This is a genomic window from Pseudogulbenkiania sp. AW2-16, from assembly GCF_056824575.1.
The window spans coordinates 283,313-340,123 of sequence record NZ_CP157668.1 but is presented as its reverse complement, the minus strand read 5'-3'; the positions used below and the strand labels follow the sequence as shown (position 1 = coordinate 340,123).

Below are 56,811 nucleotides of genomic sequence, written 5' to 3'. Positions count from 1 at the left end.
GATGGTGGTGATCATGGCGCGCGACCATCCGCTCGCCGAGCGGCGCAGCTGGTCGGCCGCGGACTTCGCCGGCGAGACGCTGATCAGCTACCCGGTGCCGGACGACATGCTGGAGCTGGTGCGCAAGGTGCTGGCACCGGCCGGCGTCAACCCGGCGCGCCGCACCAGCGAACTCACCATCGCCATCATCCAGCTGGTGGCGAGCCGGCGCGGCGTGGCGGCGCTGCCGTTCTGGGCGGTCAAGCCCTACCTCGAGCGCGGCTACGTGGTGGCGCGGCCGATCGGTGCGGCCGGGCTCAACAGCGAACTCTACGCCGCGTTGCGCGAGGACGACGCCCAGAGCGCCTACATGCAGGACTTCCTCGCCACGGTGCGCGAAACCAGCTTCGCCACGCTGCCGGGGCTGTCGGTGTTGTAGTCTGCCTGGCAAACAAAACCGCCCGCGGTACTGACGGCGGGCGGTGAGGGGAAACTTCCCATTGCGGGGTCGGGATGGGCGAGGGCGCTCAGCCGTGGTTCATTTCCTCGCCGTGCGCCGCTTCCATGCCCAACTCCTGGATCTTGCGTGTCAGCGTGTTGCGGCCCCAGCCCAACAGGTGCGCCGCCTCCACCTTGCGCCCGCCGGTGTGCGCCGTGCCGCTGCGGATGCAGGTCTCCTCGAAGCGCCGCGTCAGGTCGTCAATAATGCCGATCTCGCCGGCGCGCAGGCGGCGCGCCACCTCGTCGGCCAGGCCCTTCATCCAGTCGCCGCCGAACACCGTGGCAGGGCTGGCCGCGGCCTCGCCGCCGGCTTCCAGCACCGGGTGCAGCGCCGGGTCGCGGATGTCGGCCGGCAGGTCGCTCAGCTCCACCGTCTGCCCCGGCGCCATCACCGTGATCCACTGGCACAGGTTTTCCAGCTGGCGCACGTTGCCGGGGAAGGGGTAATGGCGCACCAGCTCCATCGCCGCGTCGGACAGGCGCTTCGACTCTACCCCCAGGTTCTTGGCGCTGCGTAACAGGAAGTAGCGCGTCAAAATCGGGATATCCTCGCTGCGCTCGCGCATCGGCGGCAGGCGCAGGCGGATCACGTTCAGGCGATGGAACAGGTCCTCGCGGAACTGGCCGCTCTTGACCCGCTCCTCCAGGTTCTGGTGCGTCGCCGCGATCACGCGCACGTTGGCCTTGATCGGGGTGTGGCCGCCGACGCGGTAGAAGTGCCCGTCGGACAGCACGCGCAGCAGGCGCGTCTGCAGCTCGATCGGCATGTCGCCGATCTCGTCGAGAAACAGCGTGCCGCCCTCGGCCTCCTCGAAGCGGCCGCGGCGCGATGCCAGCGCGCCGGTGAAGGCGCCCTTCTCGTGGCCGAACAGCTCCGACTCCAGCAGGTCTTTCGGGATCGCGGCGGTGTTGAGCGCGATGAACGGCTTGCTGGCGCGCACCGAATGACGGTGCAGCGCCTCGGCCACGCGTTCCTTGCCGGTGCCCGATTCGCCGGTGATCAGCACCGTCACGCTCGACTGGCTCAAGCGGCCGATGGCGCGGAACACGTCCTGCATCGCCGGGGCCTGACCCAGCAAGGCCGGCATCTCCTCCTCGCCGTTCGGCGCCTCGGAGGGGCCGCGCGTCTCCGCCAGCGCCCGCTCGATCAGCGCGGTCGCCTGGTCGACGTCGAACGGCTTGGGCAGGTACTCGAAGGCGCCCCCCTGGAAGGCCGCCACCGCCGAATCGAGGTCGGAGTGCGCGGTCATGATGATGACCGGAATCTCGGGATGCTCCAGCTTGACCCGCGACAGGAACTTCAGTCCGTCGGTGCCGGGCATGCGGATGTCGCTGATGATGACGCGCGGGCTGGCGTCGTACAGCGCGTTGAGCGCATCGTCGGCGCTGGCGAAACTCTCGAAGCCGATGCCGCCGCGTGCCAGGGCCTTTTCCAGGACCCAGCGGATCGCCTTGTCGTCGTCAATGATCCAGACCGGGTTTGTATGCATGGTGTCCCTCTCGGTGTTGTAGAGCTGCCAACAAACCCCTCTTGGCGTTGTTGCGCTCGCGTGCGAATCTTTGATTCGCTCAGCAAACTCTTGCCGTACTGCTTGTACTGTCTGCGGCCGCGCGCCTAGCCAAGACTGCTGCGCGGGGGTTTGTTGGCCGCTCTTGAGTGTGAGCAGCGGTCGGGCTAGGTGCCCAGCGGCAGCATCACGGTGAAACAGGTGCAGCCCGGGCGGGACTCGAACTCGATGCTGCCGCCGTGCTGGTGGACGAAGGCCTGCGCCAGCGTCAGACCGAGGCCGGTGCCCTCGGCGCGCCCGGTGACCAGCGGGTAGAAAATGTGGTCGCGGATCTCTTCCGGGATGCCCGGGCCGTTGTCGATGATCTGCAATTTCAGTGCCAGGGTGTAGCGCTTGCGCGCCAGCGTGACCTGGCGCGCCACGCGCGTGCGCAGGATGATCTCGCCCTTGCCCTTCATCGCCTGGATGGCGTTGCGGGTGATGTTGAGCACCACCTGGATCAGCTGCTCCTTGTCTGCCACCAGCGTCGGCAGGCTGATGTCGTAGTCGCGCCAGATGATCAGCCCCTGCGGGTATTCGGCCAGCACGATGCTGCGCACCCGCTCCAGCACCTCGTGGATGTTGATCTCGCTCGAGACGTGGCGGCGATGCGGCGCCAGCAGGCGGTCCACCAGCGACTGCAGCCGGAGCGCCTCCTCCTTGATGACTTCGGTGTATTCCTTGAGATCGTCGCGTTCGCCCAGCTCGTGCTCCAGCAGTTGCGCCGCGCCGCGAATGCCGCCCAGCGGGTTCTTGATCTCGTGTGCCAGGTTGCGGATCAGTTCGCGGTTGGCCTGCTGCTGCAGCAGCAGTCGTTCTTCGTTGGCGATTTTCAGCTGCTGGTCGAGCGGGCGCAGCTCCACCAGCGCGCGCGAACCGTCGTTGTCGATCGGCGTGATCGACAGGGCGACGTGCAGCGGCTGCTCGTTGTGCAGCAGTTTCAGTTCGAGGTCGTGTTCGATGAAACTGACGTTGTTCTTGAACGCGGTATCCAGCGCCTGCTTCAGCGCTGCACTGTTTTGGAACAGTCCGGTCAGTTGATGGCGCAGCAGTTCGCGCCGTCCCAGTGCCAACAGGTTTTCACTGGCGGGATTGACGTAGTCGAGCGAACCGTCGGTCCGCACGATCAGCACCGGGGTGTCGAGCAGTTCGAGCCCGGCAAAGCTGGATGGTGTCATGGAAATCCGGTCGTGAAGAGTGTGTCCGCTATCCGTATAGCAATATCCACGCCAGCGCTGCAAGCGGACCCAAGCCTCTTTACCGGAATGCTATGCCTTATTTTGGTGCATTGGAAGCGGACTGCCCCAACTCGCGCCGCAAGGCTTCCACGTTCTTCTGGTGCTCGGTGACCTGGTTCTGCAGTTGCTGCACCCGGTCGAGGTATTTCTGGTAGTTGCGCTCGTTGCCAAGCCGGGTGGCCCGGCCTTCCTCCAGCGCCTTCTGGGCCTCGGCCAGCGCCTTCTGCTCGTTGGCCAGCTCCTGTTCCAGGATCTTGCGCCGGCCGTTGTCGCGCTGCTGCTGGGTGGCGTTGTCGACGTTGGGATAGCGGCCGCTGCTGAAGGGCGGCGTGCTGGGAGTGGTGGACGGCGCCGAGCTGCTCGACTTCGCCTCCTCGCTCGAATACGTCGACAACGGCGACAATTTCACCGGCACGCCGCCTTTCATCGGGGTATTCGAGAAGGTGACGTGACCGCTGGGGTCGACGTACTTGTAGATGGTCTGCGCCTGCGCCAGGCTGCACGCCAACAACAGGCCGAAAATCATGGTCTTCATGGGTGGGGGGAAACCTGCATGGTCTATCCTGATAGGTGATTTCATCATAAGCAAATCCGCGTCATCCGTCACATGGGGATAAGCCGGCGCCCGCCGGCGGGCCGTGCAGCTGGGCAGAAAAACAAAAAACGGCAGCCGAGGCTGCCGTTCGATTCGGGTACGGGCCGTGAATTACAGGCTGTAGTACATCGAGAATTCCACCGGGTGGGTGGTCATGCGGGTCAGGTTCACTTCCTGCATCTTCAGTTCGATGTAAGCGTCGATCCACTCGTTGGAGAACACGCCACCACGGGTCAGGAACTCACGGTCGGCGTCCAGCGCGGCCAGGGCTTCGTCGAGCGAGGCGCACACGGTCGGGATCAGCTTGTCTTCTTCCGGCGGCAGATCGTACAGGTTCTTGTCGGCGGCATCGCCCGGGTGAATCTTGTTCTGGATGCCGTCCAGACCGGCCATCATCAGCGCGGCAAAGCACAGGTACGGGTTGGCCAACGGATCCGGGAAGCGGGCTTCGATACGACGGCCTTTCGGGCTGGCCACGTGCGGGATACGGATCGAGGCGGAGCGGTTCTTGGCGGAGTAGGCCAGCTTCACCGGCGCTTCGTAGTGCGGAACCAGACGCTTGTACGAGTTGGTGCCCGGGTTGGTGATGGCGTTCAGCGCCTTGGCGTGCTTGATGATGCCGCCGATGTAGTACAGGGCGGTTTCGGACAGGCCGGCGTAGCCGTCACCGGCGAACAGGTTCACGCCGTCTTTCCAGATCGACTGGTGCACGTGCATGCCCGAGCCGTTGTCGCCGACGATCGGCTTCGGCATGAAGGTGGCGGTCTTGCCGTAGCTGTGGGCCACGTTGTGCACCACGTACTTCAGGATCTGGGTCCAGTCGGCACGCTGGGTCAGGGTGCTGAACTTGGTGCCGATTTCGTTCTGGCCGGCGGTAGCCACTTCGTGGTGGTGCACTTCGACCGGCACGCCCAGTTCTTCCAGCAGCAGCACCATGGCGGAACGCAGGTCTTGCGAGGAGTCGACCGGCGGAACCGGGAAGTAGCCGCCCTTCACGCCCGGACGGTGGCCCATGTTGCCGCCTTCGAACTGTTCGGCGGACGCCCAGGCAGCTTCTTCAGCCTGGATCTTGACGTGGCAGCCGGACATGTCGGCGCCCCAGGTCACGGAGTCGAACACGAAGAATTCCGGTTCCGGACCGAAGTAGGCGGTGTCACCGATGCCGGAAGCCTTCAGGTAGGCTTCTGCGCGCTTGGCGATGGAGCGCGGGCAGCGGTCGTAGCCCTTGCCGTCGGCCGGGTCGATCACGTCGCAGGACATGAACACGGTCGGCTCGTCGTAGAACGGGTCGATCTTGGCCGTGGCCGGGTCGGCCATCAGCAGCATGTCGGAAGCCTGGATACCTTTCCAGCCGGCGATCGAGGAGCCATCGAAAGCGTGGCCGTGCTCGAACCACTCTTCGCCGTCATCGAGGACGACGTGGGCCGGGATGGAAACGTGCTGCTCTTTACCGCGGGTATCGGTAAAGCGAAGATCTACAAATTTGACGTCGTTGTCCTTGATCAGTTTCAAAACGTCTGCAACCGCCATGGTGTTCTCCTGTTGGGCTACGTGCATCAGAGTATGCGTTGTACTAAGGGTTTGCGACTAAAACTAGCAGGAAGCGTGCCAGCCCGTTCCGGCGGGCTTGCCCATTGTGGCACAAGCCTCGCCGGACTTGCACGTGCCATGGCAGGCTCCGGTTTGGTGCGTCACATTATTGCCATGCTCGATATTGGTGCATTCGGCATGGTTTGCGCCGGAGCGGGGCTTTCCCGATAATCACTGTAAACAAATAATGTAATCCCCTTGCAAGGAGAGTGATGATGAGCAAGATCAACGAGATTCTGCACCGGGCCGGCGAGCGCGGCAGTTCCCAAGGGTTGCCTTATGCCGGCGCGGTGACGCCGGATGAGGCGTATGAACTGTTGCAGGGCATTCCCGAAGCGGTGCTGGTCGACGTGCGCAGCCAGGCCGAATGGCAGTTCGTCGGTGTGGTGCCCGACGCGCTGCGCATCGAATTGCGCAGCTTTCCCGGCATGGTGCCCAACCCGAATTTTGCCAATCAGCTGATGCAGCAGGTGGACAAGGAAAAGGTCGTGCTGTTCCTGTGCCGTTCCGGTGCCCGCTCCGACGAAGCCGCGCGCCTGGCCACGGCGTCGGGCTACGCCACGGTCTACAACGTGCTGGAAGGATTCGAGGGCGACAAGGACGCCGAGCAGCACCGCGGCCGGATCAATGGTTGGAAAGGGCGTGGTTTGCCCTGGATTCAGGGATAAATGGTTGATGTTTGTCGGGCTTCGCGGCAAAGTGCAGAGTTGAAAGAATTACCATTAATGACATCGCCGCGCGCTGCAAGCGTATTGGCCGTCGTTGAGCAATATCGAGAAAGCAGAATCATGACCGACCGTTACGCCGTCATCGGCAACCCCATCTCCCACAGTCAGTCTCCGTTCATCCATACGGAGTTCGCCCGCGCCAGCCAGCTCGACATCCAGTACGAGAAGCTGTTCGCCGAACTCGACAAGTTCGATCAGGTCGTCGCCGAGTTCGTCGCGGCGGGCGGCAAGGGCATGAACGTCACCCTGCCGTTCAAGGGCAACGCCTATCGCATGGCAACCGAACTGACCGCGCGCGCGCGCCGCTGAGGCGGTGAACACCCTGACCTTCCGCGACGGCAAGGTCTACGGCGACAACACCGACGGCGTCGGTCTGGTGCGCGACATCGTGGAAAACCTCGACTTCCCGATCGCCGGTCAGCGCGTGCTGATCCTGGGCGCGGGTGGCGCGGTGCGCGGTGTGCTGGCGCCGATCCTGGAGCAGAAGCCGGCCGCGCTGACCATCGCCAACCGCACCCTGATCAAGGCCGAGGCGCTGGCGCACCAGTTTGCCGCCTGGGGCGAGATCAACGCCACCGGATATGAAGGACTGGAAGGCAAGACCTTCGACCTGGTGATCAATGCCACCTCGACCAGCCTCAGCAACGAGCTGCCGCCGGTCCCGTACGGCGTGTTCACCGCCCGCACCCTGGCCTACGACATGGTTTACAGCAAGGGCCTGACGCCGTTCCTGAAGCGCGCCCAGTCGGAAAACGCCGGCATGCTGGCCGACGGCTTGGGCATGCTGGTCGAGCAGGCCGCCGAATCGTTCTCGATCTGGCACGGCGTGCAGCCGGAAACCCGCAAGGTCACCAACATGCTGCGAGACGTGCTGGCCTGATGCGTCTCCTGCTCAAGATCGGGGCGGCCCTGGTGGCCGCCCTTGTGCTGTATAACCTGTGGATTTTCGGGCACGTGCTGTACTGGCGCACCAACAACCCGTCCGCCAGCGCCTTCATGAACGAGCAGCTGGCGCGCCTGCAGGAAGAGAACCCGGACGCCGAGCTGCACCACAAGTGGGTGCCGTATCAGCGCATTTCGGCCAACCTCAAGCGCGCCATCATCGCCGCCGAGGACGCCAAGTTCGTCGACCACGAGGGCTTCGACTGGGACGGCATCGAGAGTGCCTTCGAGAAGAACATGAAACGGGGCAAGATTGTCGCCGGCGGCTCGACCATCAGCCAGCAACTGGCCAAGAACCTGTTCCTGTCCGGACACAAGACCCCCTGGCGCAAGCTGGAAGAAGCCATGATCACGGTGATGCTGGAAGCGGTGATGGACAAGCGGCGCATCTTCGAGATCTACCTCAACGTGATCGAATGGGGTAACGGGGTGTTCGGCGCCGAGGCGGCTTCCCGCTACTACTACCGCACCGGAGCCAGCAACCTGTCCGCGTCGCAAGCCGCCAGGCTGGCCGCCATGGTGCCGAATCCGCGCTATTACGACGAGCACCGCGGAGCGCGCGGCCTGGCGCGCAAGGCGCATATCATCCAGCGCCGCCTTTCCTACGCCGAATTGCCCTGATCCGGCGTGTTTTCCCCGGGTTTCCGGCTGGAACCCGGGGCCTTCACGTGCTAGAATCCCGCCTTTCTTTTCGTTTGGCCGTGCCGCGCACGGCATTAACGCATGGACTTACCCAGTTATCCTGTAACGAAATCCCGTTACTCTATTATCGAATAATCCCCGCCTTCAGGACCGCAGTGCGCGTGCACTTCCGCTGAGGCGGAAGGAGGCGTGCATGACGGTTGTCGAAAAGAAACAACCCACTGATCGTCTGCAGGAAAACCTGAGCCAGGTGCAGCGCCTGATCGAGCGCCACCGGCTGGTCGAAGACTTGGTCCATCGCCAGGAGATGGAAAAGCACGACCTGGTCGAGAACCTGGTTCACAAGCAGAACCTGGTCGAACTGCAGCACAAGCTGAGCCAGCTCCACCCCGCCGACGTCGCCCACATTCTGGAGGCGCTGCCGCTCGAAGACCGTTTGCTGGTATGGGATCTGGTCAAGGCCGAGCAAGACGGCGAAATCCTGCTGGAAGTCTCCGACGCGGTGCGGGAAACCCTCATCGAGTCGATGGAGCAGCACGAGCTGGTGGCCGCCGCCGAGCAGCTCGATACCGACGAACTGGCCGATCTCGCCGCCGACCTGCCGCGCCAGGTGGTGTACGAGGTTATGGGCAGCCTCGACGAGCAGGAGCGTGCCCAGCTGCAGTCCGCGCTGTCCTACGACGAGGACCGGGTCGGCGCGCTGATGGACTTCGAGCTGGTCAAGATCCGCGCCGACGTCAGCTGCGAGGTGGTGCTGCGTTATCTGCGCCGTTTCGACGAACTGCCGTCGCACACCGACAAGATCTTCGTGACCGACGAGGAGGGCGTTCTCAAGGGCGTGCTGCCGGTGCGCAAGCTGCTGGTCGCCGACCCGGACGCCCAGGTGCAGGAGGTGATGGCTACCGAGGTGGTAACCTTCCATCCCGAGGAAGAGGCCGCCGACGCCGCGCTGGCGTTCGAACGCTACGACCTGGTGACGGCGCCGGTGATCGACGACAAGGGCCTGCTGATCGGGCGCCTGACCGTGGATGAGATGGTCGACGTGATCCGCGAAGAGTCGGAAAGCGAAGTGCTCAACCTGGCCGGTCTGAAGGAAGAGGAAGACCTGTTCGCCCCGGTCATCGACTCGGTGAAGAACCGCTGGGCCTGGCTGGCGATCAACCTGTGCACCGCCTTCGTCGCCTCGCGCGTGATCGGCGCGTTCGAGGGGTCGATCCAGAAGATCGTCGCGCTGGCCGCGCTGATGCCGATCGTCGCCGGCATCGGCGGCAATTCCGGCAACCAGACCATCACCATGATCGTGCGCGCCTTGGCCATGGGGCAGTTGCAACCCGGGCAGGCGGCGCGGCTGTGGCGCAAGGAGCTGGGCGTCAGCGCCATGAACGGGCTGGTGTGGGGCAGCGTGCTGGGCCTGCTGGCCTGGGCCTTGTACGGCAACCTGGCGCTGGGCCTGGTGATGGTGGCGGCGACCACCCTTAACCTGATGTTGGCCGCGACCATGGGGGTGTACATCCCGCTGACCATGGAAAAATTCGGCAAGGACCCGGCGGTCGGCTCCAGCGTGATGATCACGGCCTGTACCGATTCCGGCGGGTTCTTCATCTTCCTCGGTCTGGCGACCCTGTTGCTGCTGTAAGCCCATCATGACCATCGACCAAGCCCTGCGCCGTTATCCCTTGCCGCGACTGGAGTCGCGGCTGCTGCTGATGCAGGTGACCGGCTTCACCCCGGCCAAGCTGGTCGGCTATCCAGAGCTGGAGCTGAGCCCGGTGCAGGAGGCGGCTTTTGTCGCGCTGGCCGAACGGCGTCTGAGCGGCGAGCCGATCGCCTACCTGCTGGGCGAGCGCGAATTCTACGGCCGCCTGTTCCTGGTCTCGCCGGCAGTGCTGATCCCGCGTCCCGAAACCGAGCATCTGGTCGAGGCGGCACTGGCCAGGGTGGGCCGAAGCCCGGCACAGGTGGTCGATCTGGGGTGCGGTTCCGGCGCGATCGCGGTGACGCTGGCGCTGGAGGCTCCGCAGTGGCAGGTGAGCGCGGTGGACGTGTCCGACGCCGCGCTGGCGATTGCGCGTCAGAACGCGGCGCGGCTGGCGGCACCGGTGACGTTCTTCCAGGGTAGCTGGTATGCTCCGTTGCCTCCGGCCGCGGTCTTCGACCTGATCGTGTCCAACCCGCCCTACATCGCCGCGGCGGATCGCCATCTGGAGCAAGGCGACGTGCGCTTCGAACCGCGCCTGGCGTTGACCGACGAAAACGACGGGCTGAGCTGCCTGCGCGAAATCGCCCGCGGCGCTCCGGAGCGACTGGTGCCGGGCGGCTGGCTGATGGTCGAGCACGGCTACGACCAGGGCGACGCCGTGCGTGCGCTGTTCCACGCCGTCGGTCTGGCCGAGGTCGAGACCCTGCCCGATCTGGCGGGGCTCGACCGGGTGACGCTGGGGCGCAAGGCAACCTGATGGTGCCGCGGGCCTGCCGCCTGTGGCCGCTGCTGCTCGTGCTGTCGGCCGCCATACTGGCGCTGTGGCCCGACTGGAACCAGCACCTCTTCCTGTTTTTGCACCAATCGGCCCGCCGGCTGCCGGGGGCGTTCTGGCGTCTCGCCAGCGTTTTCGGCGACTGGAAAACCGTGATCGCGTTGTTGCTGCCGCTCGCCTGGCGTCAGCCTCAGCGCTTGCCGGCACTGATCGCAGGGTCGTTCTTGGCGATTCTCCTGGCGATCTTGCTCAAGGCTTTCTTCGCGGTACCGCGCCCGCCGCTGGTTCTGCCGGCAGGGGCGGTGCAGTTGCTGGATGCCTTGCCCCGCAACGGGTCCTTTCCTTCCGGTCATGCCATGGCGTCGGCCTTGCTGGCAACGGCCTGGAGCGCCGACCCGAAGGCGGGGCGCTGGAGTACGGCATTGCTGATCGTGGCTGCGGCGCTGGTCGGATGGTCGCGCCTTGCGATTGGGGTGCACTGGCCGCTCGATGTGCTGGCCGGGGCATTGCTGGGCTGGGGGGTGATGCGGCTGGCGCTGCACCATGCCCGGCCGCAAGGATGGCCGGCGAGGGTGACGGAACGGCTGCTGCTGGTGCTGAGCGGGCTATTGCTGCTGGTGATGGCGTTTGCGGCCGTGCGAGGTTGGCCGAAGCATCATGAGGAATACGAGGTGAGGCTGGCGATCGGAACCGGCGTCGCCCTGCTGGGCTTGCTCCGGTTCCGGCGCTGAAGCAGGCGGCATGAAGGCCGCCCGGGATCAGTGGTGGTGGCCGTGTTCGCCGTGGGCGTGGCCGTGGCTGACTTCGTCGGCGCTGGCGGCGCGGATTTCCACCACCTTGGCGACGAAGCGGATGGTCAGGCCGGCCAGCGGGTGATTGGCATCGACCACGGCCTTGCCGTCGGCGATGTCGGTGACACGGAACAGCAGAACATCGCCGGTTTCCGGATCGTCGGCCTCGAACATCATGCCCACTTCGACGTCGGCCGGGAACACGTCCAGCGGTTCGACGCGGACCAGCTCTTCTTCCGGCGTGCCGAAGGCATCATCCGGCTCCATCTTCACGTCGATGGAGTCGCCGACCACCTTGCCTTGCAGTGCCTCTTCCACCAGCGGGAAGATGCCGTCGTAGCCACCGTGCAGATAGCTGATGGGCTCCTCGGTTTTGTCGAGGAGGGTATTGTCAGCGTCGAACATCTCATAGTGGAGGGTAACGACGGTATTTTTGGCGATTTGCATGAGAGTTGTCCGTGCAATAAATAGATAAATTCGACAGGCGCGGAACGCCTAGCGTTCCCTGCGCCTGCAGCAAACAGATGCTGGGCGGTACCGCCTGAAGCGTATTGTAAACCATTGCAGCACCCGCTAACCGAGAAACTGCCATGACTCCCCTGAGCCTCCTGGGCGGCATCACGCCCGAACAATTCCTGAAAGAATACTGGCACAAGAAGCCCCTGTTGATCCGTGGCGCGCTCAAGGAGGTCGGACCGCACGTCGATTTCGACTGGCTGGCCGAACTGGCCATGCAGGACGATGTCGAGTCGCGCCTGATCGAATTCAACCAGGGGCGCTGGAAGCTGGAGAGCGGTCCGTTCCGCCCCTCGCGCTTCAAGCGCCTGCCGGCCAGCGACTGGACCATCCTGGTGCAGAACGTGAATCACCACGTGCCGCATATCGATGAACTGTTGTGGCGCTTCAACTTCATTCCGTACGCCCGTCTTGACGACCTGATGATCAGCTACGCCCCCCCGGCGGCACGGTCGGTCCTCATTTCGACTCTTACGACGTGTTCCTGCTGCAGGTCGGCGGTCAGAAACGCTGGCAGATTTCCGCTCAGAAGGATGAGGCTTTCATCGAGGATGCCCCGATCAAGGTGCTGGAGCACTTCGAGGCGGAGCAGGAGTTCGTGCTGGAGCACGGCGACATGCTCTACCTGCCGCCGCGCTACGCCCATTACGGTGTCGCGCTGGAGCCGGGCATGACCTACTCCATCGGCTTCAGGGCGCCTTCGGTTCAGGAGCTGACCACCCAGTTCCTGGTATACCTGCAGGACCGGGCCTGCTTCGATGGCCGCTATGCCGATCCCGACCTCCAGTCGCAGACGACCGATCCAGCCGCCATCAGCGACGCCATGGTGACCCAGGTCGAGCGCATGCTGCAGCTCATCAAATGGGATGGCAGCACGGTGGGCGATTTCCTCGGCCACTACCTGACCGAGCCCAAGCCGCACGTGTTTTACGATGCGCCAGACGAGCCGCTCGAGTTCGACGAGTTTGTCGCACAGGCGGCCCTGGCCGGGGTGGTGCTCGACGCCAAGAGCCAGATACTGTTCCGTGGCGAAGCGCTGTACTGCAATGGCGAGCGCTTGGAGGTCGACGCAGCCGACGTGGCGGACTGGCAACGCTTCGCCAACGCCCGCAAGCTGGCAGGGCAGGCATTTTCGGATGCGATGAGCGATGTTCTCTATGAGGGCTATTTGTCAGGGTTTTGGCATATCGCCGACAGTGTTGCATGATTGCAACATGATATTGGTTGTTTTGCCTCAATGCTGGTTCGGAAGCGAATTGCTAGGTGGGGAAACCCTTGTTTGGAGCCGTTTGCTGCACTGCAAGAAAAAATTCATGGTGCTGTGGCCGTTTTGCCGGCCGTGCCCTCTGTACAGCCGTTTTTTTCATGCTACAATTTGCCCACTGAAAAATTTCAGTCGCTTCCGGTTAGCCAGGAGCGATTTTTGCTGAAAAATTGTTCTCATTACTTAAAGTCAAAGGTCTTAAAAATGAAACAGTCGCTCCTCGTTGCTGCCCTGCTCGCCGTTGCTCTGTCCGCTTGCGGCAAGAAAGAAGAAGCTCCGAAAGTAGAAGCCTCCGCTCCGGCCGTTGAAGCTTCCGCTCCGGCTGCTGCTCCGGAAGCTTCGGCTCCGGCTGCTGCTGAAGCCTCCGCTCCGGCTGCTGCTTCCGCTGCTCAGTAATCTGGTGCTGTTCAAAAAACCGACCCTAGGGTCGGTTTTTTTATGCCCGGTGCACTGCCGGCCATAAAAAAACCCGCTTCGCGCGGGTTTTTTTATGGTCAGGCGGGGCTTACTGGAGCTCGGCCTGCAGCTTGCCAAGCGCCGTACGGGTCTGCGCCGGCGGCAGCGGTTTGCCTGCCTTATCGGTGAGAGCAATCTGGGTCTTGCCCGGACTGTCTTCCTTCAGCTGTACCAGGAACTCCTCGTCTTTCGGCGCCGCCTCGTTCTTGTCGCCACTGCTCCAGAACGCGAGGCTCGACCAGAAACCGCCGGATTTCTCGGTCTTGCCGCTCTCCGCCTCACCCTTAACCGGTTTGACGTAGTAGATGCCCTGGGCGCGGTTGCGATCCGACACCGCCAGGCCGATACGGTCCAGCGCCAAGCCGACACGACGCCAGGCGCGGTCGAAGCCGTCGTTGACCGTCAGTGTGCCGTTCACGATCTGGCTGTTCGGGGCTTCCGGGGTCTGGGTCTGCTTGATCGCTTCCTTCGCTCTTTCCTCGGTCTGGCCGAGGCGGATCATGAAGCGGCCGAGCAGTTCGGCTTCCAACTGCGGATCGGCCGGACGCGGCTGCCACTTGGTTTCCGACTTGCCTTCGTCGACAAACACTTCGTACATGCCGCGATGCGAGAAGTACACCTCGGTCCCGGCGGCGGTCTTCTCGACGCGGATGCGGAACTTGTCGCGCTCGGCGGTGGAGTAGACGTTGCCCAGACCCACGGTTTCCATGAACTTGCGGATCACGTCGTTCGGCAGTTTGGCGCGGTTCTCGGCCCAGTCGGTTTCCATGATGCCCAGTTGCGGGTCTTCGGTCTTGATCACGAAACCATTGTCTTGCCAGAACGCCTTCAGCACCGGCCAGAGCTCCTCCGGCTGCTTGTGCTCGGCGACCAGCCAACGTTGCGAGCCAGCCCGTTCCATGCGCACGTTGTCGACCTTGGTGACGGCGGCCGACTCCGTGCTGGCCGGGGCTTTACTGCTGCCCTGGGCCTGGTTGAGCTCGTTCAGCGAGGCCACCCCCGAGCGCGGCAGCTCGTAGCGGTTCTGGATCTGCGGGGCGGTCAAATCAGGCGGAACCTCCAGCTTGTTGGTCTGGGTCGGTGCTTCCGACTTGTAGTCGAGCTTGTTCTGGAGCGGTTCGGAGGTACTGCAACCGGCCATCAGGCCGGTCAGCAGCAGAATCGCGGCAGGCGCGCTTCGTTTCATGCGTTCTCCCATTGAATGGGGGTTTTAGAGGACTTCCGCCTGCTGCATCGCGGCGCGGACGGCCGTGGTTGCAGCGTCGGTCAGCGGGGTCAGCGGCAGGCGCAGCCCGGCAGGGATCCGTCCCATCTGCTGCAGTGCCCACTTGGCCGGAATCGGGTTCGGTTCGACGAACAGCTGCTTGTGCAGGCCTTGCAGCTTGTCGTTGATGGCGCGCGCTCGGGCCGTATCGCCAGCGAGCGAGGCTTTGCACAGCTCGCTCATCAGCTTTGGCGCGACGTTGGCGGTAACGGAAATGACGCCGTGGCCGCCGCACAGCATGAAGGCCATGCCGGTGGGGTCGTCGCCCGAGTAGAGGGCGAAGCCTTGCGGCGCACGCAGCGCCAGGTCGCAAGCGCGGCCGATATCACCGGTGGCGTCCTTGATGCCGACGATGTTGGGAATCTGGGCCAGGCGCAGCGCGGTGTCGTTGTTCATGTCGGCGACGGTGCGGCCCGGCACGTTGTACAAGATGACCGGGATGTCGACCGATTCGGCAATGGCGCGGAAGTGCTGGTACATGCCTTCCTGGGTCGGCTTGTTGTAGTACGGCACCACCGACAGGGTCATGTCGACGCCGACCTTGCGGGCGTGCTCTGCCAATTCGATCGCCTCGGCGGTCGAATTGGCACCCGTACCGGCAACGACCGCGACACGTTTGGCTGCATGCTTGACCACCGCCTCGACGACGGCAATGTGCTCCTCGACGCCGAGGGTTGCCGATTCGCCGGTTGTGCCGACCGCGACGATGCCGTCCGTGCCGTTGTCAATGTGGAAGTCGACGAGACGCTTGAGGGATTCGAAGTCGACCTGACCATCCTCGTGCATCGGGGTGACCAGCGCGACCAAGCTACCGGTAAGCATAGTTCAGCCTATTTATTAGGGTTTCGAGAGGCCTTCGATTGTAGCGGAATTCCCCTGCATGGCAAAAGGGCGTGCGCCCGATCGGTGCTGTGATCGCGGAAGGGCGGGTGGATGTGCTAGAATCCTTCGTTTTTCCGATACTTACGGCGATCTGGCTGAAGGATCTACAGCGTGATTAGTACACAGAACATTACCATGCAGTTTGGCGCGAAACCTCTGTTCGAGAAGGTTTCGGTCAAATTCGGTGAAGGCAACCGTTATGGCCTGATCGGCGCCAACGGTTCCGGCAAGTCCACCTTTATGAAAATCCTGGGCGGCGATCTCGAGCAAAGCTCCGGCGAAGTGGCCATCGAGAATGGCGTGCGCCTGGGCAAGCTGCGCCAGGATCAGTTTGGCTACGAAGACCAGCGTGTGCTCGACGTGGTGCTGATGGGGCACACCGAGATGTGGGCGGCGATGAGCGAGCGCGATGCCATCTACGCCAACCTCGAGGCGACCGAAGACGACTACATGCACGCGGCCGAGCTGGAGGCGAAGTTCGCCGAGTACGGTGGCTATACTGCCGAGGCCCGTGCCGGCGAGCTCCTGCTCGGTGTCGGCATCCCGCTGGAATTGCACAACGGCCCGATGAGTGAAGTCGCTCCGGGCTTCAAGCTGCGCGTGCTGCTGGCCCAGGCCCTGTTCTCGGACCCGGATGTGCTGCTGCTGGACGAACCGACCAACAACCTGGACATCAACACCATCCGCTGGCTGGAGCACGTGCTGAACGAGCGCAACTCCACCATGATCATCATTTCGCACGATCGCCACTTCCTGAACGAAGTGTGCACCCATATGGCCGATCTGGACTACAACACCATCCAGATCTACCCGGGCAACTACGACGACTACATGATCGCTTCGACGCAGGCGCGTGAACGTCAGTTGTCGAGCAACGCCAAGGCCAAGGAACGCATCCAGGAACTGCACGAATTCGCCGCGCGCTTCTCGGCCAACAAGTCCAAGGCACGCCAGGCGACCAGCCGCCTCAAGCAGGCCGACAAGCTGAAGGCGGAGATGGTGACGGTCAAGCCGTCGAGCCGTCAGAACCCGTTCATCCGCTTTGAAGTGGAAGACAAGAACAAGCTGCACCGCCAGGCAGTATCGATCGAGGGCTTGTCCAAGTCCTTCGACAAGGCGCTGTTCAAGAATCTCGACCTGATCCTCGACGCCGGTGAGCGCCTGGCCATCATTGGCCCGAACGGTGCCGGTAAATCGACACTGATGAAACTGCTGGCGGGCGCGTACGACGCCAAGTTGGCCGAAGGTGTCGTGGCCGATGCCGGCCAGATCAAGTGGGCGGAGAAGGCGCAGGTAGGTTACTACGCGCAGGACCACGAGGCCGAGTTCGACAGCGACAAGACCCTGACGGAATGGATGCGCGAATGGGGTCAGGACGGTGACGACGAGCAGGTGATCCGCGGCACCCTGGGCCGATTGTTGTTCGGCGGCGACGACGTGACCAAGGCGGTGCGCGTACTGTCGGGCGGCGAAAAGGGCCGCATGCTGTATGGCAAGCTGATCCTGACCAAGCCGAACGTGATGCTGATGGACGAGCCGACCAACCATATGGACATGGAGTCGATCGAGTCGCTGAACATGGCCCTGGAGTCGTTCAAGGGCACCCTGATTTTCGTGTCGCACGACCGTCAGTTCGTCAGCTCGCTGGCGACCCAGATTCTGGAGTTGGACGGCAAGGGTGGCTACGAGCATTACACCGGCGATTACGAGTCCTACCTGAGCAGCAAGGGCCTGGAATAAAGGTAACCGTTTGTAAACAAAGCTTTGTCCCGTGAACGGGATAGGCTATATTTTTCGTGATGCGGTGCACTATGTGCACTGCATCACGCGTTTTGTACCAGAACAACAATAAAAGCCTATGGCGACCCTGGGTTAAGGGTGATGGTGGAGCCGACGTCCTGCCCAAGTTCGGGTTGCTAGTCTCACGTGTTATGAAGGGAATGCTATGCGTTTGCGAGGGAAAGTATCGATCATCACCGGTGCGGCCAGCGGCATCGGCAAGGCTACCGCCGAGAAGTTCGTCAAGGAGGGCGCCATCGTGGCGGTATGCGACTTGAACATCGACGCGGTCAATGCGGTGGTGGACGAGTTGAAGGCCGCCGGTGGCGAGGCGGTGGGTTATCAGGTGAACGTCACCAATCGGGGCCAGATCGCCGATATGGTGGGGGACCTGAAGGCGCGCTACGGCCGTATCGATGTACTGGTGAACAATGCCGGCATCGTGATGGATGCGCAGCTGACGAAGATGACCGACGAGCAGTTCGACAAGGTCATCGACATCAATCTGAAGGGTGTCTACAACTGTGCCAAGGCCGTGGTCGACACCATGATCGAGCAGGGTGGCGGCGTGATTCTGAACGCGTCGTCGGTGGTGGGGGTGTACGGCAACTTCGGCCAGACCAACTACGCCGCGTCCAAGTTCGGCGTGATCGGCTTCGTCAAGACCTGGGCCAAGGAGCTCGGCAAGAAGGGCATTCGCGCCAACGCCGTGTGCCCGGGCTTCGTTGCCACGCCCATCCTGAAGTCCATGCCGGAAAAGGTGATCCAGGCGATGGAAGAGAAGGTGCCGATGCGGCGCATGGCCGAGCCGTCGGAAATCGCCAACGTCTACGCCTTCCTGGCGTCCGACGACGCCAGTTACATCAATGGCGCGGCGATCGAGGTGACGGGTGGCCTGACGCTCTGATCCGGTCTCTTACGGGGATCGTCCAAACGCCCCGCCAGCGCGATGCCGGCGGGGCGTTTTGTTTTTGCAGTTCGGCCTAGTCGCTGTCGTGTTCGCTGGCGAGCAGCGCCGTGTCGATCTCGCGGCGGTGCAGGTGGGGGGCGAACAGTTCGATGAAGGTGTAGGCGAAGCCGCGCAGATAGGCGTCGCGGCGGATGCCGATCTTGGTCACGGACGGTTCGAACAGATGGCTGGCATCGATGGCGGTCAGCGCCAAATCCCGCTCCGGTTCGTAGGCCATGCTGGCGATGATGCCGACCCCGAGACCCAGCGAGACGTAGGTCTTGATCACGTCGGTGTCGATCGCGGTGAGCACCACGGTGGGGGTCAGGCCGGCGTCGGTGAACGCCTGGTTGATCTTGGAGCGACCGGCAAAGGCGAAGTCGTAGGTAATGATAGGATGGCGGGCGATGTCGGCCAGGGTGAGGGGGCGGTCCAGCTGGCTCAGTTCGTGGCCCTTGGGCACCACCACGCAGCGGTTCCACTCGTAGCAGGGCAGCATCGCCAGCTCTTTGTAGAGCGAGATGCCTTCGGTGGCGATGGCGAGATCGGCTTCGCCGGAGAGCACCATGTCGCAGATCTGCGTCGGACTGCCTTGCTTGATCGACAGGCGCACCTTGGGGCAGCGTTTGAGGAATTCGGCGATGGTGTGGGGCAGAGCGTAGCGCGCCTGGGTATGGGTGGTGGCGATGGTCAGTGCGCCTTCCGATTCGCGCGAGAACTCGTCGCCGACACGCTTGAGGTTCTGGGCTTCGCGCAGGATGCGCTCGGCGATGCGCAGCACTTCCTTGCCGGGTTCGGACACCGATACCACGCGCTTGCCGTTGCGGATGAAGACCTGGATGCCAAGCTCGTCTTCCAGCAGGCGAATCTGCTTGGAGATGCCGGGTTGCGAGGTGTGCAGTTTCTCGGCCGCTTCGGACACGTTCAGCCCCTGCTTGGCGACTTCGACCAGATAACGTAGCTGTTGCAGCTTCATGATGGACATCCGCGTTAAAACCAGAAGTAATTAAATACTAACACATTAGTCTTTTAGGAATATAAGGATGTTCGTTAGCATGGCAAAAGTTTACGTTCAGGTTTCTATGGAGTGCGTTTGATGACCCTTGAGGCAAAGCTGGCCCAGACCGAGGCCCTGCTGCAGGAAATCGCCCGCGATCATGCGCCGGCGGTGCTGGCCAACAGTTTCGGCGCCGAGGACATGGTGCTGACCGATTTGATCGCCAAGCTCCAGCTGCCGATCGGCATTTTCAGTCTGGATACCGGCCGTCTGCCGGCCGAGACCTATACCCTGATGCAGCAGGTGCATGAGCGCTACCCGGCCAACCCGGTGCAGGTCTATTTCCCCAACACCGCGGCGGTCGAGTCCTTCGTCAACGAATTCGGCATCAACGCTTTCTACGACAGCGTGGAGAACCGCAAGTCCTGTTGCCATATCCGCAAGATCGAACCGCTCAAGCGTGCCCTGGCCGGGCAGAAGGCGTGGATCACCGGCCTGCGTCGTGAGCAGTCGCCGACGCGTCAGGACCTGGGCGACCGCGAGTTCGACGCCGCCAACGGCCTGATGAAATTCAATCCGCTGATCGAGTGGAGCGAAAAGGACGTCTGGGCGTATATCCGCGAAAACCAGGTGCCGTACAATGAGCTGCACGACCGCCATTACCCGTCGATCGGCTGTGCCCCGTGTACCCGGGCCATCTCCGTCGGCGAAGACATCCGTGCCGGACGCTGGTGGTGGGAGAATCCCGAGAACAAGGAATGCGGCTTGCACGTGAAGCAGTCCGCTGTTTCCATCATCAAGCGCTGAACGGCCTAGAGACAGAGTAAAGCCACACCATGTACCGTTACGACGAAGTCGATTACCGCATTGTTCGCGAGCGCGTTGCGCAGTTTCGCGATCAGACCCGCCGTTTTTTGGCGGGCGAGCTGTCCGAGGACGAGTTCCGCCCCCTGCGGCTGATGAACGGCCTCTACATCCAGCGCCACGCGCCGATGTTCCGCATCGCCATTCCCTATGGCCACCTGGCGAGCCGCCAGCTGCGCAAACTGGCGCACATCGCCCGCACTTACGACAAGGGCTACGGCCACTTCACCACGCGCCAGAACATGCAGTTCAACTGGCCGGCGCTGGAGCGCGTGCCCGACATCCTGTCGGAACTGGCTGACGTCGAGATGCACTCCATCCAGACCTCCGGCAACTGCGTACGCAACACCACCACCGATGCCTTCGCCGGCGTGGCCGCCGACGAGCTGATCGATCCGCGCCCCTATTGCGAAATCATCCGTCAGTGGAGCACGCTGCATCCGGAATTCGCCTTCCTGCCGCGCAAGTTCAAGATCGCGGTGTCGGGGTCGGTCGACGATCGCGCCGCTACCCTGGTGCACGACGTCGGCCTGCACGTGGTACGGGCGGCTGACGGCGAAATCGGCTTCAAGGTGATCGTCGGCGGCGGCCTCGGCCGTACCCCGATTGTGGGCGAGGTGATCCGCGAGTTTTTGCCGACCCGTCACATCCTGACCTATCTCGATGCCATCCTGCGGGTCTACAACCGCTATGGTCGTCGCGACAACAAGTTCAAAGCACGTATCAAGATCCTGGTCAAGGCGCTCACCCCGCAGGGCTTTGCCGCCAAGGTCGAGGACGAGTGGCTGCACTTGAAGGATGGCGCGGCCACGCTGCGTGACGAGGATGTGGCCCATTACGCCAGCTTCTTCGGCGCGCCGGCCTACGAAACGCTGTCCCCCAACCCGGAAGCGTTTACCGCCAAGTTGGCCGAAGATCGCGCCTTTGCCCGCTGGGTGGAGCAGAATACCCGCACCCATCGCCAGCCGGGCTATCGCTCGGTGGTGCTGTCCCTGAAGAAGACCGGCGTGCCGCCGGGCGACATCACTGCGGAACAGATGGAAGCGGTGGCAGATTGGTCGGAGCGCTTCGGCTTCGGCGAGGTGCGCGTGGCGCACGAGCAGAACGTGATCCTGCCGGACATCAAGGAGAACGATCTTTACGAAGTATGGCAGCTGGCGCGCAGCCAGGGTTTTGCCACGCCGAATATCGGCCTCTTGACCGACATCATCTGCTGCCCGGGGGGCGACTTCTGTTCGCTCGCCAACGCCCGCTCCATTCCGGTGGCGGAGGCGATCCAGCGCAAGTTCGACGACCTCGATTACCTGCACGATCTGGGCGAGATCGACTGCAACTTCTCCGGTTGCATGAACGCCTGTGGCCATCATCACATCGGTAACATCGGCATTCTCGGCGTCGACAAGAACGGCGAGGAGTGGTACCAGATTACGCTGGGTGGCAGCCAGGGCAACCATACCGCCATCGGCAAGGTGATTGGGCCGTCCTTTGCCCAGGCCGACGTGCCGCTGGCCTTCGAAAAGATCATGAACCTGTATGTGGAGCAGCGCCAGGATGGCGAGCGCTTCATCGAAACCGTGCGCCGCATCGGCCTCGAACCGTTCAAGGAGCGCGTTTATGCGAAGCATCATTAAAGATGGTCTGGTGGTGACCGACAGCTGGGCGGTGCTGCGTCCGGACGAGAACGGGAAACTGCCCGAGGTGGCCCCCGAGCGCGATGTGATCGTGCCGTTCTCCGCCTGGAAGGTCGAGCCCTCGGCGTGGCAAAACCGCGCTGGGCAAGTGGCGGTATGGCTGGCGCCGGACGATGAGCCGGGAGAACTCGCCGGGCGCCTGACTTCCTTCCCGCTGTTGGCGGTTGACTTCCCGGCGTTCACCGATGGCCGTGGTTACAGCATCGGCCGATTGCTGCGCGAGCGTTACCACTATCGGGGCGAGCTGCGCGCACTGGGGGACGTATGGCAGGACCTGGTGCATTACCTGTGGCAGGTCGGCTTCAACAGCTTCGAGATCAAGGAAGGCAAGGCGCTGGAAGATGCGTTGAAGGGCTTTGGAACCTTTAGCGAGCGTTATCACTCTACTTGGCGCGAGCCAGAACCACTGTTTCGCCGACGCAACACCAATCACAAAAGTGTTGCGTAGTTGAAACAAAAAACCGGTGCAAGGTGTACGAATAACAACATTTTTGCGCCGGCTTGGTATTTTGGCGTCACCCGCATTATTGACAGGTCATGACCGGATTTCTATAGTGCGGTTTGAATGCATAAACACAGCTTTGGCAATCTTCCTGTTGTTTTGTAGTTTGCAGTAAGCTGATAGGCGCCATTGCGCTTCGTCGCACCAAGATGCGTATTGTTAAAGAGGGAATAACATGAACAAGCAGTTGAAACTGAGCGCGTTGGTTGCCGCTCTGCTGGTGTCCGCCAGTGCTTTCGCCGCCAAACCGGGCTACACCGCCGATCAAGCTACCGACGCGGTAACCCGCAACAACTACGGCGAGTGCTGGAAGAACACCTACTTCGACAAGGCCACCGAAGGTCTGGTCGAGTGCGGTGACAAGGAAGCCGCCAAGCCGGCCCCGACTCCGGTAGCCGAAGCACCGAAACCGGCCATGGTTGCTGTGAAAGAAAAAGTGACCCTGTCCGCCAAGGTTCTGTTCGACTTCAACAAGACCAATCTGCGCGCCGACGCCAAGAACGAACTGGATCCGCTGGTTAGCCGTCTGAAGGGCGACGCCAACCTGAAGTCGGTCGAAGTCGACGGCCACACCGACTACCTGGGTTCGGAAAAGTACAACCAGGCTCTGTCGCAGAAGCGTGCCGACGCCGTGAAGAACTACTTCGTGGCAGCTGGCGTACCGGCCGAGAAGGTGACCGCTGTCGGCAAGGGCGAGAGCGAAGCCAAGCTGACCGACGAGTGCAAGGCCAAGAAGTTCAAGAAGAAAGCCGCTCTGCAGGCTTGCCTGGAAGGCGACCGCCGCGTCGAGCTGACCATCGACACCTTCAAGGAATCCGTGATCCAGAAGTAATTCTGACCGGATCTCCCGCACGAAAAGCCCTGCCGAGCAGGGCTTTTTGTTTTTGCGGCAGTGCGGCGGAATGGCTGGACGCTCGGCATTGTCGACCGCTACAATCGGAAGTTTTCGGAATGCAGAACGGGTGATGCAGGTATTCCTTGGAGATCCTCGCCGTTTTGGCCTGCCGGCCTGCGCACTGACCATCGGTAATTTCGATGGCGTGCATATGGGGCACCAGAACATGCTGGCCCGCTTGCGCGCGGAAGCGGATGCCCGTGATTTGCCGGCAGCCTTGCTGACGTTCGAGCCTCATCCGCGCGAGTTCTTCGCCCGGAGCCAGCCGCCTGCCCGCTTGTCCACGCTGCGCGACAAGGTGCTGTTCCTGCGCCAGCTCGGCTTGATCGATTACCTGTTCGTCTACCGCTTCAACCATGGCTTTTCGCGCATGGCAGCGCAGGATTTCGTCGGGCAGGTGCTGGTCGAGCAACTGCAGGCCCGTTATTTGCTGATCGGCGACGATTTCCAGTTCGGTGCTGACCGCAAGGGGGACTTCCGGCTCCTGTCCGCCTGCCCCGGCTTTGTCACCGAGGCGATGCCGTCGGTGCTGGTGCAGGGCGAGCGTGCCTCGAGCACCCGGGTGCGGGAGTGCCCGGCGGGCGGTGATCTGGCCGCCGCCGAGCGCCTGCTCGGCCGGCCCTACCAGTTGTCCGGGCGTGTCATGCACGGCAAGAAACTGGGCCGTACCATCGGCTTTCCCACCGCCAACGTCCATCTGCCGCACCGCAAACCGGCGCTGCAGGGGGTGTTCGTGGTCGAGGTGGATACGCCGGACGGGCGCAAGGGCGGGGTGGCGAGCCTGGGGCTCAACCCCACCGTCAGCACCACGCCGGACTACAAGCTGGAAGTGCACCTGTTCGATTATGCCGGCGACCTCTACGGCCGGCGCCTGAGTGTGCGTTTTCTGAAGAAATTGCGCGATGAAGAGCGCTACGACAATTTGACTGAACTGGTAGCCCAGATCGAACGCGATGCTGCCAGTGCCAAAACCTATTTGACCAGTTTGCAGCGAGAGCAGGCATGAGTATCGATTACCGCAAGACCGTCAACCTTTTGGATACGCCGTTCCCGATGCGCGGGGATCTGGCAAAGCGCGAGCCGGGTTGGCTCAAGCGCTGGAGCGAGCAGAAACGCTACGACAAGCTGAGAAAGCTCGCTGCCGGGCGGCCCAAGTTCATCCTGCACGACGGCCCGCCGTACGCCAACGGTGACATCCATATCGGCCATGCGGTCAACAAGGTGCTCAAGGACATCATCGTCCGCTCCAAGACGCTGGCCGGCTTCGACGCACCCTACGTGCCGGGCTGGGACTGCCACGGCTTGCCGATCGAACTGATGGTGGAGAAGTTGCACGGCAAGAACATTCCGGCTGCCAAGTTCCGCGAGCTGTGCCGCGAGTACGCGCACGAGCAGATCGCGCGCCAGAAGAAAGATTTCATCCGCCTGGGCGTGCTGGGCGACTGGGACAACCCGTACCTGACGATGGATTTCAAGACCGAGGCGGACATCGTGCGCACCCTCGGCAAGATCTATGAGAACGGCTACCTGTTCAAGGGCGAGAAGCCGGTGCACTGGTGCATCGAGTGCGGCTCGGCGCTGGCCGAGGCCGAGGTGGAGTACGAGGACAAGACCTCGCCGGCGATCGACGTCGGCTTCAAGGTGTTGGACGGTGCGCGCCTGGCGGAAGCCTTCGGCCTTTCGGCCAACGTGGACAACGCGCTGGCCGTGATCTGGACCACCACGCCGTGGACGCTGCCCGCCAACCAGGCGGTGGCGGTCAACGCCGCGCTCACCTATCAGCTGTTCGATACGCCGCTGGGCAAGCTGGTGCTGGTGAAGGAACTGGCACCGGCCGCGCTCAAGCGCTACGGCTGCGAAGAGGCGCCGCTCTTGGCCGAAGCCGTCGGCGAGCAGCTGGAAGGGCTGCTGCTGCAGCACCCGTTCTACGAGCGCGTGGTGCCGATCGTCTGCGGCGATCACGTCACCACCGACGCCGGTACCGGCCTGGTGCACACCGCGCCGGCGCACGGCCTGGAGGATTTCCAGGTGGGTCTGGCCTACGAGCTGCCGGTGGAAAACCCGGTGATGGACGATGGCCGCTATGCCTCGACGACGCCGCTGTTCGCCGGGTTGTCGGTGTGGGAAGCCAATCCCAAGGTGATCGAGACACTGGCCGAGCAGGGCACGCTGCTGCATCACACCAAGCTGGCACACAGCTATCCGCACTGCTGGCGTCACAAGACGCCGATCATCTTCCGCGCCACGGCGCAGTGGTTCATCGGCATGGACAAGCAGGGCCACGGCGGCGAAGTGTTGCGCGAACGCGCCCGTCACGCCGTCGACGCCACCGAGTTCTTCCCGGCCTGGGGCCGCGCCCGTCTCGAGGCGATGATCGGCAACCGTCCCGACTGGTGCGTGTCGCGCCAGCGCAACTGGGGTGTGCCGATGACCTTCTTCGTGCACAAGGAAAGCGGTGAGTTGCACCCGCGTTCGGCTCAGCTCTTGGAAGAAGTGGCGCTGCGCATCGAGCAGCAGGGCATCGAGGCGTGGTTCAGCCTGGAGGCCAAGGACTTGCTGGGCGACGAGGCCGAGCAGTACAAGAAACTGTCCGATACCCTGGACGTGTGGTTCGATTCCGGCTCCACCCATTTCGCGGTGCTGAAGCAGCGCCCGGAACTGGCATGGCCGGCCGACCTCTACCTGGAAGGCTCCGACCAGCACCGCGGCTGGTTCCAGTCGTCGCTGCTGACCGGCTGCGCCACCATCGGCCGCGCCCCGTACCAGCAATTGCTGACCCACGGTTTCGTGGTGGACGGCAAGGGCCTGAAAATGTCCAAGTCCAAGGGCAACGTGGTGGCACCGCAGAAGGTCAACGACAGCCTCGGCGCCGACATCCTGCGCCTATGGGTGGCGTCGACCGACTACTCCGGCGAGCTGGCGATTTCGGACGAAATCCTCAAGCGCGTCACCGAGAGCTACCGTCGCCTGCGCAACACGCTGCGCTTCCTGCTGGCCAACCTGTCCGACTTCGACCCGCTGGACAACGCGGTGCCGTTCGCCGACCTGCTGGAAATCGACCAGTACGCCATCCTGATGGCCAAGGAGCTGCAGGAGAAGGTGACCGGCGAGCTGTATACCCGTTACGCCTTCCACCACGCGGTGCAGGAGATCGTCGGTTACTGCTCGGAAGATCTCGGCGCCTTCTACCTGGACGTGCTGAAGGACCGCCTGTACACCACCCAGGCCGACAGCCGCGCCCGCCGTTCGGCGCAGACCGCGCTCTACCACATCACGCGCAGCCTGCTGCTGTTGATCGCGCCGATCCTGTGCTTCACCGCCGACGAGGCGTGGGAGGTGCTGACCAAGAGCGAGGAAGAGAGCACGCTGTTCCACCTCTGGCACGAGTTCCCGCTGCCGGAGGTCGAGCAGGAAGCGGCGCTGGTGGCGAAATGGAACGTGCTGCGCACCTTCCGCGCCACGGTGAACAAGGACATCGAGGCGCTGCGTGCCGAGGACAAGCTGGGCTCCTCGCTGCAGGCCGAGCTGGACATCGAGGCCGACGCCGAGCTCTATCCGCTGCTGGCGTCGCTGGGCGACAGCCTGAAGTTCGTGCTGATCGTGTCGCGCGCCACGGTGCGCGAGGCCGAGCAGACGCGTGTGGTGGTGACGCCGTCGGAGCACGCCAAGTGCGAGCGCTGCTGGCACTACCGTGACGACGTCGGGGCCCACGCCGGCCACGACAACGTGTGCGGCCGCTGCGTGGACAATATCGACGGCAAGGGTGAGGCGCGTGTTCATGCCTGATAGCGCAGCTCTGGCCGCCGGCCGCAAGGGCTATCTGAAGTGGTTCGCGCTGGCGCTGCTGGTGATCGTGCTCGACCAGCTGAGCAAGGTGTACTTCAACAGCCAGTACCAGTTCGGCGAGGTGCGCGAGGTCGTCCCCGGCTTCTTCGGCTTCACCCTGCTGTACAACCCGGGCGCGGCGTTCAGCTTCCTGGCCGGCGCCGGCGGCTGGCAGAAGCATCTGTTCACGCTGCTGGCCTTCGCCGTGTCCGGCTGGCTGGGCTGGAGCATCGTCAAGGGCCATTTCAGTTGCCGCATGAACCTGGCCGCCGCCTTCATCATGGGCGGGGCGCTGGGCAACGTGATCGACCGGATGCTGCACGGCCACGTGATCGACTTCATCCTGGTGCACTACTACAACGCCTGGTACTACCCGGCGTTCAACCTGGCCGATTCGTTCATTTGTGTCGGCGCTGGGCTGATGGTGCTGGATGGCCTGAAAAAGCCGTCACGGTGATGGCCGGGTTGGCCGAAGGCGCTTGTGCCTGCCCCCGGGCCGGCCTGTACACGGGACGCTGGAAGGGCGATGCCTGGGCCTCGCGGCCCGAGCTGACGCGGTCAGCCGCGCCCTCCCGACCAAATTATGCTGCTGATAAGGATTAACCGATGACGAAGACCATCATGCTCGCCAACCCGCGCGGTTTCTGCGCCGGGGTGGATCGCGCCATCGCCATCGTCGAACGCGCGCTGGAACTCTACGGCGCGCCGATCTACGTGCGTCACGAGGTGGTGCACAACCGTTTCGTGGTGGACAACCTGCGCGACAAGGGCGCGATCTTCATCGAAGACCTGGCGGACGTGCCGCGCGGCGCCACGCTGGTGTATTCGGCGCATGGCGTGCCGCTGTCGGTGCGCCAGGAGGCCGAGGAGCGCGGACTGACGGTGTACGATGCCACCTGTCCGCTGGTGACCAAGGTGCACGTCGAGGTCAAGCGCATGCACCAGGCCGGCATGGAAATCATCATGATCGGTCACGCCGGCCACCCCGAGGTGGAGGGCACCATGGGCCAGGTGGACGGTGACATGTACCTGGTGGAAAGCGTCGCCGACGTGGCGACGCTGGCGGTGAAGAACCCCGACAAGCTGGCCTACGTCAGCCAGACCACGCTGTCGGTGGACGAGACGCGCGACATCATCGCCGCGCTGCGCGTGCGCTTCCCGGCCATCGCCAACCCGAAGAAGGACGATATCTGCTACGCCACGCAGAACCGCCAGGATGCGGTGAAGGTGTTGGCCGAACAGTGCGATCTGGTGATCGTGGTAGGCTCGCCCAACAGCTCCAACTCCAATCGCTTGCGCGAGGTGGCGGCGCTGAAGGGGGTAGAGGCGTACATGGTCGACAACGCCACGCTGCTGGAGCCGCAGTGGTTCGAGGGCAAGAGCCGTGTCGGCGTCACCGCCGGCGCCTCGGCGCCCGAGGTGCTGGTGCAGGCCGTGATCACCCGCATCCGCGAACTGGGGGCCGACAGCGTGACCGAACTCGACGGCGTCGAGGAGACCACGACCTTTGCCCTGCCGCCGGGGCTGCGCGCCGCTTCCTGAACGCGTTGCCCGCGCGCTCCCTCGCGAACAAAAACGCCCTGCTGGTCAGGGCGTTTTGCTTGTCTCGGCGCTGTCGACCGCGCCGGCGTAGTGCAGCCACTCTGTCAGGGTGCGGCCGGTATGACGGCGGTAGAGGCGGTCGATCTCGCCCTGTTGCTTCATGCGGGCGAGTACCGCATCCAGCGTCTTCGGCAGCTCCGGGTGGCGCGCCGCCAGCACGGCGTACACCGGCTGGCGCGCGACCACCGGATGCAGCGGGCGCAGCGGTAGCCGCAGCGTGGCGTTGCTCTGTTCGAACGCCAGCAGGTCGAGGAACACCGCGTCGACGCGCTTGCGGGCGATCAGGCGGTAGGCCTGGGTCGGGTCGGTGGCGGGCCAGTGCGCGGGCCTGGATGAAGGCCTGCAGCGGTTCGGGGTAAAGGTAGCCGGTGATCAGCGCGAGGCGGGCCTGTTCGAAGTCGGCGAGGCCCTGGTACTGCGCGAGCGGCGAGTCCTGGCGCACGATGGCGGCGATCTGCCAGTACTCGGTGGCCTCGTGCGCCTGCGGCAGGCTGGGCAGCTCGTTGTCGAGCACGAACAGCTTCATGTCGACCAGCCCTTGCTTGAGCTGTTCCGAGCAGCGGTTGTACTGCATTTCCTTGAACGCCACCGTGGGGATTCCCGCCTGACGCAGCGCCTGGCGATAGATGTCGATGCTGGGGCCGTAGGCCTGGCCGGTCCTGCTCAGCTGGGCGTAGGGTGGCCACTCTTCGAAACAGACGGTGAAGGTGCCGGCAGCATGGCTGCTGGCCGTGGCTAACACCAGCCAACACCAGAGGAAGGAGAGGAGTCTGCGCATGGGTTCCGCTCAGTGGTTTTGTGTGTGCCGGGGCGTGCCCGTATCCCCGCTGCGAGGCGGAGCCGGCCGTCCGGACAGCGTCAACAGCATACACGATGCCTGCGGGCACTTGAAATAGCGCCTTATGCCTCTACTTCCCCCACATTCCGTCAACAACTGTGAAACGACACCATGAGCGCACAGAAAGAAACCCTGGGCTTTCAGACCGAAGTCAAACAGCTTCTGCACCTGATGATCCACTCCTTGTATTCGAACAAGGAAATCTTCCTGCGTGAACTCATCTCCAACGCCTCGGACGCGTCCGACAAGCTGCGCTTCGAGGCGATTGCCAAGCCTGAGCTGCTGGAAGATGACGCCGAGCTGAAGATTCGCGTGAGCCTGGACAAGGAAGCCCGCACCGTCACCATCACCGACAACGGTATCGGCATGAGCCGCGCCGAGGTGATCGAGCACATCGGCACCATCGCCAAGTCCGGCACCAAGGCCTTCTTCGAGTCGCTCACCGGCGACGACAAGAAGGATGCCAACCTGATCGGCCAGTTCGGCGTCGGTTTCTACTCGGCCTTCATTGTCGCCGACAAGGTGACGCTGACCACGCGCCGTGCCGGCGCGCCGAGCAGCGAAGCAGTACGCTGGGAGTCCGAGGGGCACGGCGAGTACACCCTGGAGCCGGTGGAGAAGGCCGCGCGCGGCACCGAGATCGTGCTGCACCTGAAGGAAGGCGAGGACGAGTTCCTCAACGACTGGTCGATCAAGCGCATCGTGCGCACCTACTCCGACCACATCTCGATCCCGATCGAGATGAAGAAAGGGGCGAGCTTCGACGAGGACGGCAAGGAGGTGGTGTCGGACGAGTGGGAAAGCGTCAATGCCGCCTCGGCGTTGTGGACCCGTGCCAAGAACGACATCAGCGACGAGCAGTACCGCGAGTTCTACAAGCACACCGCGCACGATTTCACCGACCCGCTGGCGTGGAGCCACGCCCGCGTCGAGGGCCGTCAGGAGTACACCGAACTGTTGTACATCCCGTCGCGCGCGCCGTTCGACCTGTACGAGCGCGAGCGCAAGCAGGGCGTCAAGCTGTACGTGCGCCGCGTGTTCATCATGGAGGACACCGAGAAGCTGATGCCGCACTACCTGCGCTTCGTGCGCGGGGTGATCGACAGCAACGACCTGCCGTTGAACGTCAGCCGTGAAATCCTGCAGCAGAGCAAGGACATCGACGCCATCCGCGCCGGCTGCGTGAAGAAGGTGCTGGCGCTGCTGGAAGATCTCGCCGCCAACGACGCCGAGAAGTACGCCACGTTCTGGCAGGAGTTCGGCCAGGTGCTGAAGGAAGGCGTCGGCGAGGACTTCGCCAACAAGGAGCGCATCGCCAAGCTGCTGCGCTTTACCTCGACCCTGAGCGAAGGCGACACGCCGACGGTGTCGCTGGCCGACTACGTGGCGCGCATGAAGGAAGGCCAGGAGAAGATCTACTTCATCACCGCCGAGACGCTGGCGGCTGCCCGCAACAGCCCGCACCTCGAGGTGTTCAAGAAGAAGGGCGTCGAGGTGCTGCTGCTGACCGACCGCGTCGACGAGTGGGTGAGCGCCTCGCTGCACGAGTTCGACGGCAAACCGCTGCAGTCGGTGGCCAAGGGCGCGCTCGATCTGGGCAAGCTGGAGGACGAACAGGACAAGGCGGCGCAGCAGCAGGCCGAAGAGGCCGCCAAGCCGGTGCTCGAGCGTATCAAGAGTGCGCTGGCCGAGCGCGTGCAGGACGTGCGCGCCACCGCGCGCCTGACCGACAGCCCGGCCTGCCTGGTGGTGGGCGAGCACGACATGAGCGCGCACCTCGAGCGCCTGCTCAAGGCCGCCGGCCAGAGCGTGCTGCAGGCGGCCAAGCCGACGTTGGAGATCAACCCGGAGCACGTGCTGGTGAAACGTCTGGCCGAAGAGCAGGACGAGGGCCGTGCCAGCGATCTCGCCCAGGTGCTGTACGACCAGGCGCTGCTGGCCGAAGGCGGCAAGCTGGACGACCCGGCCAGCTTCGTCAAGCGCATCAACAAGCTGCTGCTGGAACTGTCTGCCTGATCTCGGGCTTCGGCCAACGTTGGCCGAAGGCGCCACCGCGACCGCTCTCCCGTCACCGGGAGGGCGGTTTTTACATGGGAGCCTGGCAGGCGTCGCCATCCTGGGCTAGTTAGAGAGGGCGAGCCCGGGGCGTTGCCGGGCAGGGAGAAGGGAATGCGGCTGGCTGTGGCACGGAATGGGACGGTGGCCTGCGCGACGCGTGGGCGGCTCAGGAGCCCCCGGCCCTGCGCTGGCGGGCCTGACAGGGGTAGGCCTTGCCGGCACGATGGCGGCGGGGCGCCGACGTGATCTACCGCCTGCTGGCCGACGCCGTGCTGTTGCTGCACCTGGGGTTCATCGTGTTTGCGCTGCTGGGCGGCTTGCTGGCGTGCCGGCGGCGCGGATGGCTGTGGTGGCACCTGCCGGCCGCCGCATGGGCGATGGCGATCGAACTGAGCGGCGGAATCTGCCCGCTGACACCGCTGGAAAACCGCTTGCGTGCGCTGGGCGGGGCCGCCGGCTACCCGGGCGGCTTCGTCGAGCACTACCTGCTGGCGCTGATCTATCCCGAGGCGCTGACCCGTGCGCTCCAGCTGGTGCTGGCCGGGCTGGTGCTGGCGGTCAATCTGGCGGTGTACGGTTACGTCATCCGGCGCTGGCGCCAGGGCACCCCGCCCGGCGGCTAGGCCCGGTTGCCGCGGTGTGGTGTCGATGTGGTGTGGTTTTGATGAAGGAGTGATGCGAAATGCAATTGGTCTGCCCGTCCTGCGGTGCCCGCAACCGTGTTCCCGACGAACGTCTGCTGGAGTCGCCCAAGTGCGGCAAGTGCGCCGGCGCGCTGCTCGCCGCCGCGCCGCTGGCCTTGTCCGATGCCGCCCTGCCGGGGTTTCTCGCCGGCACCGAGCTGCCGGTGCTGGTGGACTTCTGGGCCGGCTGGTGCGGGCCGTGCCAGATGATGGCGCCGCAGTTCGCCGCCGCCGCCAAGGCGCGGCCGACGCTGCGATGCGTCAAGGTCGACACCGAGCAGGCGCCACAGGCGTCGCGGCACTACCAGATCCGCAGCATCCCGACCCTGATCCTGTTCTGGCAGGGGCGCGAGCTGGCGCGTCACAGCGGCGTAATGCAGGCCGCCGAGCTGCTGCAGTGGGCCGAACGCCAGCTGCTGGCGGCGGGCGTGCGCTGAGCGCGGCGCTGGTGTTCCGCGCCGGTGCCGCGTACACTCGCCCGGCCTTCATTACCCGCGCGGGTACCTGTCTTCCCATGACCGCAGAACAACACTTGTCCAAGGACGATATCCGTACCCTCCCGAGCTATCCGGGGCTGGCGCCGACGGCGGTGAGCGTGGTGGCGAACGAGATCGAGATGGAAGCGGCGTATCACCAGCTCAGCGTGTGCCGCGTGCTCGGCTTCGATACCGAGTCGCGCCCGACCTTCCACAAGGGCGAGACCTCGAGCGGGCCGCACCTGGTGCAGCTGGCCACCGCCACGCACGCCTACTTGTTCCCGGTGGAGCGCCTCGCCGACCTGACGCGGCTGCGGATGATTCTGGAGTCGCCGGCGATCCGCAAGGTCGGCTTCGAGCTGGGCTCCGACGTGCAGCGGCTCCGCGCCAAGCTGGGCATCGAGTGCGCGGCGCTGGTGGACATCGGGCGGCTGTTCCGCCAGCCGGGCGAGCACCGTACCGTGGGCGCGGTGCAGGCGGTGGCGCGCCTGTTCGGCCAGTGTTTCCGCAAGTCGAAGCGCCAGTCGACCTCGAACTGGGCGAGCCCGGTGCTGAGCGAGGCGCAGTGCGTGTACGCCGGCAACGACGCCTATGTGGCGCTGCAGGTATACCACGAGCTGGAGCGACAGGGGCGGGTCTAGGGCCGCAAAAAGGGGCAGCAAAAAGCCGGGGAAAACCCCGGCTTTTGTTTGTCTGGTGTGCCGCGCCGGTTCAGGCCGTCGGCGGTACGGTGTCGACGAAGGACTGGCGTGCCGACAAACGCTGGTAGTAGTCGGCAAGGGTGGGGTGGCTGGCGCGCCAGTCCAGCGTGGCGAAGCGGAAGTCCAGGTAGCCCAGGCAGCAGCCGACCGCGATGTCGGCCAGTGCTATAGCCTTCGCCGTTGCACCACGGGCGTTCGCCCAGATCGTGCGCCAGCGCTGCCAGGCCGCGCTCGACTTTCTGCTGCTGGTGTGCCATCGCTTCCTCGCTCTGTTTCTCCGGCGGGCGGCGCCGTTCCATGACGATGGCGACGGCCGCATCACAGATGCCGTCGGCCAGCGCTTCCCAGCGCCGGGTGGCGATGAACGAGCGGTTGTCCTGCGGCAAGAGGCGCGACACCGGCGAGATGTTGTCGAGGTACTCCACGATCACGCGCGAGTCGTACAGCGTGTTGCCGTCGTCCAGCTCCAGCACCGGCACCTTGCCGAGCGGATTGTAGCGGGCAACTTGCGAATCGGCCTCCCAAGGCTGGTCGATCAGGATCGGGCAGTCGATTTTTTCGGCGAGCACGATCCGCACTTTGCGGGCGTAGGGACTGGTGAGTGACGCGATCAGTTTCATGGCATGAACAGGGTGCTTGGTCGTGGGGGAGCCGGTCGACGTCGACCGGCGGGTAAGCAGGCTTACTTTAACGTATCATCGTGCCGCCTCAAAGCGCTTTAGAGTCTATCCCAATTAGTCGGCTGCGCCTTCGCAGCTTGAGCGTCGGCGGTGCTCGGAATCCTCATGGACTACGGGTCCATTCCGGTCCCTGTGCTCCGGCGACACCCAACCTGCCTCGGCTCGCTCGCCTACTGGGACAGACTCTTAGCGGAGTTCCAGCTGGCCGTTGACCTGCAGTTGCAACTGGCTGCGGCCGGGCTGCCATTCGGCCGGGGCGACTTCGGCATCGGCGGCCATGGCCAGCGTCTTGCTGCGCATCAACAGCGGTACTGGCGGCGGCATCTGGTTGCCGATGGTGAGCTGGTGCATGTTGAGGGTGTTCTTGCCCAGCGCCTTGGCCGCGATCTGCGCCTGCTCCATCAGCGCGGCGATGGCTTCCGGAATCATGGCCTTTTCCGCGGCGTGGCGGGCGTCGTCGGACACCACGAACTGCACGCCTTCCAGCAGCATGTAGCCCTGCAGCTTGGCGATCAGCTCGCTGCCTTGCGCCATGTCGCGGGTTTTCAGCTTCAGTTCGGCACGGCCCAGCCAGCCGTCGATCTTGCCGCTCTTGTTGTAGGCGGGCCAGCTGTTGTAGCTGCCGCTGCTGACTTCGACGTTCTTGTAGCCGCGCGCGTCGCTCTGGGCGCGGTTGATGAGCTGGTTGAGGCGGTTAGCTAGCGTTCCCGGCTGCGGCTGGCGGTCCTGCACGTACAGCGTGGCGATCATCTGGTCGTTGGCGATCTCGCGCTGGGTACTGGCCGACAGGTTCAGCACGGTGGCGGCCGGGTCGGCCCGTTCGGCGGCCGGCGCCAGCGGGGCCAGCAGGAACAAGGGGGCGGCCAGGCTCAACAGGGTGGTGAGGCGGGTCATGGGGGCTCCTGTCTCGGGAAGGCGGGTAATGACAGTATCGCTCAGCGGCGCGGCACTGTCGTGACAAGAGACTATGACGATGGCGGGCGCGATGAGTTCAGTGCGGCGCCAACTGTGTCGGCCAACCCGATGCGTTCAGCCGCGCGCCAAAGCTTCGGCCAACCTGCAAAGGTTGGCCGAAGGGGCGGGGATCAGCCCAACAGCAGCGCGTCGTCGGCGATCGCTTCGCCGCGGGTGCGTTCGAACATCGCCAGCAGGTCGGGCACGTCCATGCGGGCGCGCTCCTCGCCGGACACGTCCAGCACCACCCGGCCCTGGTGCAGCATCACGGTGCGGTCGCCATGATCCAGTGCCTGGCGCATCGAGTGCGTCACCATCATCGCGGTCAGCTGGTTCTCGCGCACGATCTGGTCGGTTAGCTCCAGCACGAAGGCGGCGGTCTTGGGATCGAGCGCCGCGGTGTGCTCGTCGAGCAGCAGGATCTGCGACGGCCGCAGCGACGCCATCAGCAGGCTCACCGCCTGGCGCTGACCGCCGGAGAGCAGGCCCATGCGGTCGGACAGGCGGTTTTCCAGACCAAGCTTCAGCGTGGCGAGCTTGTCGCGGAACAGGCTGCGCAGCGAGGCATTCAGGGCGCCTTTCAGGCCGCGACTTTCACCTCGTTGCCAGGCGATCGCCGGGTTCTCCTCGATGCTCAGTGCCTCGCAGGTGCCGGCCATCGGGTCCTGGAACACGCGGGCCACCAGCCCGGCGCGCTGCCAGGCGTTGAGACGGGTGACGTCGCGCCCGGCGATCTCGATGCTGCCCTGGTCGACGATCAGGTCGCCGCTGATGGCGTTGAGGAAGGTCGACTTGCCGGCGCCGTTCGAGCCGATCACGGTGACGAACTGGCCCTGGGGGATGTCCAGCGAGGCCCCGCGCAGCGCCGGGTTCTCGATCGGGGTGCCGGGGTTGAAGGTTTTGTAGAGGCCGTTAGCGCGCATCATGAGCAGTGCTCCCCTTGGTGGCAGCCGAGCGTTTGGCGGCGAATTTGCGTTTGAGCGACGGCAGCACCAGCGCGAAACCGACCAGCAGGGCCGTGATCAGGTTGAGGTCCTGCGCCTGCAGACCGATGAAGTCGGCGTTGAGCGCCAGCGCGATGAACAGGCGGTACACCAGAGCGCCGAGCACGGCGGCCAGCGTCGCCACCATGATGGTGCGGCCCGGGATCAGCGTCTCGCCGATGATCACCGCGGCCAGCCCCACCACGATGGTGCCGATGCCCATCGAAATGTCGGCGCCGCCCTGGGTCTGCACATAGAGTGCGCCGGCCAGCGCGATCAGGGCATTGGAGATGGCCATGCCCAGCAGCACCATGCGGTCGGTGGCGACGCCCTGCGCACGCGCCATGCGGGCGTTGGCGCCGGTGGCGCGCATCGCCAGGCCGGACTGGGAGGCGAAGAAGGCGTCCAGCGCCAGCTTGGCGATCACCACGATCACGGCCAGCACCAGAGGCTGGATCAGGTATTGCGAGTCGGGCGCCCGGGCGATGAACGGGCTGAACACGGTGTCGGCGCCGATCAGCGGCATGTTGGGTGCGCCCATGATGCGCAGGTTGACCGAGTAGAGCGCGATCATCACCAAGATACTGGCCAACAGCTGCAGGATGTTCAGCCGCACGTTGAGCCAGGCGGTGATCAGGCCGGCCACGGCACCCGCCGCGGTGCCGGCCAGCGTGGCCAGCCACGGGTCATGGCCGCCGGCGATCAGGGTGGCGGCGACGGCGCCGCCCAGCGGGAAGCTGCCGTCGGCGGTCAGGTCGGGGAAATTCAGAATGCGGAAGGAAATCAGCACACCCAGCGCCACCAGCGCGAAGATCAGGCCGATTTCCGTGGCGCCCAGCAAGGCGATCAGGGACATGAAACGACACCTCGTGAAACGTTCGCTCCCCTGCCGGGCTTGTGGCCCGACCCGGGGAGAGGGAGCAGACTTCGGGTTGGCCGAAGTCACAAGACTGGCTTACTTGATGACTTCTTTGGCGGTTTTGATCAGCTCGGGCGACAGCTTGAGGCCCTGCTTCTCGGCCGCGGCCGGGTTGACCACCAGATTGAGCTTGGTGCCGACTTCCGGTGCGATCGCGCCCGGCTTCTCGCCCTTCAGGATGCGCACCACCAGTTTGCCGGTCTGGCGGCCCATGTCGTAGTAGTTCTGGCCGAGGGCGGCGACGGCGCCACGCTTCACCGTGTCGGTATCGGCAGCCACCAGCGGCAGCTTGCTGTCGACGGCGACCTTATACAGCGACTCGTAGGCCGACACCACGTTGTTGTCGGTGGTGGTGTAGATCACGTCGACCTTGCCGACCAGGCTCTTGGCGGCGGACGGCACGTCCACGGTGCGGGCGGCGGACGCTTCCAGCAGCGACATGCCCTGCTTGGCGAGTTCGGCCTTCAGTTCCTTGGCGACGATGGTCGAGTTCACCTCGCCCGGGCTGTACACCATGCCGACGTGTTTCACGCCCGGCTTCACTTTCTTGATCAGCTCGATCTGCGGGGCCAGCGGCAGAGCATCGGAGACGCCGGTAATGTTGGTGCCGGACGGCTTCCAGTCCTTCACCAGCTTGGCGGCAACCGGATCGGTCACGGCGGAAAACACCACCGGGATCGACTTGGTCGAGGCGGCCAATGCCTGGGCGCTCGGGGTGGCAATGCCGACGATCACGTCCGGGGTGTCGCCGACGAACTTGCGGGCGATCTGCGCGGCGGTGGCGGTGTTGCCCTGGGCGCTCTGGAACTGGTACTTCAGGTTCTTGCCCTGAACAAAGCCGGCGGCCTTGAGCTCATCCTCGATGCCTTTGCGGGCGGCGTCGAGTGCCGGGTGTTCGACGATGGCGGTGACCGCCACCGATTTCATCTCGGCGGCCAGCAGCGGGGCGGACAGGGCCGTGGCGACGGCGGCCAGCAGCAGGGTGCGGGGGAACGGCGACTTCATGGAGACTCCTTGTGCGGTATCGGGCCGAAACCGGGACTCATGTTGCGGCATCGTGGCAATTTTATGGCAAAGCACAAAAAAAATTTGCCGTACGCTCGCAATGAAATGTCTGAGTTGCTGTTGTTATTGTCAGAATATTGTCGGTTTTGCCGTGGAGCGGGAGTGAGGCTGCGCCCGGGGGGCGTGCCGTGGTGAATCATGGCAAAGTATTTTGTCTACAGTATTGTCTTTTCTTAGACAAAACCGCTGCCAGAGAAGTATTGACCAGGTGAAAGGATACGAAAAAGCGGCCCTGACGGGCCGCTTTGCCTTGAGGAGAAAGATGCTCTTTCGCCTCGGCTCTTACAGCGCGTGCGCCTTCTCCACCTGGCGCCAGTGGTGCAGCAGCGGCTCGGTGTAGCCGGACGGCTGGGCGCAGCCCTGGAACACCAGGTCGCAGGCGGCCTTGAAGGCGATCGAGGTGTCGAACGCCGGGGCCATCGGCTGGTAGGCCGGATCGCCTGCGTTCTGGCCGTCCACCACGGCGGCCATGCGCTGCAGCGTTTCCTTCACCTGCGCCTCGGTGACGATGCCGTGGCGCAGCCAGTTGGCGATGTGCTGGCTGGAAATGCGCAGCGTGGCGCGGTCTTCCATCAGGCCGACGTTGTGGATGTCCGGTACCTTGGAGCAGCCCACGCCCTGGTCGATCCAGCGCACCACGTAGCCCAGGATGCCCTGCGCGTTGTTGTCGAGCTCCTGCTGGATGTCTTCGGCCGTCCAGTTCGGGTTGGCCGCCACCGGGATGGTCAGGAGGTCGTCCTGCACGTCGAGGTACTGGCCTTCCAGCGCCTTCTGCACCTCCTGCACGTCGACTTGGTGGTAGTGCAGCGCGTGCAGCACGGCGGCGGTGGGCGACGGCACCCAGGCGGTGTTGGCGCCGGCTTTCGGGTGGCCGATCTTCTGCTTCAGCATCTCGGCCATCAGGTCCGGCATCGCCCACATGCCCTTGCCGATCTGGGCGTGGCCGCGCAGGCCGCAGTCGAGGCCGACCTGGACGTTGTTGCGCTCGTAGGCGGCGATCCACTTCGAGGTCTTCATGTCGCCCTTGCGGATCATCGGGCCGGCTTCCATCGAGGTGTGCATCTCGTCGCCGGTGCGGTCGAGGAAGCCGGTGTTGATGAAGGCCACGCGATGGCGGGCGGCGGCGATGCAGGCCTTGAGGTTGACGCTGGTGCGGCGTTCCTCGTCCATGATGCCGAGCTTGACGGTGTACTGCGGCAGGCCGAGCAGCTGTTCCACCTTGCCGAACAGCTCGTCGGCGAAGGCGACTTCGTCCGGGCCGTGCATCTTCGGCTTGACGATGTAGATCGAGCCGGCGCGCGAGTTGCCGCGGCGCTGCTGGTCGTGCAGCGCGATCAGCGTGGTCACCACGGCGTCCATGATGCCTTCCGGCACTTCGTGGCCGTCGCCGTCGAGGATGGCCGGGTTGGTCATCAGGTGGCCGACGTTGCGCACGAACATCAGGCTGCGGCCGTGCAGCGTCAGCGTGCTGCCGTCGGCCGCGGTATAGCGGCGGTCCGGGTTGAGGGCGCGGGTGAAGGTCTTGCCGCCCTTGCTCACTTCTTCGGTCAGCGTGCCCTGCATCAGGCCGAGCCAGTTGCGGTACACCACGACCTTGTCGTCGGCGTCGACCGCGGCGACCGAGTCCTCGCAGTCCATGATGGTGGTGATGGCGGCTTCCATCACGATGTCCTTGACCCCGGCGCCGTCCTGGGCGCCGATCGGGTTGCTCTTGTCGATCTGAATCTCGAAGTGCAGGCCGTTCTGCTTGAGCAGCACCGAGGTCGGCGCGGCGGCGTCGCCGTTGTAGCCGAGGAACAGCTCCGGCTGCTTGAGCGAGCTGGTGCGGCCGTCCTGCAGCTCGACCTGCAGCTGGCCACCGGTCACGCGGTAGGCCGCGGCCTGGTGGTGCGAACCGGTTTCCAGCGGCGCGCTGGCGTCGAGGAAGTCACGGCCGAAGGCGATCACCTTGGCGCCGCGCACCGGGTTGTAGCCGCCGCTGCGGCTGGCGCCATCGTCCTCGGCGATGGCATCGGTGCCGTACAGCGCGTCGTACAGGCTGCCCCAGCGCGCGTTGGCGGCGTTCAGGGCGTAGCGCGCGTTCATCACCGGCACCACCAGCTGCGGGCCGGCCTGCTCGGCGATTTCGCTGTCGATGTTGCTGGTGCTGATGCGGCCGTCGGCCGGCACCGGCTTCAGGTAGCCGATGGAGGTGAGGAACGCCTTGTAGGCGGCCATGTCCGCGATCGGGCCCGGATGCTGGCGGTGCCAGGTATCGATTTCGCTCTGCAGGCGGTCGCGCTCGGCGAGCAGGGAGCGGTTCTTCGGCGCCAGTTCGTGCACCAGGACATCGAAACCGGACCAGAACGCGGCGGAGCCGATGCCGCTGCCCGGCAGGACTTCCTGTTCGATGAAGGCGTGGAGGACGGTGGCAACCTGCAGTCGATGGCAAGGGGTTCGTTGGGTCATGACGTTACTCTCTCTCGTTTCCGTTGGGGCTGGTCCCCGATCAACCGGCCTGGGTTTTTCGTGGCGACACCAGGGGACTATTCCCTCTTAATTTGGCATAAATGGTATCGCGATGCGCTGGGATCAGTTTAGTGATGTTTATATGACAAAAAAAGACCTAAGATGCCATAGCATCTTTTACTTTTTGTGAGCTAATGGATACGTTCAAGCAACTCGAAACCCTGGTCGCGGTGGTGGCTCACGGCAGCCTGTCGGCGGCGGCGCGCATCGAGGGGGTGGTGCCGGCCGTGATCGGCCGCCGTCTGGATGCCCTGGAGGAGCGCCTCGGCGCCAAGCTGCTGGTGCGCACCACGCGCAGCGTCACGCTGACGCAGGAGGGCAGCGCCTTCTACGAGGAAAGCCTGCGCATCCTGGCCGAGTTGGCCGAAGCCGAGGCGGCGGTGGCGTCCGGCAGCGCGCGGGCGCGTGGTCACCTGCGGGTAAGTGCCCCGGCCGGTTTCGGCCGCCGTCACGTCGCCCCGCACGCCGCCAGTTTTCAGCAGCTGCACCCGGACGTGAAGGTGACGCTCGACCTGTCGGACCGCCTGGTCGACCTGGTGCGCGACCGCGTCGACTGCGCCATCCGGATTTCGGACCTCTCCGACTCCAGCCTGGTGGCGATCCGCCTGGCCGAAAACTATCGCGTGGTGGTAGCCGCGCCGAGCTACCTGGAGCGCCACGGCACGCCGCGCACGCTGGACGACCTGGCGCAGCACAACTGCCTGTCGCTGGGCGAGAGTCAGAGCCGCGGCTGGACCTTCACCCGCGACGGCGAGCCGGTCAATCTCAAGGTCTCCGGCACGCTGGAATGCAATGACGGCGCGGTGCTGCACGACTGGGCGCTGCAGGGGTACGGGCTTACCTGGCGCTCGTTGTGGGAGGTCAAGGACGATCTCTCCGAAGGGAGGCTGGTGACGGTGCTGGACAGCTTTTCCTCGCCGGATTACCCGGTGTACGCCATGGTGCCTCAACGCAAGTTCCTGCCGCTGCGGGTGCGCCACTTCATCGACCATCTCAAGGCCTGTTACGCCGCGCCGGGCTACTGGGGCTGAGCGTGGCGCTGCTCATGGTCGGCATGCCCGCTACGCCGCTCGTGGCGCCGACCTGGCGGTGTTTGGTGGTAGGGCACTCGGCTGCTCGCGGCGTCGTTCGCTGCGGCATGTGGCGGCCTAGCCGACACCTTCGCCGCGTGACGGAATAAGGTGTGAAATTGCGCTGGATCAATGGATCGGGGCGCAGTGTTTCCGATAGAGGGCGAAGGCTGCTATTTTGCGCGCCTGTTTGCCGGATTGCCGCAGCCTGGGCCGCGGCGGCTATGACAGTGGCGAAGTCGGTGGGTGAGTTTTACCTTGTCTGACCTTGGCATTGAGGTAATATCACGCCGTTTCGTCTTCGTGGCGGTGGCTTTATTGGCTATCTTCGCGCGTAGACGAGTTATTTTCGGAGCACCGTGTGCCCTGATCCATTCCTGCCATGCGCCCGCCACACTGCGGGCGCATGGCATTTGGCACACCGCGAACACTCGGGGACTGTTTGAAACATGAGCTTGATGCGCAAGAAGAGCGTGAGGGGGATGCTGTCTGCCGCCCACACCTCACAGGGGCTCCGCAAGGAGCTGTCCGCCTTTGACCTGACCATGCTGGGGATCGGCGCCATCATCGGCACCGGCATCTTCGTCCTGACCGGCACCGGCGCCACCGTGGCCGGCCCCGGCCTGGTATTGTCCTTCGTCATCGGCGCCATCGCCTGCGGTTTCGCCGCGCTGTGCTACGCCGAATTCGCCTCCATGCTGCCGGTGTCGGGTTCCACCTATACCTACGCCTACGCCACGCTGGGCGAGCTGATCGCCTGGATAATCGGCTGGGACCTGATGCTGGAATACCTGCTGGCGTCCTCCGCCGTGTCGGTGGGCTGGTCCGGCTACTTCCAGAGCCTGATCGCCGGTTTCGGCCTGCATCTGCCGGATGCGCTGACCGCCGCGGCCGGCGCCCGCCCTGGCGTGGAGACGGTGTTCAACCTGCCGGCCTTCGTGATTGCCATGCTGATTACCGCGCTGCTGGCGTTCGGCATCAAGGAATCGAAGAAGGTCAATAACGTGGTGGTGATGATCAAGGTGGCGGTGGTGGTGCTGTTCATCGCCATCGCGGTGTGGCACGTCAAGCCGGCCAACTGGAATCCGGCGCTGCCGTACGGCATGACCGGCGTGTTCCACGGTGCCGCCATCGTGTTCTTCAGCTTTCTCGGCTTCGACGCCGTGACTTGCGCCGCAGAAGAGGTGAAGAACCCGGAGAAGGATATCCCGAAGGGGGTGATCTGGTCGCTGGCGATCTGCTCGGTGCTGTATGTGATCGTGTCCGCCATCATGACCGGCATCGTGCCGTTCATGCAGTTCAAGGGCATCGATCACCCGGTATCGCTGGCGTTGCAGGTGGCCAAGCTCGACTGGTTCGCCGGCTTCGTCGATCTGGGCGCGATCCTGGGCATGCTGACGGTGATCCTGGTGATGACTTACGGCCAGACCCGCATCCTGTTCGCGATGTCGCGCGATGGCCTGCTGCCCAAGGTGTTTTCCGAGGTGCATCCGAAGTACGGCACGCCGTACAAGGCCACCTCGGCTGATCGGCACCCTCATTGCGCTGATCGCCGGCTTCGTGCCGCTGGGTACGTTGGCCGAGCTGGTGAACATCGGCACCCTGGCCGCGTTCTCGCTGATCGCCGCCGCCATCATCCTGCTGCGCAAGCGCGAACCGGACCTGCCGCGCAAGTTTCACTGCCCGGGCGTGCCCTACGTACCGGCGCTGGCCATCGTGTTCTGCGTGTTCCTGATGACGCAGCTCGCGGCGCTGACCTGGCTGTGCTTCGTGATCTGGCTGGTGCTGGGCCTGATGGTGTACTTCGGCTATTCGCGCCGCCGCTCGCTGCTGCACGTGCGTACCTGACCGAGGCGACTCTCCGTAGGCATCCAGGGCCGGCTTTTGCCGGCCTTTTTGTTGGGCTGCCGATGGCTTGCAGTCCAGCTGTCGGCCGGGTCCGCCGCTGGCCGACCCTTGGCATGAAGGCCGCGACGACCTTCTTGTGTCCGGTTGGGCGCGGCGAATAGCGGGAGTGTGCCGGGAGATGCGCTGCTGATTTGTTCGAGATCAGGGCGGCGTGCAGTGGCTGCCTGCCAGGATGTGGGGGCCCCCCGTTGCCCTCGTTGCGCCGGGAAGCAATGGATGAGGTGCCGCACGATATTATGTAGCAGTTGACCTTTTACATTAAAAACATAGGGTTAGCTATCTGCTCGTGAGACCCCGCCACTCCCTGGTGGGGCTTTGCACTAGAATGGCCGTGACCCACAACCAACCAATTTCGCTTCAAAACAGTGACTTACGGTGTTCCTCGCTCACAGCCGGCGACGCAGCGCCTTGCCAGCTCACTTGCTGCAAGGGAGGCATCGTCAAAAACAGCCGGTCGGTTTGCAATTTGTCGCAGCATACCTTCGGTCGTGTGCGGGTAGAGTAGTCGGTTCCAGCGTGTAGTAATCTCCGAGGCGCGAGCTAGGTTGGCGCGAATATTCCTAATTCGCTGGATGGAGAGGGAATGGCGGTCGCCATGCTTAATGATGGTCTCTGCCTCGGAATAGGCGTCCTGGTTATCGAAGAACGTAAGCCACTGTTCAATGAGCTGACGTGAACCAGGAAGCTGCAGCATCAAGACCGTGGCGAATTCATCCGCAACGTCTTCGTTATCGCCTCCGGGCAACCCCCACAGATTGAGCAGGGTATGCCCCAATTCATGGAATAAAATGCCACCTAGTAATCCCGGTTTGCCCTCACTACGGCTGATGATTTCGGAGCACAAGGTGATGTCTCCGGTACTCCCGTTGGAGAAGGCGTTGGCTGCGCCACATGGCCGGACAGTGATGTTGAAAGCTGGCGAGTCAAACCGCTGCTGTACTAGCGAATAGGCTTTCTCAAGTTGTGATTTGAGGTCCGCAGTAGCCTCATCTGACAGGTTGCGGGTCCGTCGAATCCCCACTGAGGCCTTTTTTCGACAAACATGGCGTAGCTGTTGTCGAGCACCAAGTAATGCGGGCCCAACTCGTGAACCCCTGCCCGAAAGGCAAACGGGACCATGCCCTTCTGTTTCCCATTGACCCGGTAAGGTTGGCGCAGCCGAAACAACTGCAGGTTTTGCTCGTCGACCACAAAGGCCGAAATGTCCCGATAGACTGCATTGCCCAGATTCACTTGAACATCGTAGACATCCCCCGGCATGTTCCCCCCCAAGGGCCATATCCAAAATTGCCCCGCCCCTATGGACACTTGCTGCTGAACAACCTCTGTCGTGAAGGTCCGCGAGATGGAGACTTCTGCGGTGGACGAGGGTGCCAAGCAGAGAAACAGGGCCAGAGCAGTGAGAAACCTGACAATACGACGCATACGGCCTCCAACGGGCAGCGAGACCGCATAATCATATGGAATATTTGTGGTGCTCACTAGAAAGTTATGGGACAAGGGCCTGAGCTCCTCCGCCGTACTGGTTCATCCGTCACAACATGACAAAGAACATGGACATTCCGGCATGTAAGCTTATATCGTATGGTTTATGCATAAAATACGTAGGACATAGTGACCATGGGCTTATCTATCAGGAAGAGTGTGGGTGTCGGCCCCTTCCGGTTCAATTTCTCTCCGTCAGGCATAGGGGTATCGGCTGGCATCCGGGGACTACGAGTCGGCACAGGGCCACGCGGCCATTACATCCAGATAGGAACGGGAGGCCTCTCCTATCGGGCGACCTTACCCGCCGGTGCCCGAGGAGCGTCGGGCAAGACACCTCAAGCGTCCCCGCCATTACCCCGCTTGCCCATCGGTACCACAACCTTTGAGAGTGGGCCCGTTTCCTCGATGCAGGACAGCTCAGCGGCCGCCCTGTTAAATGAACTGAATGGCAAGGCAAAGCGCCCGAACTATTGGAAGTGGGGAGCAGCGGCGGTGTTCGGCTTATTTCTACTCAATGGTGCCGATGCCTTTTTCTGGTTAGGGTTGGTTGCCGTCGGCTACCTAGCGATTCGCGACCAGGTAGCCAAGACGACCGTGCTCTGTTTTTCCCTGGACCGGCAGGGGGAACAGGCATGCGAACGCTTTTATGCAGCGCTGTCCAACGTGGCTTCTGCCAAAGGACTGTGGCGTATCAATGCTAAAACGCAAGTCCACGACCTCAAGTACAACGCCGGCGCCTCTAACCAGCTCGAGCGGGAGAAATTTGTCGCAAGCCGAGGTCTACCCCCCGATGTTCGTAGCAACATGGATGTTCCCGTACTGAAATCGAGCAAGCTAACTTTGTACTTCATGCCTGACCGCTTGTTGGTGCAGTCGAAGCAAGGGTTTGGGGCGGTGCCGTATCCCGAGCTTCGCGTTGCCGGAAATCTCGTGCAGTTTGTGGAGCATCAGACCTTACCTGGTGATGCCGAGGTGGTGGGGCAAACTTGGCAATACGTGAACAAATCAGGTGGGCCGGACAAACGTTTTAAAAACAATCCGCGCTATCCAGTTGCCCTGTACGAGCAAATTCAATTGGCAAGCCCGTCCGGACTGAATGAGGTGGTCATGACGTCTCGACAAAAGACAGCCATCTCGTTGGCCGAAGCCTTGGTTGAAATGCGGGCGCTAACCGGCCCTATCGTGGCTCTAAAACCTGCACAACCTGCCTCGCCCATCACGGAAACGGCCCCGGGAGAGGCCCGTCCGGTAGAAAGCCAAGCGTTACCGACTCCGGTGCCATCGCCACATAAGGGGGCGACTACTGCAGTCGAAGAAAACTTTGCCACCTTCCGTTTGAATCCAGCATCGCCTTCTCTGGACGTTTCCATTCCTCCTCCCCCACCATCCATACCACTCCGGTCCGAGACACGAGCAGTAGCCAGCCCACCGCTACGGGGTAGTTGGGTTCCTGCCGGACACCAAAAGGAGGTGAAGGGACTGCCCTTGCCGGGCGGAATGATTTATTTCGGCAGCAAGCTCAAGGCGAATGAGTGGCAAGTAGAGCCAGCTCTTCTTGACCCCAACTTGCCTGTCGCAAAGCAGCCTGTCGATGAAAGCCAAGCCCTGATGGGGTATTGGCCGAGCTATACCGACATTTCACCTGAGGCCCGGCGAGCCTACCTGCAATGGCTGGCCGGGGGGCGTCGTAATCCGAAGGCTTATATCGGGTATGTGTTCCTGTTCTTCTACGGGCTGGAACGCCGTGCCCTAGTCGATATCGGGACCGACCCTAGTGTCGCACATGAGATGGAGGGTATCGCAGCGGAGGTCCGGCGCCTGCTCGCCATCTATGGCGAGAACCACTCCTTCAACCGATATGCTACGACCTTCCTCGACTATCTGACTGCGGACAAGGTGACAGAAAAAAGCTATTTAGCGTCGCCTCCGGAGATTGTCGGCCGTTCCTATGAACTGCCTATTAGTTACCGAATCGCACTCGGGCAACTTGCTGTTGATAAGTCGCCCTTGCCGGCCACGTGGGCCTTGGCCTGGGTATTGGCGGACGCAAGCATTACTAAGCGAACCCCGGTTACGCGGTGTCCCGACATGTTTGCTGCCGTGTTCACGCAGCATTACGAACAAAAATACGGTGCTGGTTTTACCCTTTCCGTTAATCGCACCAAGCTAAGGGCCTCCTACTCGCCCGCATCGCAAGGGGTGCCGCGCAGTCAGTCGAAAGACATCGGCGGACTCCCCGACTTGGCTGCCGTGTCTGGTCCGGTGAAGAAACTCCAGGCACTGGTCGACCAATGTACCGAGGAACTTGACCCTTATAGTCGTTATCTTGGCCGAAACCCGGACCAGGCGGAGTCGCTGGAGGCCTTGCTGCTGCTTCCGCCCGGACTCTGGCCTGACAATGTTCGGGCCGAACTGACAGGCTTACAGGAACAAGTCGGTTCCGGCGTGGTGGTCATGAGTTTTGCTGAGCTGGCCAGAAAACTGAAAAGTGCTGGGGCTTTGTCGCGCGACAAGGTCGTAGGGTTGGCTCGAGCTCTGGAAAGCCTAGGCTTGGGTATGGAGCCGGATGTCTTGGCCGGAGCCAAAACCCCCAAGATCGAAGAACATATCGTGTTATTCAAGACGCACGCCGAGGACGGTAGTGCACGGTTGACTCCGGCCTATCATGCCGCGAGCGTCACCCTCGACCTCGCCTGCTCGGTGGCCATGGCCGATGGTCATGCCTCGGAGGCCGAGCTTAGTCTGCTTCACCGTCAAATTGAGTCCTGGGCGCATCTGAGTGCTGGGCATCAGCAGCGCTTGTGTGCCAGGGTGCAGCTGCAGGTCAAGCAACCGGCCACACTGGCCAGTCTCAAGAAAAAGCTGGAACCACTTCCTGTCGAGGCCAAACGCTCGATTGCCCGTCTCCTGGCGCATCTGGCGCAGGCCGATGGCATGGTCAGCCCTGACGAGGTCAAGTTGCTGGAGAAGGTCTACAAAGCGCTTCAACTGGATGAAAAACTCGTCTACGGTGATTTGCATGCGTCACCAGTCACGGCCAATACCACTCCGGTGACGGGGAAACCCGCTCAAGCCCAAACCACCCCGTCGGCCACGTTTGAGCTCGATGCCGAGCGTATCGCCGCGCTGCAAAAGGAAACCGAACAGGTGTCCATTTTGCTGGCGAACGTCTTTGTCGAAGAGCCCGTGGAAGTGCCAACTGCGTCATCAGCCCAACAACCAGGCGAGGAAGCCTCTGCGTCAGGATTGTTGGGACTCGATAGCGAGCATTCTGCCTTCTTGCGATTACTCATCTCTCGTGCTGAGTGGAGTCGTGCCGACTTGATGGATGCGGCAGCAGACCTGGAACTGATGTTGGACGGGGCCCTGGAGCGTATCAATGAAGCCATGCTTGACCACCTCGACGAGCAGCTTGCCGAGGGGGACGACCCTGTGGAAATCAACCAAGAACTTCTGGAGAAACTGCCGGCATGAGCACCATTCGAGCCAAGGACCGCGATGCGGTCATCCAATCCCTCCGTGCCGGCGTGGTACCCCGTGTTGGCCAACATCTCATCCAGGTGGGGCGCGTCAAAGAGCTCGCAGCCTTGATTCAGGACATTGAGCGTATCGCCGATGGTGGTTCGGGGTTCCGTGTCGTGATTGGCGAGTATGGCGCCGGCAAAACCTTCTTTCTGAACCTAGTTCGGGCCATTGGCATGGAAAAGAAGCTGGTCACTGTGCATGCGGACCTGAACCCGGACCGCCGCCTGCATGCCTCGGGCGGGCAGGCCCGCTCCTTGTACGCCGAGTTGACCAAGAACATGTCGACGCGTACGAAGCCCGATGGCGGAGCCCTTGCGGGAGTCGTCGAGAAATTCGTGGCCCAAGCCAAATCCGAGGCCAAGGACTCGGGGAATACCAGCGAAGATATCATTCGAACGCGCCTTGAGCCGTTGACCGAGATGGTCAATGGCTACGACTTTGCCGAGGTGATTGCCGCTTATTGTCGAGGCTTCGATGAGGGGAACGAGCAACTAAAAGCTGACGCCGTTCGCTGGTTGCGCGGGGAGTTCACCACCAAGACCGATGCACGCGCGGCACTAGGTGTCCGCACCTTCATCGATGATGCGTCAGTGTATGACCAACTCAAGCTACTGGCTCGCTTCGTTAAGCTGGCCGGATTCAGTGGCCTATTGGTGTGCCTAGACGAGCTGGTCAACCTGTACAAGCTGGCCAACACTCAGGCGCGCAACGCTAACTATGAACAGATTCTACGGATTCTCAACGACTCCTTGCAGGGGTCGGCCGAAGGCCTGGGGTTCGTGCTGGGTGGAACCCCCGAGTTCCTGATGGACACCCGCCGAGGTCTTTACAGTTACTCAGCCCTGCAATCCCGCTTGGCAGAGAACACTTTTGCCACAGCGGGACTGGTCGACTACTCCGGTCCAGTGCTGCGTTTGTCCAGCCTGACACCAGAGGACTTCTACGTCTTGCTGCAAAAACTCCGCCATGTTTATGCCTCGGGCGAACCGAGCAAGTATCTGCTGCCTGACGAGGGGATTCCTTCCTTCATGTCACACTGTGCTTCTCGTTTGGGCGACGCCTACTTCCGGACTCCCCGGACGACCATCACTGCCTTTATCAACTTGCTGGCGGTGCTTGAGCAGAATCCCGAGACTGAGTGGAAAACGCTGATTGGCGCAGTGGAGGTTGAGGTCGACAATGGCGGTGTGGCCGACCAGGCGGTAGATGATGACGATGAACTCGCCAGCTTCCAGCTCTGAGTCGACCGGCTTTGGTCTCCTCGATAGCCGGATTCAGCGCTGGATTTGGTCGGAAGGCTGGACCACGCTGCGGGACGCTCAGGAACAAGCCATTCCGGCCCTTATCGACGCGAACCAGGACGTTATCATCGCGGCGGCCACGGCCGCCGGGAAAACCGAAGCGGCCTTCTTCCCGATTCTCACCCACCTGCTGCGCCAACAGGGGAGCATGGGGTGCGTATTGTACATCAGTCCCTTGAAGGCCCTGATTAACGACCAGTGGGACCGGCTCACGGATTTGTGTGATTCGCTCGAAATTCCGGTGGTGGCTTGGCATGGCGATATTGCCGCATCGAAAAAGCAGAAGTTTCTAAAAACGCCGCAGGGCGTGCTGCTTATCACCCCCGAGTCGTTGGAGGCGCTGTTCGTGAACCGGGGTACGGCTATTCCGGGGCTATTTGTGCATCTACGGTATATCGTGGTCGATGAGCTGCATGCCTTCATCGGTGCCGAACGTGGCAAGCAATTGCAATCGCTGATGCATCGGGTTGAGCTCGCTGCCGGCCGTTCTGTTCCCCGTGTTGGGCTCTCGGCCACCCTCGGTGACATGGGGCTGGCCGCCGGCTTCTTGCGCCCCAAAGCCCCTGAAGCCGTCCGGATGATTGTTTCCCAAAGTGCCGGGCAGGAGCTCAAGGTGCTGCTCAAAGGCTACGTTGTTCCCGCTGTAGCGCCGCTAGTTGCCGGACAGGAGGCACCCGAACACGCAGCTTCCGGGTGCCAAATGGCGATTGCTGCGCATCTTTATAAAGTGCTCCGGAATTCGAACAATCTTGTGTTCCCAAACAGCCGGGGCTTGGTGGAAATCTACTCAGACTATCTCCGTCGATTATGCGAACAAGACGGAGTCCCCAACGTGTTCTGGCCCCATCACGGCAACTTGGCAAAAGAAATCCGGGAAGAGACAGAACAGGCCCTGAAGAATGGAGCGCGGCCCGCGACAGCTATCTGTACCACTACCCTGGAGTTAGGCATCGACATTGGCGCAGTCAAAAGCATCGCGCAAATTGGGCCGCCTCCGTCGGTTGCCAGCCTGCGCCAACGGCTCGGCCGTTCCGGTCGCCGCAAGGGAGAGGCCGCCATTCTGCGCGGGTATTGCATCGAACCCGAAATCACCAGCAAGTCGGGCTTCTCCGACCGTATCCATGAGGGGCTGCTGCAATCCATCGCGATGACTCGGCTCTTGATGGCCGGCTGGTTTGAGCCACCACGGACCGGCGGTCTACATGCTTCGACCCTGGTACAGCAGATACTGTCGGTCATTGCAGAAAAAGGCGGCGTGACCGCCACGACACTGTGGAGCACCCTAGTCGCAACCGGTCCTTTTGCGAACATTGAACGCGAAGACTTCATTGCGCTGCTGCGCCATCTCGGCGAACGTGGGCTTATCACCCAGGAAAGCTCGGGCTTACTGTTGCACGGTGAGCTAGGTGAAAAGCTGGTCAATCATTACGAGTTCTACAGCGCATTTGTTTCGGATGACGAGTTCCTCCTGGAGTGTAATGGCAAACTCCTTGGGGCAATGCCTCTGAATAAGCCCGTTGCGCCGCAGCAAGGTCTCATCTTTGCAGGGCGGCGGTGGCGCGTCATGGATATCGACCAAGAAGCCAAGCGGATTGTCGTTATGCCCGATAAAGGCGGGGCACCTCCGGCATTCGATGGTGGGGGAGCCTACGTCCATGACCGTGTACGGCAGGAAATGCGAGCGGTGTTGGGCAGTGCAGACCCCGTGTCCTTTCTGGACGAGACGGCTCAGGGACTACTTCAGGAGGCAAGGGACTATTTTATGTCCGCCAACTTGGAGACAGTCGCTCTTCTTGAGTCAGGTAGCGGCGTCTTGCTCCTGACTTGGTGTGGGGACTGGGTGAATAACACGTTGGCCTTGATGCTTGGACAACAGGGGGTGCAAGCCAGCAATGAGGGGGTCGCCGTTGTCGCACGAGAGGTAAAACTCAGCCAGCTGCGCGAAGCGATTCAATCCCTACTGACGCAGGGGCGGGCCAGCCCCTCTGAGCTGCTAGCGGAGACCAAGAACCTTGAACGGGAAAAGTGGGATTGGACCTTACCCGAAGCCGTACTCACGAAATCCTACGCCTCTTCTTGGTTAGAACTGGAACGGGCACGGCAAATATTGGAAAAGCTAGTGGAGACCGTTGCAGAGTAACCCAGTCCCTGAGGCAACCAAAGTGTTTTGCTGAGGGTATCATTCAAGCTACTTGGTCATCGAGAGGCCATTCTAGGGTGCTCAAAAATATTTTGTAGGGCGGGGGGCTGGGATAGCCCTCGATTGACCAAAAGTGTTGCTATACGTTTCGAAGGCCAATAAGAAAGGGCGTTAGCTCATCGCCAACGCCCTCTCAACAATCTTGGTGTCAGTCAAGCGGCTACTTGACTGATAAAAAACAGGCTATCGAACTTTCTTGGTGTGGGTTGGTTTCCATGTGCCAACTTGGCTTTGTGGAGAGTCTCCACGGAGCGAGAGGCACAGTCCGAAAATTACCGCCCAGACCAGAATTCGAGACCGGTTTTTAAAGAGCACATTGCATTTTTTCATCAAAGTTCCTTTGGCACTGATAGCCGCCAGGTGTATCAGTCAGGGCTCGAGATATGTTCCTGCATATCTCGAGCCCCTTTTTTACGGGCTACGCTTTCGAGCCCTGACCAATACACCCCGGCGGATGCAAGGAACTCCAATGCCGGGTAGTCTACATAAAGGCAATTATCTTTTCAATGCAAATGATTTTGTTAAGATATTATTTAATATGTTTGTGTAAACCTCAAAACCGGCATCCTCATAGAGCCTGCACAATCCCTCAAGAATCAGTCCGCTCCTCTCAGTCCTTTACACTTGCTGTGTCCTGCAAACACTTATTGTAAATCCGCGCTTTATTGGTATTTCCAACTGGTCGTTCTTAACCTGCCGCCTAGAATGAAGGTAGAACATTCATTCGATAGAGCGACAACATGAGCGATGACCGTTACCTGGCCCAGCTGCGCAGCTACTGGAAGAAGCGCCAGGCCTTTCCGTCGATGGCCAAGCTCTGCAGTGTGCTTGGTCTGGCCTCGACCTCTAGCGTGTTCGCCTTGGTGGGCCGGTTGGCCGAGGCCGGCTACCTGGAACGGACCGAGGGCCGCATCGCGCCGACCAAGCAATTCTTCGCCCGCGAGGTGCTAGGCACGGTACGTGCCGGGCTGCCCGAGGCGGTCGGCCAGGCGGAACCGGAACTGCTCAGCATCGACGACCATCTGGTTGATGACCCGAACCGCACCTTCCTGTGCCGCGTGTGCGGCGACTCGATGACCGGCGTGGGCCTGCTGGAGCACGATGTCGTGGTGGTGGAGCGCCATGTTCCGACCAAACCCGGCGATATCGTCGTGGCGCTGGTCGACGGCGAGACCACGGTGAAGACGCTGCGCCTCAGCGCCCACGGCCAGTTCTACCTGCAGGCGGCCAACCCCGCCTATCCGGACCTGCACCCCAACGGCAGCCTGGAGATTCTCGGCGTCGTCGTCGGTTCGTTCCGCAAACACCGACGATGACCCTCCGCTAGCCGCTATTCCCCTCATCACAATCCGCCACACGCCTCTCTAACTGAGGTGTCAGGGAGCTATTTACCCAAAACAAGGAGACCTGCCATGCCTGTCTGGAAAAGCCCGCCTGTCGACACGCAGCCGGAACGCACACTGATTGACTGGTGCATCGTGGAGAGTGACTTGGGAGAGCGGCACTTTGTGGGGCACAGCCTGGAGAACCACGATGGCCAGGTCAGTTCTGCCATCCAAAGCTTCGACCCGGTGACACGCACGGGGGTAACACTGAGCGGGCGCCGCTATCGGCTGGAGGGTCCTCCGGGTCAGGACCTGGATGCCCTCTACGTATGGGAGGCTTGGCGGACGCTCTATCAGGTCGCCAGTTGGTGCGATGTCACGGACCAGATGCTTCATGGCGACGAGTCGCGCCAGCAGTGAGCCACCAGCCTATCCGCTGCGCTTGACAAGGGACAGGCCTGGGCCCCAACACCTCTCTTTGGTAGGGGGAGGGGCGGCCAGACGGTTAGAGCCCTGCCACCTTGGCCCTTATGGTAGTCATCTTAGGACGGGCCACGACCCACGCGGCACTAGGCTTCAACGCGCTAAGGCGCTACGTATGTTGCTTAAATACAACATTCGAGTGCGGGCTACGTTTGGCAAGTTTTGGGGAGTTTTGAGAGGGAAATTCCCGCGAAAATCCCTTGAAAAATTCCGATATAGTGCCGCTGGTCAACGCGGGCCGCTCAGCGTCAGGCGGTATCCAACGGCAGAGGTTACCGCCCGCTTGACTCCCGTCATTTTTCGTGAATAGACACCAGGAGCTTGCCACCATGATTCAGCCCCCCACCACTCGGCGGCGGCGCCGCCCCGCACCCTACCTGCTGCCGACCCCGTTCTCGTAGCCCCCCAGCCCGGGGTGCGACGGTCGTTAACGCCGTGACCTCCTAAGCCCGTTCCCGCACGGGAGTCCCATGCTGCACACGCTGCTGAGTGCTGGCAGGGAGGCGTATGCGCCGGTGACGGGAATCGTCAACTGTCGATAGCCATGGCCTCGACAGTGGGGACGTATTTTGCCCGCGTTGGTGAAAACGAAGAGAACCTAACCAGGATACGACCGTGGCCCAGCATTACCTCCTCTCGGCCGAGGCTCGCGACATCTCGCTCCGTGAGGTGCTTTCCCTGTCGGACGAGGAAGCCCGCCTCCGCTTTGCCGAGATGCGTTGGCATCATCGAGACAAACAGGCTTGCCCGCACTGCGGGGTCCTCGACCGCCATCGTTACCTCCGCGTGCAGAAGCGCTGGCGCTGCCGCCACTGCGACAAAGCCTTTTCGGTGACCTCCGGGACGGTATTCCACCACAACAAATTGCCCTTGCAAGTGTTGCTAGGGGCGGTGGTGCTCTATGCCAACGCCGTCAAGGGCCTGTCTGCCCTGCAAATGTCTCGGGATTTGGATATTCAATACAAGACGGCCTTCGTGCTGCTGCACAAGCTGCGCGAGACCCTATGGCTAGGACGGGATACCACCCCGTTGAAGGGCGACGTTGAAATCGACGGGGGCTATGTGCACACCTATGTGCGCCCGAAGAACGAAAAGAAGGACCGCGTCGATACGCGCAAAGCGGAGCACCAGAACCCCTTGAAGTGCGTGGTACTGGTGTTGAGGGAACGCAGTGGGGAAAAGAAGCGTGGGGCGACGCGCACCCGGACCTTTGTACTGGAAACCGAAAATGAAAGGGACATCCGCGCCATCGCGCTGGCCCATATCGAGAAAGGGGCGCGGATCTTTACTGACCAGGCACCCGGTTACATGTCCCTCGAGTCGCATTGGGAGCACCTGGTCGTGAACCACGACCAGGAGTTTCGCGCCAAGGACGGTGCCAATGAGAACCAGTCGGAGTCTTATATCGCACGTTTCCGCCGGCTACTGATGGGCCAGATTCACCGGCTGAAGCGCAAATACCTGGATGTCTACGCGAATGAAGTGGCGTTCCGCGAGGACCACCGGCGTGTCTCGAACGGCACCTTCGTCTGGACCCTGCTACGCCATTGTCTGCGGCGGGACGTCTCTCGTGACTGGGCGGGCTATTGGCAGGGCAATCATCGGGTACACGACTCAATCCAAGTTTTTGCTTAGACCGACCAGCCGGGCCCACTGGGCGTGTCGTGTCGCTGCACGATACCGCGTTTGCTGAGGGAGTTCGCTTGCCGGGCAATGCGGTTGCTCAATCCATTCCATCCCCCCGCCTCCAACGTCACCCCCTGGGATAGCAAGATGGCGTCGGTGAGCTGAACGGTCGACATCGCCGTACCCGCCAGGCGCAGCGTGCGCAAGAGGTGCCGGGTCAACTCCGTGCCCGGCAACAAGGTTGGCCGGGCTTGGCGTATCGGCTTCAACGCGTCGAGGTTCACCTTGGGGGCGCAGAGGCGCAGGGCACTGCCGAGGGCGTCCAGCTTTGCATTGGCCTCCGCCCATTCGGGCCGTCCTTCCTTGGCCAGGAACTGCACTTCGCCCAGCAATCGCCGATATCGCTCCACCAGTGCAGCGCTGGTGCGTTGAGGTGACTAGACAAGCGCCAGTGATGCCCATTGGCCCTCCTCCTGCGTTTGTAGCGCATGTAGGCGGCGAATCAGGCCGCGATAGGTGAGCTGTTTCAGCGCGTTACGAACCGCCTGGCGGAAGGTCGTCCAGTCATCGGGTGACGCCAGCGTCAGGTTCAACCGTTTGGCCATCTCCAGCACCAGCACACCGGTCAACACCGGCTGCCCCTCCGCCTCCCGCAACACCCGCAAAGCGGTGCGTGAGATATCGCCCCACTTAGCCCGGTGAGTCTTGGGCCAGGTTTCTCTGGCCTCCAACGAGGGCGGGGCCTGAAACAGGGTTTGCAGGGCGATATCGAGGGTGGCGATATCCTGGCAGCGCGCGGCGATATCGTGCTCGAGCACCGCAATTTCAGACTGCAGGCGGGCCACGGCGGCTTGGTGCTTGGCCAGCTTGCGTTGCAGGCCTTTGACTTCCCCAGCCAACCTGGCGCGTTGATGTTGCAGCCCGTACTGGGCCATGGGCTGTCCCATTGTGACTCTCCTCTACGTGGACAGGCAGCCCTTCGCTACCTACCTCGTATAGGAGAATTCCCGCAGAAAACTTAGATTTCTGCCAAGGTCAACTGCTACATAATATCGGTGCCGCAACGAAAAACCCCCGCCGTGGCGGGGGTTGCTTGACACAGACGGCAGGGTCGAATTGCCGTTCAGTCGAACGCTTGGATCTTAGTGGAACTGTTCTTCTTCGGTCGAGCCGGTCAGCGCGGTCACCGAGGACTTGCCGCCCTGGATTACCGTGGTGATGTCGTCGAAGTAGCCGGTGCCGACTTCCTGCTGGTGCGAGACGAAGGAGTAGCCACGATCGCGGGCGGCGAATTCCGGCTCTTGCACCTTCTCGACGTAGGCCGACATGCCGCGCTTGGCGTAGTCCTGCGCCAGGTCGAACATGTTGTACCACATGGAGTGGATGCCAGCCAGGGTGATGAACTGGTACTTGTAGCCCATGGCGCCCAGCTCGCGCTGGAACTTGGCGATGGTGGCATCGTCCAGGTTCTTTTTCCAGTTGAAGGACGGCGAGCAGTTGTAGGCCA

Annotated in this window: 51 protein-coding genes and 2 pseudogenes (2 of these 53 only partly in view); 33 read left to right on the top strand and 20 right to left on the bottom strand. The window is 62.7% G+C overall.

Annotated elements, in window-relative coordinates:
• Positions 1-418: the final stretch of a LysR family transcriptional regulator gene (locus tag ABKF58_RS01630; RefSeq protein WP_482583177.1), read on the top strand. The gene continues 506 nt to the left of window position 1, outside the view; the window shows 418 of its 924 coding nt (coding positions 507-924); its start codon lies beyond the left edge, outside the window; it ends in the stop codon at positions 416-418.
• 88 nt (positions 419-506) lie between these two features.
• Here the strand turns inward: ABKF58_RS01630 and ntrC are convergent, their stop codons facing one another.
• The 4 genes from ntrC to glnA form a co-directional block, all read right to left on the bottom strand.
• Entirely contained in the window at positions 507-1,970 is a 1,464-nt protein-coding gene (ntrC, locus tag ABKF58_RS01625) for a nitrogen regulation protein NR(I) (protein ID WP_482583176.1), read from the bottom strand.
• 185 nt (positions 1,971-2,155) lie between these two features.
• The gene (gene glnL, locus ABKF58_RS01620; protein ID WP_008953279.1) at positions 2,156-3,205 is read right to left on the bottom strand and encodes a nitrogen regulation protein NR(II); all 1,050 of its coding nucleotides are present in this window, start codon (positions 3,203-3,205) and stop codon (positions 2,156-2,158) included.
• Between the two features lie 97 nt (positions 3,206-3,302).
• A complete protein-coding gene (locus tag ABKF58_RS01615) occupies positions 3,303-3,800 on the bottom strand; it encodes a DUF4124 domain-containing protein (RefSeq protein WP_482583175.1) in 498 nt (165 codons plus the stop codon).
• Positions 3,801-3,971: 171 nt separating this feature from the next.
• Entirely contained in the window at positions 3,972-5,390 is a 1,419-nt protein-coding gene (glnA, locus tag ABKF58_RS01610) for a glutamate--ammonia ligase (protein ID WP_482583174.1), read from the bottom strand.
• 272 nt (positions 5,391-5,662) lie between these two features.
• Here glnA and ABKF58_RS01605 point away from each other — a divergent pair, with 272 nt between their 5' ends.
• The 6 genes and pseudogenes from ABKF58_RS01605 to ABKF58_RS01580 all read left to right on the top strand — a co-directional run bounded on the left by ABKF58_RS01605 (position 5,663) and on the right by ABKF58_RS01580 (position 10,967).
• Complete coding sequence (locus ABKF58_RS01605; RefSeq protein ID WP_367180146.1) at positions 5,663-6,118, top strand: rhodanese-like domain-containing protein; 456 nt, start codon at positions 5,663-5,665, stop codon at positions 6,116-6,118.
• A gap of 120 nt (positions 6,119-6,238) precedes the next feature.
• Positions 6,239-7,058, top strand: a pseudogene (aroE, locus tag ABKF58_RS01600) (shikimate dehydrogenase).
• On the top strand, positions 7,058-7,741 hold the full coding sequence (gene mtgA / locus ABKF58_RS01595) for a monofunctional biosynthetic peptidoglycan transglycosylase (RefSeq protein WP_482583173.1): 684 nt from the start codon (positions 7,058-7,060) through the stop codon (positions 7,739-7,741). The pseudogene aroE and the gene mtgA overlap by 1 nt, the downstream one beginning before the upstream one ends.
• Before the next feature lie 214 nt (positions 7,742-7,955).
• A complete protein-coding gene (mgtE, locus tag ABKF58_RS01590; protein ID WP_014086104.1) occupies positions 7,956-9,398 on the top strand; it encodes a magnesium transporter in 1,443 nt (480 codons plus the stop codon).
• 7 nt (positions 9,399-9,405) lie between these two features.
• Entirely contained in the window at positions 9,406-10,218 is an 813-nt protein-coding gene (gene prmC / locus ABKF58_RS01585) for a peptide chain release factor N(5)-glutamine methyltransferase (protein ID WP_482583172.1), read from the top strand.
• A complete protein-coding gene (locus tag ABKF58_RS01580; RefSeq protein WP_482583171.1) occupies positions 10,218-10,967 on the top strand; it encodes a phosphatase PAP2 family protein in 750 nt (249 codons plus the stop codon). The genes prmC and ABKF58_RS01580 overlap by 1 nt, the downstream gene beginning before the upstream one ends.
• Before the next feature lie 27 nt (positions 10,968-10,994).
• Here the strand turns inward: ABKF58_RS01580 and ABKF58_RS01575 are convergent, their stop codons facing one another.
• On the bottom strand, positions 10,995-11,474 hold the full coding sequence (locus ABKF58_RS01575; protein WP_482583170.1) for an FKBP-type peptidyl-prolyl cis-trans isomerase: 480 nt from the start codon (positions 11,472-11,474) through the stop codon (positions 10,995-10,997).
• Between the two features lie 547 nt (positions 11,475-12,021).
• On the opposite strand from ABKF58_RS01575, the gene ABKF58_RS01570 reads away from it, so the two are divergent.
• Positions 12,022-12,750 (top strand): ribosomal protein uL16 3-hydroxylase, encoded by a 729-nt coding sequence (locus ABKF58_RS01570; RefSeq protein ID WP_482583169.1) that lies wholly within the window; start codon positions 12,022-12,024, stop codon positions 12,748-12,750.
• A gap of 72 nt (positions 12,751-12,822) precedes the next feature.
• Entirely contained in the window at positions 12,823-13,203 is a 381-nt protein-coding gene (locus tag ABKF58_RS01565; RefSeq protein WP_482583168.1) for a hypothetical protein, read from the top strand.
• Positions 13,204-13,312: 109 nt separating this feature from the next.
• Here the strand turns inward: ABKF58_RS01565 and bamC are convergent, their stop codons facing one another.
• Both bamC and dapA read right to left on the bottom strand, forming a co-directional pair.
• Positions 13,313-14,449, bottom strand: a complete 1,137-nt coding sequence (bamC, locus tag ABKF58_RS01560) for an outer membrane protein assembly factor BamC (RefSeq protein ID WP_482583167.1) — start codon at positions 14,447-14,449, stop codon at positions 13,313-13,315.
• Between the two features lie 24 nt (positions 14,450-14,473).
• Positions 14,474-15,349 carry a 4-hydroxy-tetrahydrodipicolinate synthase gene (gene dapA, locus ABKF58_RS01555; protein WP_008953267.1) on the bottom strand — a complete coding sequence of 292 codons (876 nt, stop codon included), beginning with the start codon at positions 15,347-15,349 and terminating at the stop codon, positions 14,474-14,476.
• 171 nt (positions 15,350-15,520) lie between these two features.
• On the opposite strand from dapA, the gene ABKF58_RS01550 reads away from it, so the two are divergent.
• Positions 15,521-17,149: an ABC-F family ATPase gene (locus tag ABKF58_RS01550; protein ID WP_294866336.1), complete on the top strand. Its 1,629-nt coding sequence runs from the start codon at positions 15,521-15,523 to the stop codon at positions 17,147-17,149.
• A 205-nt stretch (positions 17,150-17,354) separates the two neighbouring features.
• Entirely contained in the window at positions 17,355-18,095 is a 741-nt protein-coding gene (locus tag ABKF58_RS01545) for a beta-ketoacyl-ACP reductase (protein WP_008953265.1), read from the top strand.
• Between the two features lie 76 nt (positions 18,096-18,171).
• Here ABKF58_RS01545 and cysB read toward each other — a convergent pair whose 3' ends face one another.
• On the bottom strand, positions 18,172-19,113 hold the full coding sequence (gene cysB, locus ABKF58_RS01540; RefSeq protein WP_482583166.1) for an HTH-type transcriptional regulator CysB: 942 nt from the start codon (positions 19,111-19,113) through the stop codon (positions 18,172-18,174).
• A 120-nt stretch (positions 19,114-19,233) separates the two neighbouring features.
• Here cysB and ABKF58_RS01535 point away from each other — a divergent pair, with 120 nt between their 5' ends.
• From ABKF58_RS01535 to ispH, 8 genes are all read left to right on the top strand, one after another.
• Positions 19,234-19,941, top strand: a complete 708-nt coding sequence (locus ABKF58_RS01535; protein WP_482583165.1) for a phosphoadenylyl-sulfate reductase — start codon at positions 19,234-19,236, stop codon at positions 19,939-19,941.
• A gap of 29 nt (positions 19,942-19,970) precedes the next feature.
• Positions 19,971-21,629 carry a nitrite/sulfite reductase gene (locus ABKF58_RS01530; protein WP_482583164.1) on the top strand — a complete coding sequence of 553 codons (1,659 nt, stop codon included), beginning with the start codon at positions 19,971-19,973 and terminating at the stop codon, positions 21,627-21,629.
• On the top strand, positions 21,613-22,137 hold the full coding sequence (locus ABKF58_RS01525; protein WP_482583163.1) for a DUF934 domain-containing protein: 525 nt from the start codon (positions 21,613-21,615) through the stop codon (positions 22,135-22,137). The genes ABKF58_RS01530 and ABKF58_RS01525 overlap by 17 nt, the downstream gene beginning before the upstream one ends.
• A gap of 229 nt (positions 22,138-22,366) precedes the next feature.
• Complete coding sequence (locus tag ABKF58_RS01520) at positions 22,367-23,023, top strand: OmpA family protein (protein ID WP_482583162.1); 657 nt, start codon at positions 22,367-22,369, stop codon at positions 23,021-23,023.
• A 133-nt stretch (positions 23,024-23,156) separates the two neighbouring features.
• On the top strand, positions 23,157-24,092 hold the full coding sequence (locus ABKF58_RS01515) for a bifunctional riboflavin kinase/FAD synthetase (protein WP_482583161.1): 936 nt from the start codon (positions 23,157-23,159) through the stop codon (positions 24,090-24,092).
• Positions 24,089-26,872, top strand: coding sequence for an isoleucine--tRNA ligase (ileS, locus tag ABKF58_RS01510; protein ID WP_482583160.1), 2,784 nt, complete (start codon positions 24,089-24,091; stop codon positions 26,870-26,872). The genes ABKF58_RS01515 and ileS overlap by 4 nt, the downstream gene beginning before the upstream one ends.
• 10 nt (positions 26,873-26,882) lie before the next feature.
• Complete coding sequence (gene lspA, locus ABKF58_RS01505) at positions 26,883-27,368, top strand: signal peptidase II (protein ID WP_482584419.1); 486 nt, start codon at positions 26,883-26,885, stop codon at positions 27,366-27,368.
• A gap of 149 nt (positions 27,369-27,517) precedes the next feature.
• A complete protein-coding gene (gene ispH, locus ABKF58_RS01500; protein ID WP_008953256.1) occupies positions 27,518-28,453 on the top strand; it encodes a 4-hydroxy-3-methylbut-2-enyl diphosphate reductase in 936 nt (311 codons plus the stop codon).
• A gap of 45 nt (positions 28,454-28,498) precedes the next feature.
• On the opposite strand, the gene ABKF58_RS01495 is transcribed toward ispH, so the two are convergent.
• The gene (locus tag ABKF58_RS01495; protein WP_482583159.1) at positions 28,499-28,771 is read right to left on the bottom strand and encodes a hypothetical protein; all 273 of its coding nucleotides are present in this window, start codon (positions 28,769-28,771) and stop codon (positions 28,499-28,501) included.
• Between the two features lie 49 nt (positions 28,772-28,820).
• On the opposite strand from ABKF58_RS01495, the gene ABKF58_RS01490 reads away from it, so the two are divergent.
• From ABKF58_RS01490 to ABKF58_RS01470, 5 genes are all read left to right on the top strand, one after another.
• Entirely contained in the window at positions 28,821-29,252 is a 432-nt protein-coding gene (locus ABKF58_RS01490; protein ID WP_482583158.1) for a hypothetical protein, read from the top strand.
• A 210-nt stretch (positions 29,253-29,462) separates the two neighbouring features.
• Entirely contained in the window at positions 29,463-31,367 is a 1,905-nt protein-coding gene (htpG, locus tag ABKF58_RS01485) for a molecular chaperone HtpG (protein WP_482583157.1), read from the top strand.
• A gap of 254 nt (positions 31,368-31,621) precedes the next feature.
• Complete coding sequence (locus ABKF58_RS01480; protein WP_482583156.1) at positions 31,622-32,032, top strand: DUF2784 domain-containing protein; 411 nt, start codon at positions 31,622-31,624, stop codon at positions 32,030-32,032.
• 59 nt (positions 32,033-32,091) lie between these two features.
• A complete protein-coding gene (gene trxC, locus ABKF58_RS01475) occupies positions 32,092-32,529 on the top strand; it encodes a thioredoxin TrxC (protein WP_482583155.1) in 438 nt (145 codons plus the stop codon).
• Positions 32,530-32,606: 77 nt separating this feature from the next.
• Positions 32,607-33,209 carry a 3'-5' exonuclease gene (locus ABKF58_RS01470; RefSeq protein WP_482583154.1) on the top strand — a complete coding sequence of 201 codons (603 nt, stop codon included), beginning with the start codon at positions 32,607-32,609 and terminating at the stop codon, positions 33,207-33,209.
• Here the strand turns inward: ABKF58_RS01470 and ABKF58_RS01465 are convergent.
• From ABKF58_RS01465 to ABKF58_RS01440, 6 genes are all read right to left on the bottom strand, one after another.
• The gene (locus tag ABKF58_RS01465) at positions 33,206-33,889 is read right to left on the bottom strand and encodes a glutathione S-transferase N-terminal domain-containing protein (RefSeq protein ID WP_482583153.1); all 684 of its coding nucleotides are present in this window, start codon (positions 33,887-33,889) and stop codon (positions 33,206-33,208) included. The two genes, ABKF58_RS01470 and ABKF58_RS01465, sit on opposite strands and share 4 nt — an antisense overlap.
• Before the next feature lie 246 nt (positions 33,890-34,135).
• Positions 34,136-34,843 (bottom strand): SIMPL domain-containing protein, encoded by a 708-nt coding sequence (locus ABKF58_RS01460; protein WP_482583152.1) that lies wholly within the window; start codon positions 34,841-34,843, stop codon positions 34,136-34,138.
• A gap of 191 nt (positions 34,844-35,034) precedes the next feature.
• Complete coding sequence (locus ABKF58_RS01455; RefSeq protein ID WP_482583151.1) at positions 35,035-35,829, bottom strand: ABC transporter ATP-binding protein; 795 nt, start codon at positions 35,827-35,829, stop codon at positions 35,035-35,037.
• Entirely contained in the window at positions 35,816-36,742 is a 927-nt protein-coding gene (locus ABKF58_RS01450; RefSeq protein WP_008953247.1) for an ABC transporter permease, read from the bottom strand. The genes ABKF58_RS01455 and ABKF58_RS01450 overlap by 14 nt, the downstream gene beginning before the upstream one ends.
• 99 nt (positions 36,743-36,841) lie before the next feature.
• Positions 36,842-37,810 (bottom strand): ABC transporter substrate-binding protein, encoded by a 969-nt coding sequence (locus tag ABKF58_RS01445; RefSeq protein WP_482583150.1) that lies wholly within the window; start codon positions 37,808-37,810, stop codon positions 36,842-36,844.
• Between the two features lie 342 nt (positions 37,811-38,152).
• Positions 38,153-40,318, bottom strand: a complete 2,166-nt coding sequence (locus tag ABKF58_RS01440) for a malate synthase G (RefSeq protein ID WP_482583149.1) — start codon at positions 40,316-40,318, stop codon at positions 38,153-38,155.
• Positions 40,319-40,512: 194 nt separating this feature from the next.
• Here ABKF58_RS01440 and ABKF58_RS01435 point away from each other — a divergent pair, with 194 nt between their 5' ends.
• Entirely contained in the window at positions 40,513-41,409 is an 897-nt protein-coding gene (locus ABKF58_RS01435; RefSeq protein ID WP_482583148.1) for a LysR family transcriptional regulator, read from the top strand.
• A 497-nt stretch (positions 41,410-41,906) separates the two neighbouring features.
• Entirely contained in the window at positions 41,907-43,457 is a 1,551-nt protein-coding gene (locus ABKF58_RS01430; RefSeq protein WP_482583147.1) for an amino acid permease, read from the top strand.
• 269 nt (positions 43,458-43,726) lie between these two features.
• Here the strand turns inward: ABKF58_RS01430 and ABKF58_RS01425 are convergent, their stop codons facing one another.
• Together ABKF58_RS01425 and ABKF58_RS01420 are read right to left on the bottom strand one after the other, a co-directional pair.
• Positions 43,727-44,200, bottom strand: a complete 474-nt coding sequence (locus ABKF58_RS01425) for a DUF4344 domain-containing metallopeptidase (RefSeq protein WP_482583146.1) — start codon at positions 44,198-44,200, stop codon at positions 43,727-43,729.
• A 95-nt stretch (positions 44,201-44,295) separates the two neighbouring features.
• Complete coding sequence (locus ABKF58_RS01420) at positions 44,296-44,781, bottom strand: hypothetical protein (RefSeq protein ID WP_482583145.1); 486 nt, start codon at positions 44,779-44,781, stop codon at positions 44,296-44,298.
• Between the two features lie 195 nt (positions 44,782-44,976).
• On the opposite strand from ABKF58_RS01420, the pseudogene ABKF58_RS01415 reads away from it, so the two are divergent.
• From ABKF58_RS01415 to ABKF58_RS01385, 7 genes and pseudogenes are all read left to right on the top strand, one after another.
• A pseudogene (locus tag ABKF58_RS01415) lies at positions 44,977-45,075 on the top strand (DUF4236 domain-containing protein); the annotation flags it as partial.
• A gap of 174 nt (positions 45,076-45,249) precedes the next feature.
• On the top strand, positions 45,250-48,318 hold the full coding sequence (locus ABKF58_RS01410; protein WP_482584418.1) for a tellurite resistance TerB family protein: 3,069 nt from the start codon (positions 45,250-45,252) through the stop codon (positions 48,316-48,318).
• Positions 48,315-49,610: an ATP-binding protein gene (locus ABKF58_RS01405; protein ID WP_482583144.1), complete on the top strand. Its 1,296-nt coding sequence runs from the start codon at positions 48,315-48,317 to the stop codon at positions 49,608-49,610. Before ABKF58_RS01410 ends, ABKF58_RS01405 begins: the two co-directional genes overlap by 4 nt.
• The gene (locus ABKF58_RS01400) at positions 49,576-51,810 is read left to right on the top strand and encodes a DEAD/DEAH box helicase (protein ID WP_482583143.1); all 2,235 of its coding nucleotides are present in this window, start codon (positions 49,576-49,578) and stop codon (positions 51,808-51,810) included. Before ABKF58_RS01405 ends, ABKF58_RS01400 begins: the two co-directional genes overlap by 35 nt.
• Before the next feature lie 800 nt (positions 51,811-52,610).
• Positions 52,611-53,186, top strand: coding sequence for a LexA family protein (locus ABKF58_RS01395; RefSeq protein WP_482583142.1), 576 nt, complete (start codon positions 52,611-52,613; stop codon positions 53,184-53,186).
• A 96-nt stretch (positions 53,187-53,282) separates the two neighbouring features.
• Positions 53,283-53,615 (top strand): hypothetical protein, encoded by a 333-nt coding sequence (locus tag ABKF58_RS01390; RefSeq protein WP_482583141.1) that lies wholly within the window; start codon positions 53,283-53,285, stop codon positions 53,613-53,615.
• Positions 53,616-54,293: 678 nt separating this feature from the next.
• Positions 54,294-55,313: an IS1595 family transposase gene (locus ABKF58_RS01385; RefSeq protein ID WP_482583140.1), complete on the top strand. Its 1,020-nt coding sequence runs from the start codon at positions 54,294-54,296 to the stop codon at positions 55,311-55,313.
• Here the strand turns inward: ABKF58_RS01385 and ABKF58_RS01380 are convergent.
• The 3 genes from ABKF58_RS01380 to aceA form a co-directional block, all read right to left on the bottom strand.
• Positions 55,310-55,696 carry a hypothetical protein gene (locus ABKF58_RS01380; protein ID WP_482583139.1) on the bottom strand — a complete coding sequence of 129 codons (387 nt, stop codon included), beginning with the start codon at positions 55,694-55,696 and terminating at the stop codon, positions 55,310-55,312. The two genes, ABKF58_RS01385 and ABKF58_RS01380, sit on opposite strands and share 4 nt — an antisense overlap.
• Before the next feature lie 45 nt (positions 55,697-55,741).
• The gene (locus tag ABKF58_RS01375; protein ID WP_482583138.1) at positions 55,742-56,251 is read right to left on the bottom strand and encodes a hypothetical protein; all 510 of its coding nucleotides are present in this window, start codon (positions 56,249-56,251) and stop codon (positions 55,742-55,744) included.
• A 195-nt stretch (positions 56,252-56,446) separates the two neighbouring features.
• Positions 56,447-56,811: the end of an isocitrate lyase gene (gene aceA, locus ABKF58_RS01370; protein ID WP_482583137.1), read on the bottom strand. The gene runs 934 nt beyond the window's last position; only the last 365 of its 1,299 coding nucleotides appear in the window; its start codon lies beyond the right edge, outside the window; its stop codon occupies positions 56,447-56,449.

Bases quoted from the DNA above. Each gene is read 5' to 3' on its own strand.
- ABKF58_RS01465 (WP_482583153.1), bottom strand. From the start codon at position 33,889: ATGAAACTGATCGCGTCACTCACCAGTCCCTACGCCCGCAAAGTGCGG.
- prmC (WP_482583172.1), top strand. From the start codon at position 9,406: ATGACCATCGACCAAGCCCTGCGCCGTTATCCCTTGCCGCGACTGGAG.
- ABKF58_RS01435 (WP_482583148.1), top strand. From the start codon at position 40,513: ATGGATACGTTCAAGCAACTCGAAACCCTGGTCGCGGTGGTGGCTCAC.
- ABKF58_RS01470 (WP_482583154.1), top strand. From the start codon at position 32,607: ATGACCGCAGAACAACACTTGTCCAAGGACGATATCCGTACCCTCCCG.
- ABKF58_RS01420 (WP_482583145.1), bottom strand. From the start codon at position 44,781: ATGCGTCGTATTGTCAGGTTTCTCACTGCTCTGGCCCTGTTTCTCTGC.
- ABKF58_RS01535 (WP_482583165.1), top strand. From the start codon at position 19,234: ATGACCCTTGAGGCAAAGCTGGCCCAGACCGAGGCCCTGCTGCAGGAA.
- dapA (WP_008953267.1), bottom strand. From the start codon at position 15,349: ATGCTTACCGGTAGCTTGGTCGCGCTGGTCACCCCGATGCACGAGGAT.
- glnA (WP_482583174.1), bottom strand. From the start codon at position 5,390: ATGGCGGTTGCAGACGTTTTGAAACTGATCAAGGACAACGACGTCAAA.
- ABKF58_RS01375 (WP_482583138.1), bottom strand. From the start codon at position 56,251: ATGGGACAGCCCATGGCCCAGTACGGGCTGCAACATCAACGCGCCAGG.
- glnL (WP_008953279.1), bottom strand. From the start codon at position 3,205: ATGACACCATCCAGCTTTGCCGGGCTCGAACTGCTCGACACCCCGGTG.
- ABKF58_RS01455 (WP_482583151.1), bottom strand. From the start codon at position 35,829: ATGATGCGCGCTAACGGCCTCTACAAAACCTTCAACCCCGGCACCCCG.
- ABKF58_RS01515 (WP_482583161.1), top strand. From the start codon at position 23,157: ATGCAGGTATTCCTTGGAGATCCTCGCCGTTTTGGCCTGCCGGCCTGC.
- ABKF58_RS01575 (WP_482583170.1), bottom strand. From the start codon at position 11,474: ATGCAAATCGCCAAAAATACCGTCGTTACCCTCCACTATGAGATGTTC.
- htpG (WP_482583157.1), top strand. From the start codon at position 29,463: ATGAGCGCACAGAAAGAAACCCTGGGCTTTCAGACCGAAGTCAAACAG.
- mgtE (WP_014086104.1), top strand. From the start codon at position 7,956: ATGACGGTTGTCGAAAAGAAACAACCCACTGATCGTCTGCAGGAAAAC.
- ABKF58_RS01445 (WP_482583150.1), bottom strand. From the start codon at position 37,810: ATGAAGTCGCCGTTCCCCCGCACCCTGCTGCTGGCCGCCGTCGCCACG.
- ntrC (WP_482583176.1), bottom strand. From the start codon at position 1,970: ATGCATACAAACCCGGTCTGGATCATTGACGACGACAAGGCGATCCGC.
- ABKF58_RS01410 (WP_482584418.1), top strand. From the start codon at position 45,250: ATGCAGGACAGCTCAGCGGCCGCCCTGTTAAATGAACTGAATGGCAAG.
- cysB (WP_482583166.1), bottom strand. From the start codon at position 19,113: ATGAAGCTGCAACAGCTACGTTATCTGGTCGAAGTCGCCAAGCAGGGG.
- ABKF58_RS01400 (WP_482583143.1), top strand. From the start codon at position 49,576: ATGATGACGATGAACTCGCCAGCTTCCAGCTCTGAGTCGACCGGCTTT.
- bamC (WP_482583167.1), bottom strand. From the start codon at position 14,449: ATGAAACGAAGCGCGCCTGCCGCGATTCTGCTGCTGACCGGCCTGATG.
- ABKF58_RS01605 (WP_367180146.1), top strand. From the start codon at position 5,663: ATGATGAGCAAGATCAACGAGATTCTGCACCGGGCCGGCGAGCGCGGC.
- ABKF58_RS01520 (WP_482583162.1), top strand. From the start codon at position 22,367: ATGAACAAGCAGTTGAAACTGAGCGCGTTGGTTGCCGCTCTGCTGGTG.
- ABKF58_RS01615 (WP_482583175.1), bottom strand. From the start codon at position 3,800: ATGAAGACCATGATTTTCGGCCTGTTGTTGGCGTGCAGCCTGGCGCAG.
- ABKF58_RS01390 (WP_482583141.1), top strand. From the start codon at position 53,283: ATGCCTGTCTGGAAAAGCCCGCCTGTCGACACGCAGCCGGAACGCACA.
- ABKF58_RS01545 (WP_008953265.1), top strand. From the start codon at position 17,355: ATGCGTTTGCGAGGGAAAGTATCGATCATCACCGGTGCGGCCAGCGGC.
- ABKF58_RS01525 (WP_482583163.1), top strand. From the start codon at position 21,613: ATGCGAAGCATCATTAAAGATGGTCTGGTGGTGACCGACAGCTGGGCG.
- ABKF58_RS01450 (WP_008953247.1), bottom strand. From the start codon at position 36,742: ATGTCCCTGATCGCCTTGCTGGGCGCCACGGAAATCGGCCTGATCTTC.
- ABKF58_RS01580 (WP_482583171.1), top strand. From the start codon at position 10,218: ATGGTGCCGCGGGCCTGCCGCCTGTGGCCGCTGCTGCTCGTGCTGTCG.
- ABKF58_RS01430 (WP_482583147.1), top strand. From the start codon at position 41,907: ATGCGCAAGAAGAGCGTGAGGGGGATGCTGTCTGCCGCCCACACCTCA.
- ABKF58_RS01530 (WP_482583164.1), top strand. From the start codon at position 19,971: ATGTACCGTTACGACGAAGTCGATTACCGCATTGTTCGCGAGCGCGTT.
- ABKF58_RS01395 (WP_482583142.1), top strand. From the start codon at position 52,611: ATGAGCGATGACCGTTACCTGGCCCAGCTGCGCAGCTACTGGAAGAAG.
- trxC (WP_482583155.1), top strand. From the start codon at position 32,092: ATGCAATTGGTCTGCCCGTCCTGCGGTGCCCGCAACCGTGTTCCCGAC.
- ispH (WP_008953256.1), top strand. From the start codon at position 27,518: ATGACGAAGACCATCATGCTCGCCAACCCGCGCGGTTTCTGCGCCGGG.
- ABKF58_RS01460 (WP_482583152.1), bottom strand. From the start codon at position 34,843: ATGACCCGCCTCACCACCCTGTTGAGCCTGGCCGCCCCCTTGTTCCTG.
- ABKF58_RS01440 (WP_482583149.1), bottom strand. From the start codon at position 40,318: ATGACCCAACGAACCCCTTGCCATCGACTGCAGGTTGCCACCGTCCTC.
- ileS (WP_482583160.1), top strand. From the start codon at position 24,089: ATGAGTATCGATTACCGCAAGACCGTCAACCTTTTGGATACGCCGTTC.
- mtgA (WP_482583173.1), top strand. From the start codon at position 7,058: ATGCGTCTCCTGCTCAAGATCGGGGCGGCCCTGGTGGCCGCCCTTGTG.
- ABKF58_RS01405 (WP_482583144.1), top strand. From the start codon at position 48,315: ATGAGCACCATTCGAGCCAAGGACCGCGATGCGGTCATCCAATCCCTC.